This is a genomic window from Nitrospira sp. (assembly GCA_029194675.1).
Lineage (GTDB): Bacteria > Nitrospirota > Nitrospiria > Nitrospirales > Nitrospiraceae > Nitrospira_D.
In genome coordinates this window covers 1,551,956-1,609,626 of sequence record JARFXP010000001.1, presented here as the reverse complement: position 1 = coordinate 1,609,626, position 57,671 = coordinate 1,551,956, and the positions used below count along the sequence as shown (strand labels likewise).

Annotated in this window: 60 protein-coding genes and 1 pseudogene (2 of these 61 running past the window's edge); 36 read left to right on the top strand and 25 right to left on the bottom strand. The window is 55.1% G+C overall.

The annotated features are described in order from the left end of the window. The 10 genes from P0120_07810 to P0120_07765 form a co-directional block, all read right to left on the bottom strand. Nucleotides 1-1,390, bottom strand: the 5' portion of a protein-coding gene (locus P0120_07810; GenBank protein ID MDF0674235.1) for a hypothetical protein. Its footprint begins 875 nt before the window's first position; 1,390 of the gene's 2,265 nt are visible here — the first part of the coding sequence; it begins with the start codon at nt 1,388-1,390; its stop codon lies beyond the left edge, outside the window. After that, nucleotides 1,383-1,637 (bottom strand): terminase small subunit, encoded by a 255-nt coding sequence (locus P0120_07805; GenBank protein ID MDF0674234.1) that lies wholly within the window; start codon nt 1,635-1,637, stop codon nt 1,383-1,385. The genes P0120_07810 and P0120_07805 overlap by 8 nt, the downstream gene beginning before the upstream one ends. Nucleotides 1,638-2,370: 733 nt before the next feature. Beyond that, a complete protein-coding gene (locus tag P0120_07800) occupies nt 2,371-3,078 on the bottom strand; it encodes a hypothetical protein (protein MDF0674233.1) in 708 nt (235 codons plus the stop codon). Between the two features lie 14 nt (nt 3,079-3,092). Further along, entirely contained in the window at nt 3,093-3,866 is a 774-nt protein-coding gene (locus P0120_07795; protein MDF0674232.1) for a hypothetical protein, read from the bottom strand. A 339-nt stretch (nt 3,867-4,205) separates the two neighbouring features. Beyond that, complete coding sequence (locus tag P0120_07790) at nt 4,206-4,688, bottom strand: hypothetical protein (GenBank protein MDF0674231.1); 483 nt, start codon at nt 4,686-4,688, stop codon at nt 4,206-4,208. Beyond that, nucleotides 4,682-5,440 (bottom strand): AAA family ATPase, encoded by a 759-nt coding sequence (locus P0120_07785; protein MDF0674230.1) that lies wholly within the window; start codon nt 5,438-5,440, stop codon nt 4,682-4,684. Before P0120_07785 ends, P0120_07790 begins: the two co-directional genes overlap by 7 nt. Before the next feature lie 654 nt (nt 5,441-6,094). Continuing rightward, nucleotides 6,095-6,898: a hypothetical protein gene (locus P0120_07780; GenBank protein MDF0674229.1), complete on the bottom strand. Its 804-nt coding sequence runs from the start codon at nt 6,896-6,898 to the stop codon at nt 6,095-6,097. Between the two features lie 419 nt (nt 6,899-7,317). Then, the gene (locus tag P0120_07775) at nt 7,318-8,244 is read right to left on the bottom strand and encodes a site-specific integrase (protein ID MDF0674228.1); all 927 of its coding nucleotides are present in this window, start codon (nt 8,242-8,244) and stop codon (nt 7,318-7,320) included. A gap of 219 nt (nt 8,245-8,463) precedes the next feature. Next, nucleotides 8,464-8,823: a hypothetical protein gene (locus tag P0120_07770; GenBank protein ID MDF0674227.1), complete on the bottom strand. Its 360-nt coding sequence runs from the start codon at nt 8,821-8,823 to the stop codon at nt 8,464-8,466. 24 nt (nt 8,824-8,847) lie between these two features. Then, on the bottom strand, nt 8,848-8,988 hold the full coding sequence (locus P0120_07765; protein ID MDF0674226.1) for a hypothetical protein: 141 nt from the start codon (nt 8,986-8,988) through the stop codon (nt 8,848-8,850). A 103-nt stretch (nt 8,989-9,091) separates the two neighbouring features. Between P0120_07765 and P0120_07760 the strand changes: the two genes are divergently transcribed. The 12 genes from P0120_07760 (at nt 9,092) to P0120_07705 (ending at nt 20,541) form a co-directional block, all read left to right on the top strand. Further along, nucleotides 9,092-9,280 carry a hypothetical protein gene (locus tag P0120_07760; protein ID MDF0674225.1) on the top strand — a complete coding sequence of 63 codons (189 nt, stop codon included), beginning with the start codon at nt 9,092-9,094 and terminating at the stop codon, nt 9,278-9,280. 37 nt (nt 9,281-9,317) lie between these two features. After that, complete coding sequence (locus tag P0120_07755) at nt 9,318-10,625, top strand: right-handed parallel beta-helix repeat-containing protein (GenBank protein MDF0674224.1); 1,308 nt, start codon at nt 9,318-9,320, stop codon at nt 10,623-10,625. Nucleotides 10,626-10,983: 358 nt separating this feature from the next. After that, entirely contained in the window at nt 10,984-11,229 is a 246-nt protein-coding gene (locus tag P0120_07750) for a hypothetical protein (protein MDF0674223.1), read from the top strand. Between the two features lie 711 nt (nt 11,230-11,940). Next, nucleotides 11,941-12,534, top strand: coding sequence for a hypothetical protein (locus P0120_07745; protein MDF0674222.1), 594 nt, complete (start codon nt 11,941-11,943; stop codon nt 12,532-12,534). An 851-nt stretch (nt 12,535-13,385) separates the two neighbouring features. Next, entirely contained in the window at nt 13,386-13,613 is a 228-nt protein-coding gene (locus tag P0120_07740; GenBank protein ID MDF0674221.1) for a hypothetical protein, read from the top strand. 833 nt (nt 13,614-14,446) lie between these two features. After that, nucleotides 14,447-15,553 carry a deoxyhypusine synthase family protein gene (locus tag P0120_07735; protein MDF0674220.1) on the top strand — a complete coding sequence of 369 codons (1,107 nt, stop codon included), beginning with the start codon at nt 14,447-14,449 and terminating at the stop codon, nt 15,551-15,553. Next, complete coding sequence (locus tag P0120_07730; protein ID MDF0674219.1) at nt 15,550-16,191, top strand: thioredoxin domain-containing protein; 642 nt, start codon at nt 15,550-15,552, stop codon at nt 16,189-16,191. Before P0120_07735 ends, P0120_07730 begins: the two co-directional genes overlap by 4 nt. Before the next feature lie 159 nt (nt 16,192-16,350). Then, complete coding sequence (locus P0120_07725) at nt 16,351-16,563, top strand: hypothetical protein (protein MDF0674218.1); 213 nt, start codon at nt 16,351-16,353, stop codon at nt 16,561-16,563. A gap of 35 nt (nt 16,564-16,598) precedes the next feature. Further along, complete coding sequence (locus tag P0120_07720) at nt 16,599-18,053, top strand: aldehyde dehydrogenase family protein (protein ID MDF0674217.1); 1,455 nt, start codon at nt 16,599-16,601, stop codon at nt 18,051-18,053. Between the two features lie 154 nt (nt 18,054-18,207). Next, the gene (locus P0120_07715; protein MDF0674216.1) at nt 18,208-18,777 is read left to right on the top strand and encodes an arginine decarboxylase, pyruvoyl-dependent; all 570 of its coding nucleotides are present in this window, start codon (nt 18,208-18,210) and stop codon (nt 18,775-18,777) included. A 66-nt stretch (nt 18,778-18,843) separates the two neighbouring features. Further along, nucleotides 18,844-19,776 (top strand): agmatinase, encoded by a 933-nt coding sequence (speB, locus tag P0120_07710; GenBank protein MDF0674215.1) that lies wholly within the window; start codon nt 18,844-18,846, stop codon nt 19,774-19,776. A gap of 36 nt (nt 19,777-19,812) precedes the next feature. Beyond that, nucleotides 19,813-20,541, top strand: coding sequence for a pseudouridine synthase (locus P0120_07705; GenBank protein ID MDF0674214.1), 729 nt, complete (start codon nt 19,813-19,815; stop codon nt 20,539-20,541). Between the two features lie 14 nt (nt 20,542-20,555). Here P0120_07705 and nhaR read toward each other — a convergent pair whose 3' ends face one another. Then, entirely contained in the window at nt 20,556-21,455 is a 900-nt protein-coding gene (gene nhaR, locus P0120_07700) for a transcriptional activator NhaR (GenBank protein ID MDF0674213.1), read from the bottom strand. Between the two features lie 142 nt (nt 21,456-21,597). On the opposite strand from nhaR, the gene P0120_07695 reads away from it, so the two are divergent. From P0120_07695 to P0120_07630, 14 genes are all read left to right on the top strand, one after another. Then, on the top strand, nt 21,598-23,151 hold the full coding sequence (locus P0120_07695) for a TolC family protein (protein MDF0674212.1): 1,554 nt from the start codon (nt 21,598-21,600) through the stop codon (nt 23,149-23,151). Further along, nucleotides 23,040-24,719: a TolC family protein gene (locus tag P0120_07690; protein ID MDF0674211.1), complete on the top strand. Its 1,680-nt coding sequence runs from the start codon at nt 23,040-23,042 to the stop codon at nt 24,717-24,719. The genes P0120_07695 and P0120_07690 overlap by 112 nt, the downstream gene beginning before the upstream one ends. Nucleotides 24,720-24,744: 25 nt before the next feature. Next, nucleotides 24,745-26,340: a TolC family protein gene (locus tag P0120_07685; protein MDF0674210.1), complete on the top strand. Its 1,596-nt coding sequence runs from the start codon at nt 24,745-24,747 to the stop codon at nt 26,338-26,340. A gap of 139 nt (nt 26,341-26,479) precedes the next feature. Next, nucleotides 26,480-28,156 (top strand): ATP-binding cassette domain-containing protein, encoded by a 1,677-nt coding sequence (locus tag P0120_07680; protein ID MDF0674209.1) that lies wholly within the window; start codon nt 26,480-26,482, stop codon nt 28,154-28,156. Between the two features lie 45 nt (nt 28,157-28,201). Then, a complete protein-coding gene (locus P0120_07675; GenBank protein MDF0674208.1) occupies nt 28,202-29,647 on the top strand; it encodes a biotin/lipoyl-binding protein in 1,446 nt (481 codons plus the stop codon). 357 nt (nt 29,648-30,004) lie between these two features. Continuing rightward, entirely contained in the window at nt 30,005-30,556 is a 552-nt protein-coding gene (purE, locus tag P0120_07670) for a 5-(carboxyamino)imidazole ribonucleotide mutase (protein MDF0674207.1), read from the top strand. A 10-nt stretch (nt 30,557-30,566) separates the two neighbouring features. Further along, nucleotides 30,567-31,730, top strand: coding sequence for a 5-(carboxyamino)imidazole ribonucleotide synthase (locus tag P0120_07665; protein ID MDF0674206.1), 1,164 nt, complete (start codon nt 30,567-30,569; stop codon nt 31,728-31,730). A gap of 390 nt (nt 31,731-32,120) precedes the next feature. Beyond that, nucleotides 32,121-32,309 (top strand): hypothetical protein, encoded by a 189-nt coding sequence (locus tag P0120_07660; protein MDF0674205.1) that lies wholly within the window; start codon nt 32,121-32,123, stop codon nt 32,307-32,309. 26 nt (nt 32,310-32,335) lie between these two features. Beyond that, nucleotides 32,336-32,569 carry a hypothetical protein gene (locus P0120_07655; protein MDF0674204.1) on the top strand — a complete coding sequence of 78 codons (234 nt, stop codon included), beginning with the start codon at nt 32,336-32,338 and terminating at the stop codon, nt 32,567-32,569. Between the two features lie 102 nt (nt 32,570-32,671). Next, nucleotides 32,672-33,055 (top strand): hypothetical protein, encoded by a 384-nt coding sequence (locus P0120_07650; protein MDF0674203.1) that lies wholly within the window; start codon nt 32,672-32,674, stop codon nt 33,053-33,055. A 234-nt stretch (nt 33,056-33,289) separates the two neighbouring features. Continuing rightward, nucleotides 33,290-33,688, top strand: a complete 399-nt coding sequence (locus P0120_07645; GenBank protein ID MDF0674202.1) for an IS1595 family transposase — start codon at nt 33,290-33,292, stop codon at nt 33,686-33,688. An 8-nt stretch (nt 33,689-33,696) separates the two neighbouring features. Further along, nucleotides 33,697-34,032: a transposase gene (locus tag P0120_07640; GenBank protein ID MDF0674201.1), complete on the top strand. Its 336-nt coding sequence runs from the start codon at nt 33,697-33,699 to the stop codon at nt 34,030-34,032. After that, on the top strand, nt 33,995-34,339 hold the full coding sequence (locus P0120_07635; protein MDF0674200.1) for an ATP-binding protein: 345 nt from the start codon (nt 33,995-33,997) through the stop codon (nt 34,337-34,339). The genes P0120_07640 and P0120_07635 overlap by 38 nt, the downstream gene beginning before the upstream one ends. Before the next feature lie 66 nt (nt 34,340-34,405). Continuing rightward, nucleotides 34,406-34,798 carry a response regulator gene (locus P0120_07630; GenBank protein ID MDF0674199.1) on the top strand — a complete coding sequence of 131 codons (393 nt, stop codon included), beginning with the start codon at nt 34,406-34,408 and terminating at the stop codon, nt 34,796-34,798. Nucleotides 34,799-34,828: 30 nt separating this feature from the next. On the opposite strand, the gene P0120_07625 is transcribed toward P0120_07630, so the two are convergent. The 4 genes from P0120_07625 to P0120_07610 form a co-directional block, all read right to left on the bottom strand. Continuing rightward, entirely contained in the window at nt 34,829-35,530 is a 702-nt protein-coding gene (locus tag P0120_07625) for a rhomboid family intramembrane serine protease (GenBank protein ID MDF0674198.1), read from the bottom strand. Nucleotides 35,531-35,542: 12 nt separating this feature from the next. Further along, nucleotides 35,543-36,415: a phosphohydrolase gene (locus P0120_07620; GenBank protein MDF0674197.1), complete on the bottom strand. Its 873-nt coding sequence runs from the start codon at nt 36,413-36,415 to the stop codon at nt 35,543-35,545. A gap of 77 nt (nt 36,416-36,492) precedes the next feature. Next, the gene (locus P0120_07615) at nt 36,493-37,548 is read right to left on the bottom strand and encodes an LOG family protein (protein ID MDF0674196.1); all 1,056 of its coding nucleotides are present in this window, start codon (nt 37,546-37,548) and stop codon (nt 36,493-36,495) included. Between the two features lie 125 nt (nt 37,549-37,673). Continuing rightward, nucleotides 37,674-38,450 (bottom strand): CBS domain-containing protein, encoded by a 777-nt coding sequence (locus P0120_07610; GenBank protein ID MDF0674195.1) that lies wholly within the window; start codon nt 38,448-38,450, stop codon nt 37,674-37,676. A gap of 168 nt (nt 38,451-38,618) precedes the next feature. Here P0120_07610 and P0120_07605 point away from each other — a divergent pair, with 168 nt between their 5' ends. The 6 genes from P0120_07605 (at nt 38,619) to P0120_07580 (ending at nt 43,927) form a co-directional block, all read left to right on the top strand. Then, nucleotides 38,619-40,106 (top strand): DUF692 family protein, encoded by a 1,488-nt coding sequence (locus P0120_07605; GenBank protein ID MDF0674194.1) that lies wholly within the window; start codon nt 38,619-38,621, stop codon nt 40,104-40,106. 1 nt (nt 40,107) lies between these two features. After that, nucleotides 40,108-41,283 carry a tRNA-dihydrouridine synthase gene (locus P0120_07600; protein MDF0674193.1) on the top strand — a complete coding sequence of 392 codons (1,176 nt, stop codon included), beginning with the start codon at nt 40,108-40,110 and terminating at the stop codon, nt 41,281-41,283. Beyond that, complete coding sequence (locus P0120_07595) at nt 41,274-41,906, top strand: Maf family protein (GenBank protein ID MDF0674192.1); 633 nt, start codon at nt 41,274-41,276, stop codon at nt 41,904-41,906. The genes P0120_07600 and P0120_07595 overlap by 10 nt, the downstream gene beginning before the upstream one ends. Nucleotides 41,907-41,999: 93 nt before the next feature. Then, a complete protein-coding gene (locus tag P0120_07590) occupies nt 42,000-42,647 on the top strand; it encodes a hypothetical protein (protein ID MDF0674191.1) in 648 nt (215 codons plus the stop codon). Between the two features lie 571 nt (nt 42,648-43,218). Next, nucleotides 43,219-43,620: a type II toxin-antitoxin system RelE/ParE family toxin gene (locus P0120_07585; protein ID MDF0674190.1), complete on the top strand. Its 402-nt coding sequence runs from the start codon at nt 43,219-43,221 to the stop codon at nt 43,618-43,620. After that, nucleotides 43,610-43,927: a helix-turn-helix transcriptional regulator gene (locus P0120_07580; protein MDF0674189.1), complete on the top strand. Its 318-nt coding sequence runs from the start codon at nt 43,610-43,612 to the stop codon at nt 43,925-43,927. Before P0120_07585 ends, P0120_07580 begins: the two co-directional genes overlap by 11 nt. A gap of 17 nt (nt 43,928-43,944) precedes the next feature. On the opposite strand, the gene P0120_07575 is transcribed toward P0120_07580, so the two are convergent. Continuing rightward, the gene (locus tag P0120_07575; protein ID MDF0674188.1) at nt 43,945-44,448 is read right to left on the bottom strand and encodes a hypothetical protein; all 504 of its coding nucleotides are present in this window, start codon (nt 44,446-44,448) and stop codon (nt 43,945-43,947) included. A 782-nt stretch (nt 44,449-45,230) separates the two neighbouring features. Here P0120_07575 and P0120_07570 point away from each other — a divergent pair. Both P0120_07570 and P0120_07565 read left to right on the top strand, forming a co-directional pair. Then, a pseudogene (locus P0120_07570) lies at nt 45,231-45,374 on the top strand (transposase). Nucleotides 45,375-45,465: 91 nt separating this feature from the next. Next, entirely contained in the window at nt 45,466-45,714 is a 249-nt protein-coding gene (locus P0120_07565) for a hypothetical protein (GenBank protein MDF0674187.1), read from the top strand. A gap of 216 nt (nt 45,715-45,930) precedes the next feature. On the opposite strand, the gene P0120_07560 is transcribed toward P0120_07565, so the two are convergent. Next, entirely contained in the window at nt 45,931-47,517 is a 1,587-nt protein-coding gene (locus P0120_07560) for a hypothetical protein (protein ID MDF0674186.1), read from the bottom strand. 286 nt (nt 47,518-47,803) lie between these two features. Then, nucleotides 47,804-48,157 (bottom strand): hypothetical protein, encoded by a 354-nt coding sequence (locus tag P0120_07555; protein MDF0674185.1) that lies wholly within the window; start codon nt 48,155-48,157, stop codon nt 47,804-47,806. A gap of 170 nt (nt 48,158-48,327) precedes the next feature. Between P0120_07555 and P0120_07550 the strand changes: the two genes are divergently transcribed. Next, nucleotides 48,328-48,732: a hypothetical protein gene (locus P0120_07550; protein MDF0674184.1), complete on the top strand. Its 405-nt coding sequence runs from the start codon at nt 48,328-48,330 to the stop codon at nt 48,730-48,732. A 151-nt stretch (nt 48,733-48,883) separates the two neighbouring features. Next, on the top strand, nt 48,884-50,062 hold the full coding sequence (locus P0120_07545; GenBank protein ID MDF0674183.1) for an acyl-CoA/acyl-ACP dehydrogenase: 1,179 nt from the start codon (nt 48,884-48,886) through the stop codon (nt 50,060-50,062). Nucleotides 50,063-50,094: 32 nt separating this feature from the next. On the opposite strand, the gene P0120_07540 is transcribed toward P0120_07545, so the two are convergent. The 7 genes from P0120_07540 to P0120_07510 form a co-directional block, all read right to left on the bottom strand. After that, complete coding sequence (locus P0120_07540; protein ID MDF0674182.1) at nt 50,095-51,126, bottom strand: TIR domain-containing protein; 1,032 nt, start codon at nt 51,124-51,126, stop codon at nt 50,095-50,097. After that, the gene (locus tag P0120_07535) at nt 51,123-52,178 is read right to left on the bottom strand and encodes a hypothetical protein (GenBank protein MDF0674181.1); all 1,056 of its coding nucleotides are present in this window, start codon (nt 52,176-52,178) and stop codon (nt 51,123-51,125) included. The genes P0120_07540 and P0120_07535 overlap by 4 nt, the downstream gene beginning before the upstream one ends. Before the next feature lie 29 nt (nt 52,179-52,207). Continuing rightward, nucleotides 52,208-53,512, bottom strand: a complete 1,305-nt coding sequence (locus tag P0120_07530; GenBank protein ID MDF0674180.1) for a hypothetical protein — start codon at nt 53,510-53,512, stop codon at nt 52,208-52,210. A 12-nt stretch (nt 53,513-53,524) separates the two neighbouring features. Beyond that, nucleotides 53,525-54,301 carry an ATP-binding cassette domain-containing protein gene (locus P0120_07525; GenBank protein ID MDF0674179.1) on the bottom strand — a complete coding sequence of 259 codons (777 nt, stop codon included), beginning with the start codon at nt 54,299-54,301 and terminating at the stop codon, nt 53,525-53,527. After that, entirely contained in the window at nt 54,298-54,915 is a 618-nt protein-coding gene (locus P0120_07520; GenBank protein MDF0674178.1) for an ABC transporter permease subunit, read from the bottom strand. Before P0120_07520 ends, P0120_07525 begins: the two co-directional genes overlap by 4 nt. Nucleotides 54,916-55,118: 203 nt before the next feature. Continuing rightward, on the bottom strand, nt 55,119-56,126 hold the full coding sequence (locus tag P0120_07515; GenBank protein MDF0674177.1) for an ABC transporter substrate-binding protein: 1,008 nt from the start codon (nt 56,124-56,126) through the stop codon (nt 55,119-55,121). Nucleotides 56,127-56,562: 436 nt separating this feature from the next. Next, nucleotides 56,563-57,671, bottom strand: partial view of a CYTH and CHAD domain-containing protein gene (locus tag P0120_07510; GenBank protein MDF0674176.1) — the 3' portion only. Its footprint extends 379 nt past the window's final position; 1,109 of the gene's 1,488 nt are visible here — the last part of the coding sequence; its start codon lies beyond the right edge, outside the window; it ends in the stop codon at nt 56,563-56,565.

The window sequence follows — 57,671 nt, the reverse complement described above, 5'->3', positions numbered from 1 at the left end:
TGGCCTCCAGCAGCTCGATCTGATGGTCATACCGTAACTCTGTCGAGACCCCGACCTGATTATCGTAGTCGATCCAGGCTTGAGCGCTCTGCACCAAAACGTCGCGCTCTTTCCGCATCGCCTCGTCGCGCGCCCGTACTTGTCTTTGTGTTTCCTCGACAATCATGCGGCCCTTCCGCTCCTCGGCCGCCGCCACCTCCTCAGTCAGCCGCACTTCCATTTGTGTCCGATCGACGATCATCCGGCCTTTGCGCTCTTCGGCCGCTTCATCTTCCTTCCGGAACTGCTCTTGCCGATCGAAGGCCAGAAAATATTGGCTCAGCTCGCCCTGTCCACCCATCAGTTTGTTCTGAATTTCGAGGGCACGGTTTTGCGCGAGGAAGATGTCGAGCTTGGCTTTGCCGAGCTTCTCCTGTTCCTGCCCACGGCGTGCCAGCTCTTTTTCCAATCGCTCATGCTCTTTCGCAAGCCGTTCTTGTTCGGCGGCCGCCTGCTCAGGAGTTTTGAAAAAGGGTTGTGTTTGAAATTGCTTGGCGATGTCCGCTGGAGGCGCTGGCATGATCCGCAGCCGCCGCCCGCCGCCATCCGGCTGCGCCACCCCGACTTGCGGCGCCTCCAGCTTATCCAAATTCAGTAAGGCTCGAAGCGCGCTCCCGGCATCGGCCGTCACGGTCGTCAGAATCTTTGACAGCGATGTGACGTGTGGAATTAATACCTCGCCGATGCTGTTCCCGACACCCTGAACCGCTCCCTGCAATTTGGTCAGCTGATCGTTAAACTGCTCGGCGGCCTTCGCCGCACGCTCACTCATCTCGAGACCCAGTTCTTTTGTCTCCTGAAACGCCTCCCGCATGTTCGAGTTGAGAAGCGGCAGCACTTCCTTCGCTGATTTCCCCATCACGGCCATGGCCAACGCCAGCTTTTCAGGCCCTTCCGGCATGAGTCGGAATCGATCGCTGAGTTCCAGCAGAATATCCGTCGTCCCTTTCAAATCCCCGCTCGTCGTCGTGACGGTCACGCCCAGCTGCGCAAAGGCTTGTTGCGCGTCCTGATTGCCACGGGACGCCTCCAACATATTTTTGGAGAGGAATGCCACGGTCGAAGACAGGCCCTGCAGGTCCGTATCCGACAGTCTGGCCGCATGTTGCAGGCGTGCCGTTTCTTCGACGGTTGTTCCCAACCGCTGGCCCATTTTCGCCAGCTCGTCACCGTAATTAGCCGCACTCTTCGCGATCGCAAACAGCGCCGTGCCGGCGGCCGTGAGCTGCGTGCGCCAATCCTTGATGAAGCTATTGAACGACGAGAGCGCCCCTTGCGAGTTGCGCAGTTCTTTCTGAAACTCGTCGGCGACCAGTCGAAGGACCAGCGCCAGTTCACGATTTTCAGCCATAATATTTGGCCTTTCTTTTCAGGATCGCCTGTTCGAGGATCTCCAGACCTTCTTCTGAGACGCCTTTTACTTCTTCACGGCCCAGGTACCACTCGAGCACCGCTTCAAAATTCATCTTCGCGCGCCGGCCGTACCGTCCAGGTTCCTGCACAGGACAACCTTGAATTTCCCAGTTGTAAATTGTCGATCGGTTCACGCCGAAAATTTTTGCGATTTGCAGCTTTGAGAAAGTCCGTAACAATGTCATGCTCGTTGTTGCTGTCTAATAACTTAAGGCGACCTCGATTTAAGGCCTGGCACTAGTTGGTTTCTGTAGTCATGCTTACCCTCACGAGGGAAGCTCCAAAAAGGACCCCCTCAACCTGGAATCTCCGTGATCTCACGCAGCCGTTGTTTCTGGTTCTTGCCGAACGATCTTCGCGGCCTAACAGCTGGACCGGCATCGGCGCAAACATTTCCTCGAATCGCGTGATCAACAAACACTTCGGACACACTCAACCTGCTACAGATATCTCGTAGAGAGGCGCCTTCATTCCAAAGAGTTTTAACCATTGCGACGACATGTCGTCGCCAGGCTCGGACGTGGGCGAGCTGTTGCCCATGATTTGGGTCTGATCTGCTAAACAGTCGTGACACCGTTACCCTCGTCTGAAGAACGGTCCACAACCTGCGTTGTCAATGACAGCCGGCCTTTGAGACGATAAAATATTCTCCTCATCGTATCTAAGCCAACGATGATCGCCGCTTTCAAACACCGCGGCCTTGTGATGAATGCAGCGATAGCGGTATTCATTGCCGACTTCCACCGGGGCCCTATCTCGACACGTTGAGCAGAGCAATTTGAAGAGTCCACTTTGACGATCTGACATATTGCCTCCTGTTCTAGAACTCCACGTGATCTGCACTCATCAGCATTACCGCAGCGGTGGGTAGGATACTGGCTCACGCCAGCGGGGGCCCCATCCGCCGCCAACCGCCCCCTAATTTGCAACACCCACGATCTCAGCCCGTCCTGTCAACACGGACTCGAAAGCCTCGCAGTAGGAAAGATCGCTCGGCACTTGACGGACATCGCCTTGTTCAGTGGACCGGATCTCGCGCAGGCCGCCTTCACCCACAACAAAAAAGCCGCGCCTCACGTGCAACCCAAAGCCTTCCTTTTCGCGGAAGAAGCATTTCAAGAGCGCACAGCCACGATCTGCATCGCAAATCGCGAGTGCTAGCAGTTGACCCAACGTACTCCGCCGCCATGCATAGGTCCGCTCCAACTCATCGTTCCACAGGCCAAACAAACGCTGCTTGCCGTGGCGTGCTTCAAGTAACTTCATTGCCTGCTTCCGCAGTATGCTGAGGGCCATGGAAGTATCTACAGCGGCGGACTTTCGTCGCTCACGAGTCTTTTCCAGGGCACGGGCGATGGATTCGCACTGAATCCGTTGGGCTTCCAATTCCTGCTGGCGCGCGGTGATCATTTTCACACAGGCTTGAGGATCAGCCAGCAAAGCCTCGACGGCGTAACCACCTTCAGCGCGCATCGTTTGCTGTAGAGCAACATGCTGAGATTTCGACAGCCCGAAATCAGCTATGCACTGTTGCTCAAGGAGACAAAGATCTTTCTCGATCTTCACCGCAGACCGGAACGCTTCACAGGCCTCAGCAAACTCATCAACGCTATTGGTCGTCTTCATACTATCCTCCATGATTAATAGCCCTCTACAAACTCCACGCGCCGACGAACAATTTCCTCAAACGCTTCCCCCTCGCTGAGTTGTTTCGGAACCGCAATCACCTCACCCACACCGAGAGGCTCCTTGCTTCTGGTGGAAGTGGGGACGAACCCGATCGCCACCCGGACAGAAAAAGATGCTTGTCGAAAGAATGCGACAAGGGCATGCAGCAACTGACTCTCATTCACATCGGAGGCAAATCCTTTGAAGAGCAGAAAATTAAATACTCTCCCACGCCATTGCCGCGAGTATCTTTCCGGGGAATTCTCGTCTTCCTTCCAGCTGATCTGTCCTCGTTTCCCGTACAAGCCCGTGTCGTGTTCATGGAACCGTTGCATGTAGAGTCGGGTAAGATCGTCTCGCAGTTGCCGAGACAGCTCACCAATCTCCGTCAAGAGCTGAGTCAGGGTTTCCTGACTCAAGCAGAAGTCCTCGCTTCGCTCTTGCAACGCCTGTCGGCGCCGAGACAAAGATTCCTTCGCCTCGATCAGTTGTTGCTTGAGTGTGGGCAGCTCGCCTGCCTTGGCTGCCCCAAGCAGCAGTTGTTTGCAGTACGACTTCACTCGGCCTTCTAGCTGATCGACGAGTTGGGTAGCCTTGCGCTCTTCCGTGTCACAAGCGGTCACCTCGCGGTGTTGCTGGTTCACGGTCTCCCGTAGCGTGGAGGCCCGTCGCCGTTTGTCGATCAGGGTCTCCAGTGCCTTGAGTGTGAGGTCTTGGTCAATTTTCTCTTCAGTGGCTGTCAGCATGATTTCGTCCTCCCTGGTTGTGGTTGTTGACCGACAATTCTCCTTCGTTGATCTTCCATCGTTGCAACTCCCCTCTCTTAAAGAGAGGGGGTTGCAATCAACGATGACCTGCAACGATCACCGTTGCAGATAATCTCTTTCTAGAACGCCACGTTAGACGACTTTGCAACGGTGCAACGATCTGCAACGATGAAATGGCTGCAACGATGAGTTGCAACGATGACGGACACAGGGCCGCGTTGCAGACAAACCCATTGCGCAACAAGGCGTTAGGGGCTTTTGCAACGGTGCAACGGTCTGCAACGGTCAATCTGCAACGATGAGCGGTTCCGATGGGGTTCATCGGGTCACGCAGGTCCATTTCGTCTCTCGTCCCGTGCCGATCGAATGCCACTTGTGGGTATTCTGGCGTGACAACGTGCTCTTAACTGTGGCAACTGGTGCCGCCAGGGCGTCCGCGATCTCCTTCGCCGTATAGAGCCCGCCGTCCTTTTCCAGAAAATTCCGGATCCGGCTCGCGATGGGCAGCCCTTTCTCCAATTCGAGCGTTTGGCTCAGATCACACGGCTCGTAGTACATGGCCGTGCTCGTCGAGTTATGCCGCACGCGCAACCCGATGGGCGGATGCAGCCGGCTCAGGTTCGATTTTCGATTGAAGAGGCCCAACACCGACTCGTCGGTGCCGACTTCCTGCTCTTTCCGTAATTCCCACGTCGAACGAGCAAAGTTTTTGTAGAAGACGCTTCCATAGATCCCCGCCTCCTGTTGCTGCTCGTTGGTCTTGGGGATATGAGCCAGCACAAGGGTTCCACGGTTCAGCATCCGGAGGGCTCGAAACGCCTTCGTCGCGGCCTCGGCGCTCGCATCGCCACACGTGGCGGCCGCCAGGCATCCAGAATGATGAAGTCGATTTGCTCCAGCTGAACAAGTCGCAGCAGTGTCGGAAGAATGTTCCAAATCGGCTCGTGATGCGTTTGATAGATAAGCTCGGCGGCCTTCAGGTTTGGATGGCCGACTGCAATGGCTTCCCGGCGGCGGGCGTGCACGTCGAGTGTATCCTCATAGTCCAGAAAAAGAACTCGACCACGCACCGCACTTAGGCCGGCCACCGTTTCGCCCACAGACACCAGCAGCCCGATCAACAGGGCTAGTGAACTTTTCCCTAATCCGCCGTCGCCATAGAGAATGGTCACCTTGCGAGAGAAAACGAGCGGATTCAGCTGATAGCTGAGAGCCTCGATCCGGGTATAAGCGTTCAGCCGATGAGGCGGCTCACCTTCACGATAGCGGCGCAGCACAAGAACGGCGGTCGATTCGATAAGGATCGTCCAATCCGCGAACTTGTAGCGGCCGTCGTACTCATGCACCTTTTTCGCCAGGCGACTTTTGTCACCGTTCAAGTTCACCCGTTGTCCCTCGCACAAGGTCTTTTCACCATCGATGACGGTGAACTCTGCATAGATCCCGGCGGATTGGCGCGTGATGTACTCCAAGAGAAAACGCACGTTCCGTTCAGGCCAATACACCGAATACCCATTTCCCAGATCAGCGATATCAGGCCCGGCGTGAGACATCTAACCCCTTTCGCTCAACACGGCTGACTGAAATTGGTTTGCTGTTGGGAGGTATCAGGGCTCGAACTTCATTCTGCAGGTCGCGGAGCTGGCGACGCAGGTCGAGAAGCTCTTCGCGGAAATCCCCAACATTATGTGGCATGCGGCAGCCATTCCGTAGATATCGATCAAACTCACGATCTGGTAAGGCGAGCAGCTGTTTGATTGATGGCCTTGCGGGATAGCGTCGAAACCGGAAGCCTATTCGATATGGCCGCCGGCGCGTTTCCGAGACGAAAGTGTCTCCCATTGGGTAATCGAAGATATCGTCTTGCCGCTCGTCTGAACTCATCTCGCGGAGCCTCGATTCCGCTCGCGTTGCTGTCGGAACACTTCCACGACAGAGCGATCGAAGAGTCGAACGCCCGTCTCTGTGCGCCGTGCAGGAAGAGCGCCGCACCGCTCCAGCTGTCTAACCCGATCAGCGCTAATACCAAGCGAGCGCGAAACTTCTCCCGTAGTGAGAAAACTACAGGCTGGATTCTCTTGAAGATGGGTCATAACGCCTCCATGCTCATGTTGATGGAGGCCTTATACACGCAAATATACGCGGTGTCTTTTTCTATTCCTAAAGATGCGCAAATAAGGATTTAGGAATTATCAAGGAGGGAGGGGCTAGAACATTCGAAAGTCTGACATCTTGACAGTGGGACCGAACTCTTCTCGATTTCCTATCACGATAATATCTCGACAAACTGCTTCCGAGTTTTTCCCCTGGCGAAGCAGAGCCTGAACAAACTTTTCCATATCTGGTCCGTACACAGGATTGCCGGCACGCAATGCACCAGCGATTCTATGAACCACGGCTTTCTGAAGATCCTTCCCACGTGGAAGCGGAAACCTTGCCGGATTTATCGCATGGATCGCTCGCCAGGCCAGGATGCATATGGCTGAGGCAAGATTGCCCGCATCTTTACAACGCAACCGTGACTTCTTCGCAAGCGCCATAACTCGCTTGATGACCGTCGTCTTTTGCTTCTGCTGGATTGCCTTCTTAGCCCATGCCGATGCGGCAGGTCCCCAATAGTCGATATTCCTCCAGAAGTCAGCATCGCGTTTACTATTTCCTCGAGGGCGTTTTGAAGCAGAGCCTTTGAGAAGATTGGCCCGAACAGGCACAAGGGCTAGGGAATCCAACAGCAATGTCCGAGCTCTCTCCGGAAGCTTCGACAGCTTGAGAAAAGCCTCCCCATCAGTGGCAAACTTTACCCAGTGCCACTTGCCCGCCAGAAATACTTGCACCTCAACAGTGCCTCCACCGAGCAAGGCCTGCTTGTTTCTGTCGGGGTGAAAAAACACTCGTTCCTCACCTCGCTTGCTGTGCTTGGTTGGAAACTCCCATGGACTGTCCACAAGCCCTTCCGAATCATACCAATACTCTTTGGGTAGACCGGAAGGTGTATGAGATGAACCAGGCATATCCCCCTCCTCATGGGGCCTCGCGTGAGGAAGGGCCAGCCGACGCTTAGCCCTTCCGAGATCTCATCTCATCAAATTTCTATGCTCATCGTCATACACGAGTGTCGGCGCTCGCCAAGAAATGGCAGAACGGTACCCCGCTTCTTCCACAAGATCAACTGTTAGACGGAGCACAGCCGCCTCGGAACTGATGCGTCGATCCGTGTGTACACCACACGTGCAAGGAAGACCGTGGGGGAAAGACGCTTCATTCTTCTGAGCTCGTGTCCCGCTTGTGTTCTGTCATTGTAAAGTAGGCCTAACGGTTCCCACTGACCATCGGGAGCCGTGTCACACACTTGATACAAGATTTCGGATCGTGGCATCATTCACCATTCCTTTCAGGCGCAAACGCATCCCGCTCGTCTTTGTCCCTTCGCTTATCCCGGCCACTCCTGCGCCCGTTCCATCGGTTCCACCCCAAGAGCGAGCGTAGGAGCTGGCGTGAGGGTGCCGAGGATTCGCTCCGCTTGCTCGTCAAGCGCCTTGCGCACCGGTTCAATCGACAACCGCGCGTAGACCTGGGTGGACGTCAGGGAGGAATGGTTCAGTACCTTCTGAATGACCGGCAGATTCGCACCATCAATCGCCAGCCAGGACGCCGTCGTCCGCCGAAGATCGTGAATCCGGACGTCGTTCAGGCCGACCCGTGCCCGAATCTTGCGCCAGGCATGCTCGACAGAGGTCACGGCCCATTGCCGCGATTGATGCTTGTTCTTATTGTTCGGTTCAGAGGGAAACACCCACTCATTGAGGCGTGGGAATCGCTGAAACAGCTCAAGCAGCCGAGCGGGAATCGGCACGGTGTGAGGCACCACGGTCTTCGTCGTCGGCTTATGCCACAGGCCTCGCTCCAGATCGACATCCTTCCATTGCATGAGGCGGGCTTCATCTCTCCGACAGCCGGTGAGGATCAAGGTGAGAAAGTATCCCTGATCGCGTAGGTTGGCCTCACGGATCGAGGCGAGGAGATACGGCATCTCATTGGTTTGGATAAACCGCTGGCGAGAGAGCTTCGGAAACCGCTTGATGCGGGAGGCTGGATTCTTCCCAGCAAACAGCTCCCAATCGTCAGCTTTCGCGTACACCGCATGCAGCTGTTGCAAGGCGAGATTCGCGCCATGAGGACCATCGGTCTTGGCGATATCGTGGAACCACTCGATCACCTGGAGCCGCTTCAAGTCGGCTAATTCGACATGGCCCAGCCGCCCGACGTACTTCTGCAATCGCCGACTCGTGCCGAGGCTGCTCTTGAGGAACGCGACGTGGTTCCGTTCGTAGATGGTGAGGAATTCGCCGATGGTCATGGTCTGCTGGCCTCTATCGCGCTCCGCGTGTGGAGGTGATGCCGCCCTGTGTGCCCCTACTCGGCTGGCGTGCGTGTGCGAGGAGAGACTCGAGACGATCCAAGGTGATGGCTCGGCCCAGTTTCGATTGCAACCGAAAGCCGCGTCCGCCGACAATCCGCCCGCCTGCTATGGCGGTGCGGGAGTGTCCATTCGCTGGCCTGCGAAATTGTTTGAAGTTCATCGAGTAGCCCTCGTGCCTTCGACCGTCGCGGTTAGTCGAGGAATCCCTTCCGCAACACAGACCTGAGGGTTGCGCATTTTGTTTTCAACCTCATCGAGAAGCGGGCCTAGAGTGACTTCGTAGAGGAAGTCCTCCAGGAGTTCCAAGGCCTCCTCCTGGCTAGAGAACGGGCCCACGCGGCGCGGGTACAGGCCACTGATAGTTAACCGCAGAAACCACCCCTCGCGCCCGACCTCATCGGTTCCCTGAAACAACCACTCCTCGGAAATCGGACACTCTCGGAATTGATGTGGCGCCGATGGTTCTACCTTTGGCTTGGACCCGTTGCGAACGAGTGCTAACGCGTTCTTCGCCATGTGATCCTCCTTGTTGGTTGATAGTTACGCGGCCTTCTTGCCCTTGAAGTACTGCTCCAGCAAATGCCGGATGAGCCCCGCCGCACTGAGGCCACGCTTCCGTTCGGCGTCGAGCTTCGTCTTGAGGTTTGATGGTATTGAAATATTCATGCGTGCAGATTTCATAAAGCCTCCATCTGTATAATGATACATATATGTATCATCTGATACATCTCCGTGTCAACTGGTGCTTGAGGAGTCCAGTGGAGGCTGGTACTATCCTGGACTCATGCCCAAGAAAGACTCCGCGAGCCACCAAGGCACCATCAACATCCGCGGCGTTCCCAAGGACTTGGTATTTCGATTAAAACAAGCCGCATTGGCAGAACGCCGTACCGTGAAGGCCTTCCTGCTGGCTTTAGCAGAGGAGCGGATTCAGGAGCTCGAAAAGAAAGGGCAGCTGCCGAAGGGGAAGTGAGTTTCACAGACCGTCCAGGCACTCCGGAAGACACGTCATGCGACTCGCTTTGGTTCTGATCCTCACCCTACTCGGCGGATGTGCATCGAGCCGATGGTCAGGTGTCCCGACCACGTATTATGTCGCCACCAACGGCAGCGACCGTAATGCGGGGACGGAAGCCGCGCCCTGGAAGACCATTGGCCAGGCGGTGGACAGCATGGACGCTGGCGACACGGCCATCGTGAAGGGCGGGGTGTACATGGAAGAACGAGAGATCCATTTCAAGAGATCCGGCACGGCATCCGCCCTCATTAGGCTGATCAGCGCACCCGGCGAGTCACCCGTTATCGACTTCGCGTCCGCCACCGGCCCGCTGCGGCGGATTTTCATTCAGCACCGTTTCGGCGCGAAGTATCCCATAGGACACATTGCGATTGAAGGATTCGAGATCCGCAATGGCAGGATTGGCATTCACCTGTTCAATGCGCATGATCTCATCATTCGCCGGAACTGGATTCATCACGCGCAGGGGTCAGGCATTTTGGGCAATGGGAAAAACGTCCTCGTAGAACGCAATATCATTAGCCACAATGGGGATTTTGAAGGGTGTGCCGCCGGAAAACTGCATGCTCCTGGTCGCGGGGACTTCGGCACCATCTGTAACAAGGAGCACGGTCTATATCTCACCGGAACGAATTGGACAGTCATCAACAACCTGATTTACGACAACCTCGCGACGGGCATTCAAGTGGCTGGGTATCCATGGTGTGAGCGGAATGAGGGTTGTTATGGTGGGGGGGCCAAGACCAAGACGGATCCCAGTTATGCCGGTGCATCACACTGGCTGATCGCCAACAATACGATCGCCTATAACGGGTACGGACCCGGAATCATTGTATGGCAGGCCGGGGCGGTCAACAACAGATTCATGAACAATATCCTGTATGAGAACGGCCAGAAACTCTCCGCTGCAACCAGCGCCCAGGGGATCAGCTTTTATAATTGTGGTGGGGGTCATACTGTGCAGAACAATGTGTTTTACGCGACAGGGCCGGGAGGCGTCGGTGCCATTGGCGGAACGGCAGATTGGCAAAGCAAGTATACTGAGTCGGGCAATATCGTGAACACGGGTAATCCCAATTTCGTCAATGCCCCGGCGGAACTCTCGGGGACGCCAAATTTCCACCTGCAGGCCGGATCACCGGCAATAGACGCGGGCGTGCCACTGAGTGAAGTATCGGTCGACATGGCTGGTGACGCCAGACCTTCCGGCTCCGCTTATGACGCGGGCGCGTTTGAATTTAAGGCTTCGCCCGATGCCAGCAAGTCTTGTGGGGCTGCCTGCATTGAAAATTACCAATAAGAAAGAATTGGGTGAACCCTTAGAGTGAAGAGGTGCCGTCAACGCTCGCTATCCTGCAGCACATTCCTCAACGCCTGAATCGTCAATGGGCATTGCCTTCTGACCGAGTGTTGGTGAGCACAGAGGCACGCCGATTCTCAGCGACCGCCTTCTTCACTAGGTCCACCGTCTCATGTCGCATCTCCGGCAGCTCACCCACAATCTTCTCACGGGACTAGCTCGTTTCTTGTCACTTCAATAACGCATGTTCTCCGCCTCCTATCCCCCCTTTCGACGTACCTCGTAAGAATCTGGCTTCAATGCTCATACCTGATACGGTTAACTCATGCGCGACGCGATCACCACCCGGAGGACTGCAATGAACTGTACACGCTGTCAGGGGTTGATGCTGGAAGAACACATGATCGATATAGAAGGGGGCTATGGCGAGATGTGGAGCCGCAGTTGGCGATGTTTCAATTGTGGCCATCGAGATGACGCGGTCATGCGGCACCACCGTCAGTTACACGCCAAGCCGATCGTCGTAAGCCCTCAGGCCGTGACGGTTCTAGAGACTGCCGAGCTGTCCTGGGAATCGGAGCCGGTTGAACCGCGTGCCGCCTAAAGAGGCGGGACAAAATGATGAGGTCAGCCACCATTCTGACCATTATGGTGGTTTTAACGGGAGGGACTCACCATGCTTGTTCTTGTGATGACCTTGGCAAGTGGGCTTTGTTGCGGGATTCTTTTCACATTGGCTCTGGCGAGGTATGCGGCCTTGCCTCAGACGGACGTGGAAAAGATGGCCGCTCATTGCGTTAAGCAGTGTTCCCATCCTACTCCTAGATAAAACTAACGAAGGCTTCACGTCCTCCCCACCCACCGACCGCACCACAAAAAAGAAAACTCCGTCCTCTTTCAAGGGCGGAGCTTTATCGAACAGCGCAATTTTTGTATTCTGTGGCCGATCGCGTTTCCGTGACCCGCTCAAAATATTTTCGCTGCCCTGTTCGATTGTCACTCTATCTTACTCATGTCTGAGCATGTACTGGGACAACCCCCTGTAGTAGATGTCTTTGAATAATTACGGTGGGATGCCAAATATTGCTTGTTAGACGCTATTGTGCTCTGCTTCCGCCCTCAAAATCTCTTGCCAACCTGAGGGCATTTGGTAAGCTACCTGTGGAAGATGGGGGTACCGAAGTACACAGATACTGCCCGTTGACAGCTCCTTGGATGGGAGTTTAGGATTTGCCTTGGCTGCCTAGGACCACACCTAGGAGATACGTCAAGCAATTTCGTTATTCTACACAGAGGAGTGAAATGAGAGCTCCGCTTGTGCAAGGGAGAAATTACTGCGTTAGAAATCATGTCTTCATCAGTCACAGCTGATATCGTCGAAGGGCAGATCGACACGGCCAGCGGTCTGCTCCGTTGGATAGAGGCAGAAGCCGACAAAACACGTCGAGCTATCAGCGTAAGCCCTTTGCTTATTGCATTGACATACATTCTTGGCTCAATCATTAAAAAGTTCGAGAGCAAGGGTACATATAATTTCGACCAGCTCCATGCTGGATATGCCTCCTCAAAATTACTAGAGGTTCATCAAGCTATTCGTATGATGATTTCTCACAGTCGTCAAGCAGGGCTCTATGTTCGAATCCCTTGTAATCGTCTATTCGCCAAGGTCGAAGGGCAGGGGAAAGAGCTTGAAAAGATTGCGACCGCCCTTTACCTAGTTGATGAGAATTGGCAATCAGTAATTTCAGAAGCTGCTAGCGCTAAGATAGCCCTTGCTCAGAAGGAGGCGTTGAACCGGTCTGACCAAACTATCGAACTATTTGATTCCACAGAAGATCCTTCCCACTATCCCTCGGAAGATGCCATAAGACGCCAACTCAACAGAGCCGCCACCCTTGATACACACTAAATAATGTCCCCCACTCCGCTCCTCTTCGTCCGAGGCAGCGTCTACCGCATTAAGTTTGCAAGTGATGATCCTTTACGAGCTGCCACGATTGAAAAATATTGCCTATGCTTGCAACAGGGAAGCATTATTCATAAACGGCCATTCTTCGTTGGAGTAATCATGACAACGTGTAAGAACAACGATAAACCCAGAGTATATCCTTGGAGCGTTTATGTTTCGCCGAGCGAATCCCATACGGAATTTGGCATCATTACCGAGTGCAGTCAGATCTATACCGTCCCAAAGGTTGATGTAATTGAATACGCATACAATCTTTCTCCTGACACCATGAGAAAGGTCGATCAGGCCCTCCAATTCGGTATTGGAGTCGTGAACGTCGACGAGCTCAAAAAATTGCGCCCATCTTACGAATAGTCTAGAGAAAGGGACAGTCCTCAGCATCTGCGCTTTAAAGGCCCTCCCTAGGGCCTATGCCTCGACAAAACTACAAACTATGCGGTTATAACAGAGCCCTGGAACGGGATACGCCATGGATCCGCTACCCGTATGCAAATCGCCCTCAAATCCAGTTGGGGACACCAGCGCTACTGGTGTACAGCATGCACCTAGATCCGAGATTGAGCGATCTGCTATCCGGACATTTTAGGTGATGTGGTTACAACGAGAGGGGAGGGCGAGAGTGGATCCGGATCCTGTTCCGCCGTGGGAGTGGCGGAAGCAAGGCAAACGATCCAGAGTTCAAATGATCCCTTGACTCTTCGAAGGTTGAAGCAGGAGGATTGTGTACGTACAGCAGACTGATCGGATGAGAAATGCATCAAAATAATTCCGACTGCCGAAGGAGGTTTCGTATGATTCGTCTTCTATGCGCTCTGCCCTTTGCCATTCTGACGAGTGCTATGGTCGCTGGTTGCGCCGATGATTCTTTTTCGGGTCGACAACGCCCCGCGCCTGGCTATGACAACGTCAATATGGGATCGTCGCAGCCGGGCCAACAGCATCGTTCCGACGAATCTCCGCCGGCTTCACAACGTGATCCTTATAGCCGTAGCCAGCCTGGCCAGCCTGGATACTATTAGCAGGACGCCCTCGGCGGGGCATTACATCGTAAAGCGCGATGGTCTCGGGGGTGCAGTCAGTCCCTTTCACCCGAAGGAAGATCTCGGCAGGGGCTGGAGCGTCGTGGACGGAGAGGTACAACGTGCGTCCAGCAATCCGGATGTTCTCGGCGATGTGGTTTCGACGGGAGGGGAGAGAACGACGCGAGGATGGTTGTCCTATATAGGACGCGCTTGCTGTAACTCGTTGGAAATCCTTGCTACTCATCGGACATTCCAGAAGTATCATCCTGTTGATTTTCTGTGGTATCCTCTGTCCTCTCAAGGCTTAAACACGGGTTCGAATCCCGTTGGGACCACCACACCGCACTTCGTGTGGACCGCCCGCTATTCAGGCGAAGCCTCTCTTCATTGAGCGGGCGGATAAACGCCTCCAGCGCCTTCAGTTTTTGATACCGCACTTTGTATGTGGCCGGTCCCTCTTTTTGACGCTTATCGTAACTAACGCGGCCGGATAGAGTCTTCAACCCACTGGCTTCATGCTCCACACCAAGATTGCTCGTGCCTTCCCCCTCTTGATTGAGACGGACGGGCAAACATCTCCAGGAGTTATTCATTCCCAATGCAAGGCTCGCCCGACCAGGAGCCACTCCAGCGATCCACTTTTTGATGCTGCAGTCTGCGGCCAACCGTTCAATTCGCTACGCCACTTCGAGTGCGAGTTATCCGAAAAGGCCGCTCGCGAAAGCTCTATGACTCTGCACGGTCTTTCACACGTGGGATCCTTTCATTGACGCCTCTATTCTTGGTTGTGTATAAACAAATGCACACTTGAGAACTTCTCAGAGGATCGCATGTACCCACGCGAATTTCGTGACGGCGCAAAAGACGGATTGGAAGCGCTCGAACCGCTTGATCCCGACAAGATCACCTCGTTCAGTGATTTGCTTGAGGCCATGGGCAGGACGGCGTTCGGAGGGCGGCATGTCGGCAAGGCGTTCGATGTGCTCTGGGCGATGATCGAGGACCCTGACTGCCAGGTCGTGCTGACGTTGTCCGGCGCAATGACGATCGCCAAGATGGGCAAGATCATCACGAAGATGATCGACGAAGGAATGGTGCAATGCATCGTCTCGACCGGGGCGTTGATGGCCCATGGCCTCAGTGAGTCGGTCGGCAAGACGCATTATCGACACGATCCGTCGATGAGCGACGAAGAGCTCTTTCGCAAAGGGTACAATCGCGTCTACGACACGCTCGAGATGGAAGCGAATTTGAATTATGTCGAGCACGTCGTTGCGCACACCTTGAAGCGCCTCGATCATGATCGGCCGCTTTCATCGGAAGTCCTCACGAGGGAGCTGGGAAAAACGTTGGCGGAAGAAATAGACGGCGACGGAATTCTCAAGAGCGCCTACTTGAAGAAGGTACCGGTCTATATCCCGGCGTTCACTGATTCGGAAGTGGGACTGGACATGGGAACGTGGGCGATGGCTCGTGAGGTCGATCGAGCCCGATCTCAGGCAGGGCAGGGGAGAGATCTGGACATTTTACGAACGATCCATCAATCCTGTCCGTCATTCAATCCCTACCTCGATCTCAACAGCTATGCCGACCATGTCCTCTCCGCTAAACGACTTGGAATTTTCACGATCGGAGGAGGTGTTCCACGGAACTGGGCGCAACAGGTCGGTCCGTATATTGAAATCGGTAATCTTCGGTTGGGCCTGAACGTGAAGCCCCCTCGATTTCACTATGGGGTGAGAATTTGCCCCGAGCCGGACTACTGGGGGGGGCTCAGCGGCTGTACGTATCAAGAAGGACTTTCTTGGGGGAAATTTGTGGCACCGAAGGATGGTGGGCGATTCGCTGAAGTATTGAGCGATGCGACGGTCGTCTGGCCATTGTTGATGATGGGGCTTCTCGAAAAGAAGCGAGCTGGTGTGAGTCGCCGTTCATGAACTGGACGACTGGACAACGGTGGGTTCAGCTGATGGTTTATAGCGGCCTCCTCTGGTCGTCCTCCGTCTTCGGCGGAAATGCATCCGAAGCCGATGTGCGAATGCGAGGACAGGCCAATGCACCTCTGACCTTGATCGAATACTCTGATTTCACGTGCGGCTATTGCTTGAAATTTTTCAAGCGTACGTGGCCACGGATTCAGGCTCAGTACGTCGATACTGGGAAAGTGCGATTTGTTTACCGGGATTTTCCGCGTGGCGACCAAGGGGCTGGGCTGGATGCGGCGGTGGCGGCGCGATGTGCCGGTGCCCAAGGTCAGTATTGGGCGATGCATGATCGGTTGTTTTCCGAAGGGGGACAGCTGGACAAGCAGGTGTATTTACGACATGCCGCGGCATTGAGCTTGGATCGACCTGCATTTGAACGGTGTATGAACGACGGGCGGTATACGAAGCTGATTTTCGAAGATCGCCAGGAAGCCAATCAGTGGGGGTTTCACGGAACCCCTGGGTTCATCCTTGTGCGGACGGCCGCCGAGCCGACGGAAAAGGAGCCGGCGGTTGCGATCCCCGGAGCATTCCCATTCGAGATGTTCGCAGAAGAAATCGATCGACTTCTGGCGAGCGACAAAAAATAGCAGAATTGCGCCGGAGCGGAGTGTGTCTTCGCGCTTCATGTTGACATCGGCACGTAGGTACGATAGTTCTCTTGGTATAATCTAAGGTAGGGTGTCCATATGACTTCGATGCAATCCTTCTGGCCCGTCTCCCACCGTGATGACGACTTCTGGGTCTGTATGTCGTGTCTCACAGAAGTCTTCTACAGAAAAGTTCCGATGCCGGACTGTCCGTCTTGTCACGGTGTGTCGACCTACGAGGGATTTACCTTGGAGGCGATCCGCGATTGGGGTACGGAAGAATTAATTGCCAAAGCCGTTGCCGCACAAGAAGCAGCCTTGGTTGTTCAACCTGCCGCCGAAGCCGCTGCGTCGGTCGAAGCGGCGGACTAATACCAACCTCATCAGAGACTCCAGCGAGCCTTCCAGTGCAGGCATCCCGTCCGTTCCTCGTTCATGGCCAATGGAAGTCAGGCGAACTCTCGGCCTCGGTCGTAGATCCGTTCACCGGGAAGCTCGTGGCTCAGGTTGCGCAAGCGACCGAGTCCGATGTCGAACAGGCCATCGCGTCAGCTTCCAGTGCGACTGCTACCATGGGGCAGCTTCCGGGACATGCTCGATACAACATGCTCCAACAGATCGCGGCGTTGCTCTATCGACGTCGCGAGGAGTTCGCACAGACCATCACAGCCGAGGCCGGTAAGCCGATCACCGACGCGAAGCGGGAAGTCAGCCGGGCAATCCAAACCTTCACGGTGGCAGCTGAAGAGGCACGACGGATTCCGGGCGAGGTGGTACCGCTCGATTGGACCCCCGGCTCTGATACGCATCTTGGCCTGCTTCGACGTTTTCCGATCGGTCCGATTCTCGGCATCACACCGTTCAACTTTCCGCTCAATCTCGTGGCGCACAAGGTGGCGCCGGCCCTCGCGTCCGGCAACCCGATTCTCATCAAACCTGCCCCTCAAACGCCGTTGACCGCGCTGCTCCTGGGAGAGATCGCCTTAGAGGCGGGAGTTCCTCCGGGTGGGCTCAATGTGGTGCCGTGCGATAACCTTCTCGCCGAGCGGATGGTGGTCGATCCACGATTCAAATTGCTCAGTTTCACCGGCAGCGCGTCGGTGGGATGGACGTTGAAGGCCAAGTGTGGAAAGAAAAAAGTCACGCTCGAACTCGGGGGCAACGCAGGCGTGATCATCGAGCCCGATGCCGATCTTGAGCTTGTCGCTCAGCGTTGCGCGGTAGGTGGATTTGGGTATGCCGGTCAGACCTGCATTTCAGTGCAGCGGGTGTTCGTCCACCATTCGGTAGCCGATGTGTTTACGACCAAGTTGCTGATGCATGTCGCTCGGCTGAAAGTGGGAGATCCTGCCGATGAGACGACGAGCGTCGGTCCCCTCATCGATCAGGCAGCCGCTCAGCGGGTGGAGAACTGGATCGGCGAAGCTGTCGCGGACGGAGCGCGCGTCCTGTTGGGCGGGAAGCGGATGGGATCGCTTGTTGAGGCCACGGTGCTGTCGAATGTGAAGCCCGACATGAAGGTTTCCTGCAAGGAGGTGTTCGGGCCGGTTGTCACCGTCACGCCGTATCGGCAGCTCAGCGAGGCCGTGGCGCTGCTCAATCAATCGGACTACGGATTGCAGGCCGGCATCTTTACGCAGGACATCAACAAGATCTTTTACGCCTTTCGCCACGTGGAGGTCGGAGCCCTGTTGGCAAACGAGATTCCGACGTTCCGGGCCGACCATATGCCCTACGGCGGCGTGAAAGATTCCGGGTTAGGACGGGAGGGCGTTCGTGCCGCGATGGAGGATATGACGGAGCCGCGGATGCTCATCATGAATCTGAAAGACCCACACCACTTCCCCGAAAAAAGTGTCTAGCAGATATTGCGAAGCCGGTCCAATCTTGCTACAACAGGCGCCCGATACGGTCATTGATTTGGTCCGATGTTTTGTCCAGCTGGCCGCTTTGGAACACGTCGCCAAATAACTCCGAACAACCAGGCAGGCCGATTACCTGACGAAAGGGGAGACGATGGTACCTACGCATATGTTTTTAACGCGAGGTGTGGGGGTCCACAAGGAAAAGTTGGCCTCCTTCGAAGAGGCGCTGCGCAGCGCCGGTGTGGCCTACTGCAACCTCGTCAGCGTGTCGTCCATCCTTCCTCCCCATTGTAAAATCATCCCTCGGAAGCGCGGAGAGAAGCTGCTGAAACCGGGTGAAATCACGTTTTGTGTCATGGCGCGTTCGGAAACGAATGAACGGAACCGGCTCATCTCGGCGTCGGTCGGCCTTGCGAAGCCCACAGACCGGGGCACATACGGCTATTTATCGGAACACCATGCCCATGGTGAAACAGATGAGGAGACCGGAGAGTATACGGAAGATCTCGCAGCGCAGATGCTTGCGACGACCTTGGGTGTCGAGTTCGATCCGAACGTGGCCTGGAAAGAGCGCGAGCAGGTCTTTAAAATGGGTGGAAAAATCGTGAGAACCCTGAACATCACCCAATCAGCCGTCGGGAAAAAGGGTAAGTGGACCACGGTCATCGCGCTGGCTGTTTTCATCCCGCCGGAGAATGTGCCCGCCCGTTCTCGCAAGTAGAGGCTTATCGGTCTTGGCTGTATTCATATCGTCTCAGCCGTTGGTCCCGCCGAGGGAAGATCGCCCATGACGCTTCCCGTCGGTTGGGAAGGGCCGAATCACAACTTTTTGGGGATCGACGAGCCCTGGTGTCACCCGGACCACGCGGGTGTCTATGTGCTGCCGGTTCCCTACGAACACAGTTCCAGTTATATCCGTGGGTCGGACCGTGGCCCCTCGGCTATCCTTGAAGCTTCCGCCCAGGTCGAATTCTACGACGAACAACTCGGATGTGAACCATTTCGAGAATGGGGCGGAATCGCAACGGCTTCACCGTTAGATCTCAACGGGAATGTCGATCGCGCGGCCGTCGACGCGATCGAAGCGTTCGTCTCACCGCACGTAGGAACCGGACGGTTTGTAATTATGCTGACGGGCGAACACACTGGGGCATTGGGAGCGATTCGAGCCCATGCGAAACGATATCCGCGGATGACCGTTGTGCAGATCGATGCCCATGGAGATCTCCGGGATGCCTATCAAGGCAATCCGTTCAGCCATGCCAGCGTCATGGCGCGGGTGGTGGAAGACGGCTTATCCTTGGTACAAGTGGGTATTCGGTCGATCAGCCGAGAAGAGGTCGCTCGTATCGATGCCACGGCCCGCATCAAGACGTTTTTTGCAGCCACCATCCTGGATCCATCCGGCCCGTACGAAGGCAAAGCATCGAGCTGGATACCTGACGTGGTTGCGGCCTGCCGAACGCCCGTGTACCTGACATTCGACTGCGATGGGCTGGATGCGTCGATCGTTCCCGCCTTGGGCACTCCCGAGCCGGGTGGCCTCGGGTGGTATGATACCCTCAATCTCATCACGGCACTGGCCAACGGACCTGGTATCGTCGGCATGGATGTCAGCGAGATCGCTCCTATCGAAGGATTCGTGGCGCCGCAATTTTCCATCGCGCGTTTGATCTATCGTATACTGGGTCGCATCAAAGCTGGCCGGCGCGTGTATTAACGGTCGGCATCACACGTCCATCGCTCCCGTCTTGACGTGGCGCAATCCATTCGCATCAATAAGTTCTTCACGGAACATGGGATCTGTTCCCGGCGCGAGGCAGACGGTCTCATTGAGTCGGGCGTTATCACGATCAACGGCCGGGTGGCGAAGCTCGGCGACCAGGTATCGTCCAATGACATCATCGCCCGGGAAGGCTGTGTGATCCCCTGGGGCAAAGCGAATCTCTATATCAAGTATCATAAGCCGGTCGGCGTCACGACAACGAGCGAATCGCATATCCCCCGGAATATTATCGCTGAGATTGGGCATCCGGAACGGATCTTCCCGATCGGGCGCCTCGATAAAGATTCATCCGGTCTGATCTTGCTGACGAACGACGGCGACATCGTGAACGAAATCCTCCGCACCGAATTCGGGCACGAACGAGAGTACCTGGTGCAGGTCGATCATCCGCTTGACCAATCGTTTTTGCATCAGCTGTCACGGGGCGTGGTTATTCTTGGAAGCAGGACGAAGCCCTGTCGGACGAGACGCGCCGGGCGTGATCAGTTTCGCATTATCTTAACGGAGGGACGGAACCGGCAGATCAGGCGTATGTGCCAGGCGCTTGGCTATCGCGTGACCAAGCTGCACCGAACGAGGATTATGCATATTACCGCCGAAGGGCTAGGCGTCGGTGAATGGAAGGAACTCACGAGTCAAGAGCGCGAACAACTTATGCAAGCCGTGGGACGGTATCACGCAGGTTGGGTCTCATCGTGAGGTCGTGAATGGCGTCAGCCAAGCAGTTCTTGCCGCGCAGTCCGGACGAGAGTAAGGACGACCGGATGCTTAAGCCGTCTCTCTACAGTGATCGCGTAGAAATGCTGTGTGAGAACCTCCAGTTGCCCAACCACCTGCACCCGATATTGGCGGCAGATCTCCTTCTCCATCACGGACACACCGGGAAAGATCCCATATCCGTCCTGGCCGAATGCCTTTAAGGTCGCACTGTCATCGAACTCACCTACAATGTTCGGATGCAGCCCATGGTTGATCAGCCATTGGTCGAGCAGTCGTCGAAGCCCGGTATTGGATGCGGGGAGGAGGATGGGTGCACCCCTTAACGACTGCGGAAAACCCCGACGATATTGTGCCGTCAGCTTGGCCGTCGCAAACAGCGATACTCCCGATTCTCCCAAAGGATGACTGTAGGTGTGTTCTTTGCTGCTTGATGGGGCAGGTGTGTCAGCGATGATCAGATCCAATCGATGGCATGACAGATCGGTCAACAGTTGGCCAAGTGTATCTTCCTGACAGATTAAGCGAATCGGCCGATAGAGTTTCAGCGCTGATTTGAGAAGTCGGGTTGCCAGCGGTTTTGGGACTGCGTCCGCGATGCCGACGATCAACCGAGCCGGTTGTCCGTTCGCATGCCCTTTGACCGTGTTCATCAGCTCTTGACCGGTCGCGAAGATGTCCTCCGCGTACTTGAACACAAGCTGGCCCATCTCCGTCAGCGCCAGGCGGCGGCCGGTTCGTACGAATAACTTTTCTCCCAACGTATGTTCCAAGAGGTGGATCTGTCCGCTGATCGTGGGTTGCGCCAGACGGAGTTCTTCGCAGGCTTTCGTCACGGTCCCGTGCTTGGCGACGGACCAGAAATACAAAAGATGGTGATAGTTCAGCCAATCCATATGGTCCTAGGCCTCGAATGAGAGATGACACTATACATCGGATTTGCCGATAACTCCAATCCGTTTTATCTATTTTGAAAAGCGAACGGGAGATTGCTACTGTGGGCGCCGTCCGTCACCCGATGTGAAAGGAGCATCCCTCATGATTGCTCTGGTATTGGCCATTGTGACTCTCCTGCCAATGACCGCACTGGCGGAACCGGCGATCGACTCGAGGACCGTGCAGGCCCAGTCGACTCGCACCGCTCCACTGACCATCGATGAAGTGCTGGCTCGCATCGAGTTGACGCATCCGCTGCTTCGGGCGATGGGGGCCGAGCGAGTAAAGGCCCGGGCCAAGATCCTGAAGGCGCTCGCGGCCTGGGAACCGACGTTCAAGAACATTACAAAGATGGAACGTTATCAAACTTGGAATCTCACGACGTCTCCCCGTACATTTGATGGACAAACGGGGGGATTTTCCGACACCATCCTCGAGGTCGGGCATCCCTGGGGCTTCACGGTCGCTGGCGGGTTCCGCAGCGGCATCGGGGATCGCGGCACTCTCAACTTCACTGCTTTCCCCGCTGATGCGCTGCTCTTCTATCCTCAGCAGCAATTCTACTTCGGCGGGTCGTTCCATCTGCTGCGAGGCCTCATGATGAATGAGGAGAACGCCCAGTTTCAACAGGCCGAACTCGCGGGGTCGCAAGCGGAGATCAAGGTGGCGCAGAAACGGCAGGACCTCTATCTCGCCGGCGCCGTGGAGTACTGGGATTGGCAGGTCGCCGTGAAACAAGCCGAGATAGTGAAGCGCGCCTTGGCCGTTGCCGAGGAGCGCTTGGTCCAGGTCGAAGGGTTGGCCAAGGGCGGGAAGGTCGCGCCGCTCGATGTGATCGAGGCGAGCCAAGAGGTTCAGAAGCGGCAAGAGGCAGCCATCACCGCGCAACGGAAGGTGGAGTATGAGCAGTACAAACTGTCCCTCTATCTCTGGGAGAACGGCGAGCCGGTGACGCCGCGACCGGAGTGGGCGCCGGAATTCCAGGGCGAAACGCCGCTCCCGACCAACGACGAGGTCGCGGCCTATAAAGTGGAGGCGAAAGAAGCTCGGCCGGAAGTGCGGGATCTCTACCTCGAAGCCAAGCTGAACAATATCGACATCAAGCTCGCCAAAAACAAACTGCTCCCGGCGTTGGATCTTGAAGGAGGGCCGCCCTCTGGTGTCACGGACTGGATTATCGGAATCGGGTATCGGGTCGGCATACACGCTGAGATGCCGCTGTTCAACCGGGAAGCGCGTGGGAAGGTCATGGCCGCGGAAACGAGCCAGCAACAATGGGCGTTGAAACAGCGCTATGCCGAGCAACAAGTCAACTTCGACGTGGATAACTGGCTCTCGGCCCAAGTGCGCGCCAGAGACCGGGTGACGGTGGCGACGGAAGCCCTGCGGTTGGCCAAGACGTTGGAAGAAGGTGAGCGCACGAGGTTTAACCTGGGGGCCACCACCGTGTTATTCGTGAACCTCCGTGAGCGCAACGTGGTGGCATCGGCGTACCAGCTGTATCGGGCGCAGGCCGACTATGCGGTGGCCCGTGGAGGGATGCTGTGGGCAAGGGGCGCGTTGTCGCAGCCCTGGCCGACGGCGTCCTTGGCGAAGTATGGAAATCCGATGACGGCGGCGGGCATGAACGGGTACAAACAACCGGGCCGCGATTAATCCGGCACAAGGAGCATCCTTCGATGGCCGCTCTATTACTCGTGATTCTGATCTGGCTTCCCGTGACGACACTGGCGGAACCGGTGCGCGATTCAAGCGTGTTGAAAGCGCAGTCCGCCCGCACCGAGCTCCTGACCATCAACGAAGTGCTCGCCCGTATCGAGTTGACGCATCCGCTGCTTCGGGCGGCCGGGGTTGAACGGATGAAAGCCCGGGCGAAGATCCTGAAGGCGCTCGGGGCCTGGGAACCGGCGTTCAAGGCAAATATGCAGGTCGCTCGTTTTCAGACTTGGAATTTCCTGAGCACCCTCGATGAGAATACGGGGGGATTTGTAGACACCGAGCTCGAGGTCGGGCATCCCTGGGGCTTCCGGGTCTTTGGCGGGCTCCGCAACGGCTTTGGGGATGACCGTACGATGTTCATCCATGCTGCCATCCCTGATGCCCAGATGTTCTATTCTATGCAGCAACTGAACGTCGGTGGGTCGTTCAAGCTGCTGCGAGGCCTCATGATCAACGACGAGTACGCCGAGTTTCAAAAGGCCGAACTCGCGGGGCCGCAGGCGGAGATCGCGGTGGCGCACGAACGGCAAGACCTCTATCTCGCCGGTGCCGTGCAGTACTGGGATTGGCAGGTCGCCGTGAAACAAGCCGAGATTGTGAAGCGCGCCTTGGCCGTTGCCGACGAGCGCTTGGTCCAGGTCGAAGGGTTGGCCAAGGGCGGGCAGGCGACGCCGCTCGATGTGATCGAGGTGAACAAAGAGGTTCAGATTCGGCGAGAGGCAGCCATTGCCGCCCAGCGGAAGGTGGAGTATGAGCAGTACAAACTGTCCCTCTATCTCTGGGAGAACGGCGAGCCGGTGACGCCGCGACCGGAGTGGGCGCCGGAATTCCAGGGCGAAACGCCGCTCCCGACCAACGACGAGGTCGCGGCCTATAAAGTGGAGGCGAAAGAAGCTCGGCCGGAAGTGAGGGACCTCTACATCGAAGCCAAGATGAACAATATCGACATCAAGCTCGCCAAGAACTACCTGCTCCCACAGTTGGATGTTGGGGGGGGGCTACATCCAGAGGCCGCGGACTGGCTTGTGGGAGTCGGGTATACGTTCCAGTCGAGGTTTGCGATGCCGCTGTTCCAGCGGGAAGGGCGTGGGAAGGTCATGACCGCAGAAGCGGACCAGCAACAATTGGTCCTGAAACAGCTGTACACCGAGCAACAAGTCAGCGTCGACGTGGACAACTGGCTCTCGGCCCAAGTGCGGGCTAGAGACCGGGTGAAGGTTGCGACGCAAGCGCTGCGGTTGGCGAAGACGCTGGAGGAGGGCGAACGGACCCGATTCAATATGGGCGTGACCACCGTCCTCTTTGTGAACCTCCGTGAGCGCAACGTGGTGGAATCGGCGTACCAGCTGTATCGGGCGCAGGCCGACTACGCGGTGGCGCGTGGAGGTATGTTGTGGGCCAGGGGAGTCTTGTCGAAGCCGTGGCCCGAAAGCGAGTTGGCCAAGTACGGGAACCCTCTGACGGCGGCCGGCATGAACGGCTACAAACAACCGGGACGCGATTGATTCAGCAACAAAGGAGCATCCTTCCTTGATCCTTCTCTTGCTGTGCTCGTTGATGATTGTGCCGGCGACCGCGCTGGCGGAATCGGTGATCGACTCGAGTGCCCTGCAGGCTCAGTCGACTCGCACCGCTCCCCTGACCATTGAAGAGCTGTTCGCCAGGATCGAGTTGACCCATCCGCTGCTCCGGGCCACCGGACTCGAGCGGGCGCAGGCTCGGGCGAAAATCATGAAAGCGTTGGGTGCGTGGGAGCCGAAGGTTCGGAACGAGCTCGAGTGGGACCGGTTTGAAACGTATGATCTGACGAACGTTTTTGGCAGGAATATCATGAATGCTGGCTATAACGATACCTTTCTCAAGGTCGGGCACCCCTATGGGTTCGAGCTGATGCTCGGTATCCGTAACGGCTTCGGGGATAGAGGTGTTATCAATGGCCAGAGCGGCATCGGCGTACCAGATAGTGGCCCAATAAGTCCCGGGGTGGGGATCCCGCAAGACATGCAACTGTTCTATCCGCAGCAAGTGTTGATCATGGGCGGATCCTTCAATCTCCTGCGGGGATTCATGGTCAACGAACAGTATGCCGGGTTCCAACAGGCGGAGCTCGCCGGGCCGCAAGCCGAGGTCAAGGTGGCCCAGAAACGGCAAGATCTCTATCTCGCTGCCGCCGTTCAATACTGGGATTGGCAGGTTGCCGTCAAACAAGCCGATGTGGTGAAGCGTGCGCTGGCCGTCGCGGAAGAGCGCTATCGCATGGTTGAGGGGAGAGCCAAAGCCGGCGCGGTCGCTCCGATCGACGTGGTCGAAGCCCGAGAAGAAGTTCAGCAGCGTCGAGAGGCTGCCATTGCCGCGCAACGGAAGGTCGAGTATGAGCAATATAAGCTTGCGCTATTTCTCTGGGAAGACGGCCAACCTGTGACACCTCGCCCTGAATGGGCCCCAGAATTTCAGGGGGAAACGCCGTTGCCGAGCGAAGAGGATGTGGCGGCCTACAAGGTGGAAGCCACGGAGGATCGCCCAGAAGTGCGCGATCTCTACATTGAATTCAAATTGAACAATATCGAACTGAAACTGGCGAAGAATAGTCTGCTTCCAAAACTAACGGTTGAGGGGGGGCCGGTGACGGGCGCTATCTACTACCTTGGAGGGTTCTCCTACCGACTGGGTGCGCTCCTCAGTATGCCGTTGTTCAATCGGGGTGCCCGAGGGAAGGTCCTTCACGCAGAAGCGCAGCAGGAACGATTGACATGGAAAATCGCATACACGGAGCGACAAGTTACGGTCGACGTTGATAACTGGCTCTCGGCGATTGTGCGGGCCCGAGACCGAGTGAAAGCCGCAACCGAAGCCCTGCGCTTGGCCAAGACCTTAGAAGAAGGCGAACGAGCCCGGTTTAATATGGGAGCAACGAGTGTGCTCTTCGTCAACATACGAGAGCGTGCGGTGATCGCAGCGGCCTATGAGCTGTACCGAGCGCAGGCCGACTACGCCGTGGCCAGGGGAGGTATGCTCTGGGCGAGAGCGGCGCTGTCGAAACCACTGCCTGAAAGTGTGCTTGTCAAGTACGGCGATCCTATGATCTCCGCCGGTTCGTCCGGTCGCAAGCTGCCTGGCCGTGACTGAAGTGTAGGAAGAATGGGTACTACCATATAGTTCATTCGATGGGCTTGGCAGTAGGTTTTTAAACGTGATTAAGTGCAGCCGTGGTTAAATTCGGCAAGGGGCGTATGATCCACATTCTGACTTATTACTGGGGGTGCTCATGAAAGAACCTCAGGGCGAAAGTTATCAAGGCCTGTTCGAGGCGCTGATGAAGCAGCTTTCCGTGGCGATGCGGGCTGAGAAAAAAATCATGAGTCTGATTTTTTCTTATGCCCTAGCCGTTGGGTTCTTTTCTCTTATCATCCCGTTGACCGTGCAGGAGTTGGTCAGTACATTTTCCTACGCGGTTCAGCCGGTCATGATTTGGACTCTGACCGGCATTATGCTGGCAGTGCTGTTGTTCGTCGGCCTGTTCAAGACCTTCCATTTCTACGCGGTGGACGTCTTGCAACGCCGACTCTTTGCAAGAGTCTCGGTCGCGATGGTTGAGCAGCTTCCCCGGAATCGATTTAGAGGGTCGCAACATGAGCTTTCGAACTACTTTATCGAAACGGTCTTTATGCAACGGGCTTTGTCCACTCTGCTCATCGACCTGATGAACGTCGTGGTGGGTGGGACGGTCGGCATGATCGTGCTGATCGTCTACCATCCCTATTTTCTCGTGTACAACCTTCTGCTCATGGCCGGGTTTGGGATCACGTTTTTCGTGCTCTCTCGTGGTGCACTGAAGACAACCCTCGCGATGTCTCATGCGAAGTACGACGTCTTCCATTGGATTCAAGATATTTCGCGGAATTCATTGCAGTTGAAGGCCACCGACAGCCGCCCATTTCTCATCCAGAAGACGAATGAGCTTGTCAATCGGTATGTCGAAACTCGAAAAGCCCGATTTGTTGTTCTCGTGCGGCAATATATTGGTTCGGTAGCGGGGCAAGCAGTTGCACAATCTGGAGCCCTCGCCCTCTCAGCCTGGCTCATGGCATCGGGGCAGATGACGCTGGGGCAGTTGGTCGCTGTTCAGGCGGTTATCGGCGCACTCATCCTCAATTTCGATTCCCTCATCAAAAACATGGGGTATGTGTACTATTTCTTCACGTCTCTGAAACACCTCGATGAGGTCTTCAGCCAAGAGCAAGATTACGTCGCCCCCGAATCTGCCGTGGCACTTCCCAAGCATTTGACTCAAGGGGTCCGCGTCACCTGCAAAGGCGTGAGTTTGATTCACGGGGGAGTGTCCGTCTTCGATGGCTTCAACCTGGAAGTAGCACCAAGCGAGAAGCTCGGTATCTACGCGCGAACCACGGGAGCAAAAACCGCTTTGGCCAGAGTGCTGGGCGGCCTCGAGAATCCGACCAATGGTGTCGTTCAGTACAATGGCGTTGATCTTCGGTATATTGAGCCTAATGCCATCAATCAAACCCGGAGTGTCATGATCGACTCTCAGTTGTCGTTGATCAAGGGAACGATCGAAGAAAATATCGTCATGGGACGATCCTATGTCACCTATGATGATCTCAACTGGGCTCTCCGATTCACCGAACTTGAGGAAGATGTCGAGGGCTTGCCACGCGGCGTGAAGTCCGAGATCTCCTCGCTGGGAGAATCCCTTTCGCCGACCCACATTGTGCAGATTCTCCTGGCCAGGGCGATTCTAGGACGTCCACAAGTTCTCATATTTGACGGCTTGATTCACTCGCTTGAGCCATCGTTGCGCGAGCGTGTGCTGCGTCGGCTGTGTTCTAAAGATGAAGCATGGTCTGTGATCTTTGTGTCGACGGATCCCAATCTTACGGATCATGCCGATCGTCGCATTATGCTGCATCATGCTCATGCGTAAACGGATGGAATGGTACATCAACACCGGTAAATGAATGGAGGCTCCATGGCTAGCCTAGATCGCGGTGTCGAAGGCAGCGGGGAACGTGCGTTGGTCAAGCGAGGGGTGGGCTTGGAAGCGATCACCATCGAACAAGGCCCCACATTGGCCAAGTTGCCATGCTGGGAAGCGGTACAGATTCCAGGAGGAATGTTCACGGCATCTCGTGCAATTCTGACAATCCTCCTGCTTTTTCTGATCGTCCTTGAGTTCGTGCCATGGACGCAGACCATCTCTGCGAATGGGAAAGTTTCTGCTTATACTCCCTACGACCGACCGCAGAAGATCGAGTCTCGGATTACAGGCCGTGTCAAGGCTTGGCATATTTTTGAAGGAGTTAAGGTTAAGAAAGGCGACCTCATCGGCGAACTCGAGGACTATGACCCGACCTTTATGGCCCCTGAGATCCTTCCTCTCTTCGAACAGCGTAAGGTAGCTCTAGAACAAACACGCCAGGCAGCACTAGCCAGAGCGGATCAGCTGAATAAGAGGATTGGGGAGATGAAAAAGCTGGTCCAGGCTGCCGTGCCATCGGCCGAGGCCAGAGTGGTGGAAGCTGACAACAAAGTGCGAGAGGCACAACAGAAGGTTGAACAACTTAAGATCGATGTCGTCACGGCGCAACTCAATGTCGACCGGCATCGACAACTTGTCAGAGACGGGCTCGTTTCACAACGGGAACTTGAGCTAACGATTCAGACCGAAATCGGCACAAAAGCTGGTTTGCAGGCAGCACAGGCCGGTTTGTTGGCGGCTGAGCAGGCTCGGTCCGCCTTAAGCTTCGGGCGTGATCAAATCACGGCGGATGTGCAGCAACGGCTCATGGAGGCAATCGCACAGCGTGATAATGCTGTGGCTGAAGCCGCTAAGGCGACGGAGGGATTAGCGGATATCTCGTATCGGCAACAGGGGGTCCAACAACGAATCGAGGCCGCTAAACTCATAGCGCCTATGGACGGAACTGTGGTCAAAATGGCTAGGGTCGGTGTCAACGAAACCGTCAGACAGGGAGACAATTTGGTCACTATTTCTCCCCTCGCCACTGATCCAGCCATCGAAATGACGGCCGAAGGGTTGGATTCTCCCCTTTTGAAACCTGGACGGAAGGTGCGAATCTTGTTTTTTGGAGTGCCGGCCATCCCATTGCCTGCCTGGCCTTCATTGATGGCTGGTACTCGTGGGGGGGTCATCAAGGTGGTTGACCAGATCGATGATGGAAAAGGAAATTATCGGTTCTGGGTCGTTCCTGACCCAGATGATCCTCAGCCATGGCCGGATCAGGCTCAGGTGAGGCAGGGTACAAAGGTATTGGGTTGGGTAGTCATGAATCGTGTCCCTCTTTGGTACGAACTGTGGCGGCGCTTTAACTTCTTCCCGCCGGATTATATTGAACGGTCACCGAGTGTGTTTGAGATGTTTGCGCCCAAGGTGGCGGCCCCGGGCGGTAAATAGTCGATCGTGCCGTACAATCGATACGGCACAGAGTTCTCCTTCTTGAAGATGGCTCAGGGAATATCCTGGGCCATCTTCGCGGTTAGCGGTAGCCGTAACCGTTTTATTCCCGTCAATTTTCCGGTGTGACTTCCAACGCACAGCAATCGCAACCACGCCTAAAGCGACGACCTCATTAAAAGCCAGCGAATTGCTATTGACGCCTTCCTCCTCTGGTCAGTGCAGGGCGAGGGCCTTTGAGCGAGTAGAATCCACCGGGTGATCGCCCAGATTTCAATCTCCTTGACCTGGTCAGAGGGACTCGCTAAGGTGCCCATACGTATTCTATGGAGAGGGGAGATGATCAAGAGGTAGACGATGACCAGAATACAGCGGGCGACGAACCGGTCGCGGCAAAGGGCAAGCCGAGAGGTCGCGAGCCGTAGGCCGCTTGTGGGGATCTTGGGGGGCAGTAAATCCGACTTCCCCATCCTGGAAAAATCCGGAGCAATCTGTGACGAACTTGCTATTCCCTATGAACTGCTCGTCGTTTCTGCTCATCGGACGCCGGACCGCCTCTTCGAGTACGCCGAAAGTGCTCATGACCGAGGAATCGAAGTCATCATTGCGGGAGCTGGAGGAGCGGCTCACCTTCCCGGTATGTTGGCTTCCAAGACCCACCTCCCCGTGATCGGTGTGCCGATTCCTACAGAAAACCTTCGCGGCCTCGATTCATTATTGTCAATCGTCCAGATGCCAAAAGGCATTCCAGTTGCCACCGTGGCGATTGGGGGCGCCGAGAATGCGGGCCTGCTCGCAGGCCAAATTCTCGCAGGACGTCATCCTGAAATTGCTCAGCGCATCAAAAGGTATCGGATGGCCCAAACGGAGAGCATTCTCAATTCTCCCGAGGCCAAGGGCACAAGATGAGTCAGCGGCTGTGACCGAGCGAATCCTTGAGCCTGGCGCCACTCTCGGAATATTGGGTGGTGGACAATTGGGGGCTATGTTCGCCGGGACGGCACACCGCATGGGTTACCGAGTAGCTGTCTGGGATCAAGATGCCGAGGCGCCTGCCCATCGAATTGCCACCTACTCATTTCCGGCGCCATTCACGGATCATGGCGTCCGCGACCAATTCGCAAGCATCGTAGATGCAGTGACCCTCGAATGGGAAAATGTGCCTGCGGAGCTCTGCGGATGGCTGGAACAGCGTTGCCCGATGCGACCTTCCGGTGCTGTTCTCAGGATCCTGCAGGACCGGATTGAACAGAAACAATACTTGTCGTCACGACACCTCCCTGTTCCCGCTTTCGCCGCCGTCGAATCGGTACCTCAACTGAGCTCAGCCGTCGACTGCCTCGGGCTGCCCGCTGTCTGTAAAACAGCGAAAAGTGGCTACGATGGAAAAGGTCAGTGGGTACTCCGAGACACTCATGATATGAGGGAGGTAGAACAGGTATTGGAAAGGTCCGAGGCGAGTCATCGGTGGATTCTTGAACAGTTCATCGACTATGTCACCGAACTCTCCGTTCTTGTCGTGCGAAGCGAGAGAGGAGCGTGCTGTGTGTACCCAGTGGCCGAGAATCGGCATGAGCGGGGCATCTTACGAGAAACCTGCGTGCCTGCTTCCATTCCTCCTGCCATCGCTGAAAAAGCGACGGAACTTTCGAAACAAGCCGTAGCGGCGTTACAGGGCGTCGGGGTTTTCTGCGTGGAACTCTTTCAGGCTAAAGATGGTTCCCTCCTTATTAACGAGATTGCACCTCGTCCCCACAACTCCGGTCACTATACACTGGATGTCTGTACTGTATCCCAATTCGAGCAGCAGGTACGAGTGACTTGTGGACTCCCAGTGGGAGAAACAAGGCTCCTAAGCCCTGCGGTCATGGTGAATCTCATCGGTGAAGACGTACAATCTGTTACATCCAGCCAAGGGGCCTACGCACTCCATTCAACAGCAGGGGCTGTGCTTCATCTGTACGGCAAGCGGATGATTCGTCCTGGTAGAAAAATGGGACATATAACATTTACCGCTCCCCAAGCTCTGGCAGCAGCAGAATTGGCTCACAGGTTCATCAAGGGCGTTCTAAAGCCAGCCTAAGTTCGCTCAATACTCGCTGTATAGGTGGTGAAAAGATTCTTTGGCGGTAAGCAGCCTGCCGACGTTCGATTATGTCAACAATTCGTTCGGAAGGGATCGGGAAGAAGACAAAAGCCCCGGTAAATACCGCGACCGACCATTGATTAGAGAGGTATACAATTTGGTGTTTCTCCAATGCTATTGCAGAGGAGGTGCCAACGGCATGGGACAAAATTTGGCCAAAAGCGATTCCACTCCAGCATCCGTTAGACTCTACCGGTTGCTCACTGATCCAGGCTCACGCTACCTGGTTCTTCAGGGCCTTGTCACAATCATCTTGTCGTATGAATTGCTCTTCGGTGGAGAGTCAGTCCTTAGCCGAGGGATGAGCAACGGTCTGGTGATGGGACTATGGCTGGCGATTTTCGTTATCGCGATGCTGCTCAGGCTTTGCTAGGAGCCACGTGGTTTAGAGCCGGACTCGTGACCATCGATACGTTTCTAGTGACCGCCATTATCTATCTTTCCGGAAACGCCCGTTCCGATCTCTATATTGCTTATTTTGTGTTTATCTTGGTGGCGCGTCAGTCAGACGGCTGACTCATCTGCTCGGACTCTCCCTGCTCTTGAGCACTGGGTACGCGGTTGTGCTCTATGAGGGGGTTCAGCAAACCGGAGTCATGGCTACTGGACAGCTGCTGGGGATCCCGGTTCTTCTCGTCATGGCGGTGTTTTATGGGGTCGCACTGGAAAGAACGGCTGTTGCACAGAAAGAAAAGGACTCGCTATTGAAAGATGTAGAGGAGCTGAAGAGGACCGAAGAGGAATTGGAAACGGCCAAAACTCAACTTGAAGCGTGAATTAGTAGCCTGAAAGAAAATCTGAAAAAGGCGAATGCTGGTCTCCGTGAGGGGCAGGTTGTCAAACAAGGACTTGAACGACAGCTTCATGAAGCACAGAAGATGGAAGCCATTGGCCGAGTCGCGGGAAGAATTGCGGACGAATTCGGGACGTTGTTCGTGGTGGTCGGGAAACAAACAGGTGTCATGCTATCGCATATGCAACAGAATGACCCCCTCAGGTCATCGGCCGATGAACTCTTTAAAGTAGGTGAAAAGGCTGCCACCCTTACGGCACAGCTTATTGCCATGAACCTTGATTGTCTCCACCTTCGAAACACATTGTCCGTCCAGGCTGTCTTAGCAGATATACACAGAATGATCGCAGGTCTTTTACCGAATCACATTGACCTGACTATCCAGCTGGACAACCAGGCGGCCTATGTCGAAGCGGATCGGGAAGGGCTGGAAACCGTCCTTTATGCTTATTACTTTGACTCCGGTTAGCGCTTTGGGCACTCTCCAGCAATGGGGCGACTGGGTTATCCTCAGAACATGCGGGAGTTCCGTCAGCGATTCTCGACCTCCGAAGCCTGCCGTGAATACCTGGTTCAATGCCGGTGGCCCGATGGCTTCGTTTGCCCGACATGCTCGGGTAAAAAGGCGTGGCTGAATCAGACGCGCTATGTCTTCGAATGCCCACAGTGCGGGCGTCAAACTGCACCGCCCACGGGTACGATCATGCATCGTTCGCACGTCCCGATCCAAGCGTGGTTCTGGGCAGCCTACTTGGTTGCGACTCACACTCCTGGAATCAGCGCCGTGCAACTACAGCGACAGCTTGGGATTGGCGGGTATCAGCACGCCTGGCACCTGCTCCATCGGCTGCGCAAGGGGATGGTCAATGACAACCGCACAAAACTCTCGGGGCTTGTGGCGGTGGATGAAACACACATCGGAGGATCGGTAAAAGGCAAGAAGGGCCGTGGCGTTGCCGCAGGAGCGCAGAAGAGCCTGGTGGCCGGTGCGGTGGAAGTGCTGGTCTACACCGATGTCCAGGGCAAGCGCCGAGAACGCGCAGGCCGGCTCCGGCTTGCGCCGAGTGCCGATGCCAGCGGGATGGCGCTGGGGCGTTTCTGACGCAACACGTGGAAGGCGGCAGCCAAGTAAGAACCGCCGGTTGGCGTGGGTACTCGGAGTCCGCCCTGGAAGAGTACCACCATCACATCCGCGTCGTCGGTGCTCCTCGCCAAGCCGCGCGACGGTTTCCCCACATCCACCGCGTAGTCAGCAATCTCAAGGCGTGGCTGAACGGCACGCATCACGGGGTCGAGCCCAAGCATCTTCCGAGCTATTGGGACGAGTTTGTCGTTCGTTTCAACCGGCGTCAGACCCCGATGGCCGCCTTTCAAACGTTGCTGGGCATCTCGGCACAGAAAAGCCCCATTGCGCTCATCGAATTACTGTCACCGGAGTCAAAGTAATAAGCATACCGTCCTTTATCAATTGGTCGTCAATGCACGTGATGCCATGCCGAATGGAGGTCGGCTGACCATCGAAGTCAAGACCATCGAAGATTGCACCAAATCAGCCCGACCATTGCCGATTGAGTCTGTATCCCCTCGGATCTTGATTCAAATCACTGATACCGGAATCGGCATGAACCTGGATACCCAAGCCTATATGTTCGAGCCGTTGTTTTCAACCAAGGAAACCAACATCGGCCTTGGCCTCGCCGTGGTCTTCGGAATCGTCAAACGGAACGGAGGAACCCTGGAGGTGGACAGTTGACCAGGACAAGGGACCGTCGTCCGGGTCGTCTTCCCTGCGGTCCCGGCGCCGGAAGCACGGGAGGAAATGATGCCGAAAGCCATGCTGGCCAAGGGAGATGAAACGATTCTACTCGTGGAAGAAAACGAGATCGAACGGAAACTTGTGCTGTCGACCCCACAGCGTTATCGCTATCGAGTCTTGGAGGCGGCTTCTTCTGCCGAGGCGGTTATGCTCACACAGCGATATAACGGAATTGTTCATCTCACCGTGAGTCCCTTGGTAATGTCAGAAATCGAGGGACGTGAACTTGCCCGCCGACTCTTGAGGCAACATCCGACGATGAAGACACTGTTTATCTCAGGTTACGACGATGAAACGATTCAACATCATCGGATTAACCAGCGGTTTGTCCTGCAGCAACCCTACCGTCAGTCAGGATTGATCGAGAAGGTGAGAGAGACGTTGGATGCTGCGTGAACATCCTTGCGGGTTCTGCGAGGTATGTCCTCATGAACTCCACATCGACCGGCCAGGCGCAAAAAAACGCACTTCTTTCCGTTTGAAGAGACCGATCAGCGCCATACCAGCGATGAATCCACCGATATGAGCGAAAAAAGCGACGCCACCTCCAGTGGACCCCATGCTCATGCCTCCGCTGATCAGCTGCGTGATAAACCACATGCCGAGGACAATGCCCGCCGCCACTCGGGTCATCCCAATCATCGGCAGTAAGACCAGGACGTGAGCCCGTGGAAATAGCAGTATATAAGCACCGAGCACGGCCGAGATCGCTCCGCTTGCACCAACCATCGGTATTTGGGAGGAAGGGTCGGTAAAGGCATGGCTCAGAGCGGCGAGAATACCGGATAAGATATAGAAGACGACGAATTTCGTGTGGCCCATCACATCCTCTATGTTATTGCCGAAAATCCAGAGGTAAAGCATGTTTCCGAGTAGATGCATCCAGCTTCCATGAAGAAACATGCTGGTCACCAGGGTGAGGGCGGCCGGAATCGCGACCGCTTCCTCAGGAAGCGAAGCCTGGCTGAAGACAATGGCAGGGATGGCACCGTATTGAAATGCGAAGAGCTCCGCAGCCTGCGGAGGGAGATTCACTTGATAGAGAAATACGGCAATACAGATGCCGATGAGGATCATCGTGACGATGGGAGTCCGTTGAGTAGGATTATCGTCGTGGAGTGGAATCACGGTAGTCTGACATTATTCAGTTCGGCGGCGGCCCGCGACCGCACGAGGCAGTTTGGGATCACGCGGAGGTGTTCCGTCGATCTCGAGTGGAACGGAAAATCCGGCAGCATGAGTGTGGCCTCCGCCTCCGAGTGAGGCAGCGATCCTCCCGACATCCGTACCGTCGGATCGGGAACGCATGCTGAAATAGCGACGACCGTCGCGATCATGCCAGATCAGGCAAAAGGGATGATGGGGCGACAGACGCTCCCCGATCTGGCTGGTCAAGATTGAGCTTTGCACAGCAGGAACGACGATACCCTGGAATTCCACCATCGAAGCCTGTGCTGCGAGCTTCCCAACGAGCTCATGTTCGTACCGTAAGATGGCTTGACCATCATGCTCGAGCGTCGATTGGGTAAAGCTATCCCATACGTTGAAGTCGAACGGGTAGGAGGCCAAAGCCGCGTTGATTTCTCGACTCTTCGGCAAAGCCCAGGTCCATAAATCCTTGTCCTGGATATACTGAAGTAGCCATGGAGCCGTCGTGCCGTGAGCCCATTCCCAGCTCAGGACGGCGCCGGACTTCGTTTGATCGAAGTACGCGTTCGAAAACCCATCCAAGGTTCGGGCAGCAGTGATATGGTGGTCCAGAACAAGGAGTTCCTTGGTTTCGGAGGCCATGGCTTCCAAGACCGGCCGGGCATAGCTGAAGTCGACGATCACAACGCGGCGATCCTTGAGATCGGGAGGGGGCGGATGGCCGTGCTTGACGGGCAAAAAGCTCGCACTCGGAAACTTTTTCCAGAGGGCCCAGGCCGCTCCGAACCCATCAGAACATTCAGCATGGTACAGGACGATGTCCGGAAAGCCATGGAATGGGGGGGCGGAAGATACGGTACCCATAGAGTTGTGAGAGCATAACATGCTCAGCTCAAGACTAAAAAGTGTCTATCGTGTCCTTGCCTGCCATGAAGGGTGGCTCACAACTCGTTCAGATAACTGATCAGGTGACGAAGTCGCCCGGCACTGCGTCGATTAAAATAAAACACGAGTCTCGGCAAGTCACGCAAGGCTGGTTCATCGATCTCTTCTTCGAGAGCACCTCGCAGTTCGAACGTGCCGTCGGAGAGGAGATCGGAGAATCGCTGCCGAATCTCCTCAAGCTGCTCAAGGGAGATCGTCTGCTTGAGTCGCATCGCCAGCTGTCGTCCCACAAAACGTATGGAGTGGTAGCGGCGATAAAATCTGAGGATCCGGCTCACAGCTGCTTCTGCGGAATCGACGATTGAAAAAAGACTCATATCTTCTTCATTGATCAGCTTCCGCTTCAGCAGTTGTCTCGTCACGAACGCCGACCAATCATCCCAGTAGTCGCATCCAGGAGCCTGAAGACAGATGATCGGCTGAGGATCACTCTTGCCGGTCTGAGCCAGCGTGAGGATTTCAAAACCCTCGTCGTGTGTGCCGAATCCGCCAGGGAAGAGCGCGATGGCGTTGGCCTCCTTTTGGAACATCAACTTCCTCGTAAAAAAGTATTTGAAGGTGATCAGCTTCGGGTCGTCGGCGATCGTGGAGTTAGGCCCCTGTTCGAACGGCAGCATGATATTGACGCCGAAACTGTTTTCACGACCGGCACCCTCTTGAGCAGCCCGCATGATCCCATCTGCTCCCCCGGTGATGACCATGAATCCTTCTCGGACGATGGCTTGGGAGAACGTGTAGGCTAGTTGATAATTGGGATCGTCGGAAAGAGTTCGTGCCGAGCCGAAGATGCTGACTTTCTGACGGTTGCGATATCCGCGGAAGACGCTGAATGCATGCCGAAGTTCTTTAACGGCACGGTTTACGATTTTCACGTCCAGGAGGTCTAAGCGCGCGTCGTGGAGTTTCAGCAGCCCCGTCAGAAGTTCCGACATGAGGGCGGCATGCAGGTCGTCCTCGCGGCCGTCGAGAAGGGCACTGATTTGATGCAGGATCTCGTCTCGTGACAAGGTGGGACGGTTCCGAATCTGCGGAGGTCTGCCGGTTGAATTCATAGTGGTCCTCTTAAAGGTAAGTGAGACGGAAAATTGTACCAATGGATCGTATATCGGTCAAAGATTGCCGCGATCCGGTGCGCTCTAATCCAGCCGGATGTCCCCACCTGTAAAGGCGGGGGAATCTATGAGGGGTCGAAAGATTTAGGGAGATTGCTCAGCACCCAGGCCTTGATCCTGGACTGGTCTGCGGGAGAGAGATCAACGAATTGTATCTCTACTCCTCGATGTGACGTCATGAAGGAACCGGTTGTGCCAGACAGCGGGTCAACTCTCGCGTTATCCAAGACGGTCCCTCGAATGGTCAAGGGACTCATCATTTCAGAGAGGCAAAAGCTCAATATGATTTTGGTCCCCGACAGCAACAGCGCGGGAGATTCCACCGAGGCGCCGGCATGGCTGAGTTGTGAGATGGAGACCTGATGTTCATCTCCCATGCCCTCTCCCTCAATGACACTGATGGTGGCAGAGATGTTCGTAACGCATCGCTTTGGAGAAAGGAGCAGGTCTCTGGCGGTGAGGACGCCGACCGGCTGATCTTGCTTCGTGACGATCAGGATCGGTGTCCCGGTGGACATCATGAGCGCCGAGGCTTCGTCCATCGCTCGATCGTACTCGATAAATTGGACCGATCTTGTCATGATGGTCCGGACTTCGATGTCATCGGGTTCGAGGCCCTGCGCGACGACCTTTTTGACAATATCGGTCGGCGTCATGAGTCCGAACCGAGACTCTGTATCTTTGACCAGCAGGCAGGGCATTCGCTCGCGTTCCAGGAGCGATGCCGCTTCGGTGACGGATACATCTCCTGGAATCTGGACTACGCCGGGTGTCATCATGTGTGCAACCAGAATGGTCTGGTGATCCGCGGCTTTTGGCTGTTGATCGTTCTTGTCCACCATTTCTCAGCGAGGTCCTCTTTCTTCACGAATTTGCCTCCCTCCTGGCCGCAATGTATGCCAAGTATAGCAGAAGGTCCCTAGGGGCCATGAGAGGTTCAAAGCCTTGTCATTCAATGGTTTGACGACATACACTAGGAACGAATTTTGATCGCCGGCAAGAGAGAACTGATGGCGTCGAGCGGGCCTTACCACAGGGAGTTTCTTCGTCGGATCGAGGCAATTCCTGTGCATGGGCTGGGGCTCTCCGTCGATATTCATGCTCCGGATATCACAAGCTTGCGGCGAAGCCTACAAGAACGTCAAGTGCCACCTGCCTTTCTTGAGGTGTTCCGTACGATACCCATGGCTTTGGCATCCACTAAGAAAGAGGTCGATGACGGTCTGCTGGCCTATCATGGTGAAGGATTGTGGATCACTCAACCAGAGATGGCCGATTCTGCGGCATTTGGATCGGGGATCTCTGAGGCAGTAGGGCACCTTCTGCTCTTGCAAAGTGCCTGGCTGAATCATGAATGTGCGACAAAATATCTCGCCGGCTATTATTTCGGGACCTATCTTCCCCCCCTCTACACACCGTTAAGCGCAAAGGTGGTCGCCAATAATACACGATTGATCCAACATCTGCTCGATCAACAGTGCCGGTTGGCCAATGGGAGCACACCGTTGGTGCTGCTTGAAATGCCGCCACTTACGTACTTTGTCGCGGGGACGATGTCCATCCCACGGTTTTTTCAGCTCATCAGCGAACAGGCTCCCTGTGGGTTGGTCTTGGATGTGGGCCATCTCTGGACGGTGTTTCGATATTCTGGATCGCATCGAGCCATGTCCCTTACACGATTTGTCGAGGAATTTCTCAATGAGTTTCCCATGGATCGTGTGGTTGAGATTCACGTGGCGGGTCTGGCCGTTCATGAATCACACCGAATCCTCGATTCACGACTGAAGGGTGGTAGGGGTGATGATGCGCTTCCTGCCTGGATCGATGCCCATGCCGCCCCCATTCCAACCGTCTTGTTCGAGATGCTCGATCAGATACTATGTCATCCTCAGCTTACCAGCCTGAAGGGCCTTGCCTTGGAAGTGGATACGAAACAGGTCGAATTGATCGTGGATGAATTCGCCCAATTCTCCCGGCGTTATGAGGCGCTGTTCTCCCGGCTAGGCAAGGCCGAACAGGCCATATCGGATTTCGAGTTACGCTCAGTGTCGGAAGAGCCGAGGTCGATATCTGACAAGCAAACGCTTGGAGTGGCCTACGATCGATATGCACAGGTACTGGCTGGGAAAACCGAGCCGGTAGGGACGGAATGGAGCCAAGACCAGGCCAGTATCCAAGATTTAGACTTCTATCGCTCCGTCTATCTTCCTTATGAGATTCTTCACTGGGGAGGAAAGGTGGAGGACATGTTTGTAGAATCCTGTCGTCGACTCAGAGCACGCGACGTGTCGCTCGATGGATTTGTGGCGTTTTGGTTTAGTGAGGCCAGGCCTTTCTCCGGAACCTACGATTTCTTTTTGCTGAAAGTCGACCGGTTCGTGGAGTTTGTCCATCAAGTGGCGCCGGAGTTGCGAGGCATTGCCGAGAGAGAGGCCGAGGAGCTTCGGTGCGCCTACCGTTTTGCCAACGAACCCGACGTTCTGCTGTACGAGAGCTGAGATGAACTTTTGGCCGAGCCTGCCGCGCCCACTCATAGGGTTGTCCCCAATGGATGGTGTGACCGATGCCTGCTTTCGATCCGTGATCGCCCAGCAGGGGAAGCCGGATGTCAGTTTTACAGAATTTACGCACGTCCATGACGTCTGTCACGGACCGGAGATTCACTTGGAGACGCTACGGTACAGCGAGAGGGAGCGTCCAATTATGGCGCAGCTCTATGGGAAAGACCCGGATCTCTTTTATTTGGCGGCACTGGCGGTCTGCGAGCTGGGCTTCGACGGGCTGGATATCAATATGGGTTGTCCGTCGAAGAGCGTGGCGTCGTCTGGATCAGGCGCCGGATTGATCCGCACTCCAGAGCTGGCTCGCACGATCATGCGGGCAGCTAAACGTGGAATCGAGGATTGGGCCGAGGGACGGACCCTTGAAGAAGCGGGTTTTACGTCGGCGCGAGTAGCCATGTTTGAACGGCTGAATCGTCAGCGCGGCAAAACCGGCCCAACCCATCGGCGCCAAGTACCCCTTTCCGTGAAGACGAGACTTGGTTATGACTCAGTGACGGTTGAGGGATGGATCGAGGAGCTTTTGATGGAACAACCGGCCGTGATCTCGCTTCATGGACGAACGCTCCGGCAAATGTATCGAGGCACGGCGGACTGGTCGGCCATTGGACGCGCTGTTGCGTTGGTGAAGGGGACCGGAACATTGATATTGGGGAATGGGGACATTCAGAGCCTTGACGACATCGCGGTGCGAGTGCGTGAAACCGGTGTCGATGGCGTGTTGGTCGGGCGGGGCGTACTTGGAGCGCCGTGGTTCTTTCGCTCAAAAGAGCAAGCCCGCAAGCGAACCCGTGGCATGAAGGATATCGACGTCGGACCAGATCCCGGGGAGGTTTCGCTGAACGAGCGCTTCGCCGTGCTGCTCGATCATGCGCAACAGTTCCAATCGCTGGTCGGGGAAAAGCAATTCTATCGTATGCGTAAACATCTAGGCTGGTATTGTAAAGGCTTTCCACATGCCGCCTCCCTTCGCGCACAGATGGTGCGCGTCTCTTCCGTCGAAGCACTCCATGCCCTCCTCGCAGATTTCCACGATCGGCCGGAAGTCATCAGGGACCTACCCGAGGCCGAATCAGCCGATGAGTCGAGTCTGCTGGTCTCGCGATGCAGCTAGTGCTGGCGTCGAGTTCTCCACGTCGCCGGGAACTCTTAGCACTGTTGGGCCTTTCCTTTGAGGTGTGCCCGTCGGAGTTCCACGAGCAACCCGAGATCGGGTTGTCGCCTGTCGAGCAGGTCAGGCGCTTCGCGCGTGAAAAGGCGACATCTGTGGCACGTGTGAGACCACAGGCCCTTGTGCTCGGCAGCGATACCGTGATCGATCTCGATGGACAACTACTCGGGAAGCCGGTGGATCTTGCAGAGGCACGCGCCATGCTGGCACGTCTAGCCGACCGTTCCCATCATGTCCATACTGCCGTTGCCGTATGCGACCGAGCGCGACATATTGAGTCAGTGGAGGTTGCCACGGCGGAAGTCCGGATGAAAGCCGACCTCGATCATGCATATGAACGATATGTTGCATCGGAGGAATCATTAGGCAAAGCCGGAGCCTATGCCATCCAAGGACTCGGTGGAGATCTCGTGGAACGGATCGCCGGCGACTATACGACCGTGGTGGGATTACCGCTGAAGCTCGTGACACATCTGCTTCGATCGGTCGGTTATCCTCTTTTTGTGAATGTCGAAGACCTGTATCTACGCAAGCCCTATGCGAACTGGAATCGGTTCGCGGCTTAATTGCAAAGGCATGACGGTTCACCTACAATGCATGACATTCATCCGATTACCGGGTCCTTGAGACCTCTTCATGTCGCGCGATTAAAGGGAAGCATGACTGTTTGCAAACAGATTGCGTCGCTGTTGGGCCTGATCGGAGTCCTTGCGGCAGGGACCAGCGGCGTGTGGGCGATTGATATCAAACTGTCCTCAGACGAGGCGCACAAAGCGCTGGAGATTGGGCGAATTCCGATGGAAAAGGCCAATTCCCCCGAAGACGTGAAGAAAGTTCTTCAGGAAGCGTCCTTAGCGACCCGCGTTGGTGCCGACCCGGAGAAGGAACCCTGCGGCGCGAGCGCTGTTCTTCGCACCAAGCGGTATCGACTGGAAGCCTTTGGTCGCCAAGAGGCAGCAGAATCGAAGAAGCGGAAGACGGATGTGCGCATGCCCGAGGAGTTCATCCAGAAAGTGATGGACATGCCCAACATGGAAATGGAAGTGCAGTTGTGCGGCGATGACGAGTATTTTGCCGAGGGCGCCTTGATCGAATTGCAGCAAGGCTCGAAGCGGGTCAAGCCTATCGACATCGGCAAGGCCGAACGGGGGAGAAAGAACGAAACCAGCGGCCCAGCCTTCCGGTCACGGTTCACGGCGCTCTTCGGCTACGAACAGTTCGACCCCACTGCATCGTCCGTGTTCGTCGTCAATCTGCAAGACGGAAAAGAGATCAGAATTCCCGCCGACTTCTCCAAAGTGAAGTAAGCTCGACCATTCTCTGACCGCTGCGCTGTTGCTCAGAGCGACCCATGTTCCTGCTGGCAGCGCCTTGGGTCTTGCTCTTGAGCTTCCTGTCAGCCCGTCTCGTCATGCCGTCTTGAGGACGGTACAGGACGTGAAATGATACCAACACCTTTCCCCGTGCATCCTCGCTGCCGAGGTCGTAGATTATTGCCGTACTGCCGAAAGGCATACAATTTTGAGGTTGCATGGCAGGGAACCGCTGGGCTATCAGGCGATGGCGCTGTGCATAAGCACTCGGACATCGACAAGAATCCTATCGTCGCCATGGACATTCTTTGCCGAAATGGTGGACCATTTTGGTTTATGTGATGCGACGGCCAGTCGTCGGCAGGCAGAGCCGGGTATGCACGATACAAGATCTGACCCTTATTATTTCTTTTGACCCTTATTATTTCTTTCTGCTCTACCCAAGCGTTTCAAGTTTTAGATCAGCCGCGTAGAAAACCTCTTTGCTGCCTGTACTGCATCTCTATCGTCGCCCCTCCGCTTGTTAGGCTAATAGCGTATATGCTATTGTCTGACAGGAGAAAGAATGACCTATCCGTCAAGCAAGCCACCATTAACCCGACTGGTCTATGACGGCATGGTCCTCCGAATCGAGTTCTACGTTGCTTCAAATGGCATCATGCCAGCAGAAGACTGGATCGATCAGCTTCCTCATGCAGCCCAGCAGAAATTCGCGGCTCTGTTTGTGCGCATGGGGGACACTGGAAAGATCTGGAATGAACGCAAGTTTAAGCATCTAACCGAGACCGATCAGCTCTTCGAGTTCAAAGTCGAGGCTGATCGAATCCTCTGTTTCTTTTTTGTCGGACGGCGGCTGATTTTGACGCATGGATTCAGAAAGACCGGTGACAAAACACCAAAGCGAGAAATCGACCGAGCCGAAGCCTATAAGAAAGATTTTGAAAGGAGAGTGCGATATGAAAACTAAAGCTGTGGGAATTGGCAAAGGATGGCTGGATAGGAAGCTGGCGAATTCAAAGTTTCGCAAAGGATTTGAAGAGGAGCTACAAAAGTTGACCATCGGCGAGCAGCTCGCTCGGCTGCGCCAAGAATCAGGATTGACCCAGGCACAGGTGGCGAAACGTACCGGCACTACTGCGTCGGCGATCAGCCGTTATGAAAATGCGGAGTACGATCGCTATGAACTTCGCACGCTGCAAAAAATTGTCCGTGCCTGCGGCGGCCGGATGGAGATTTCCTTAGAGGCAGGACCAAACACTCACCGAGCGGCATAATGTAGTGAATATTAGGGTCAGCAACTGTCTTGGCTGTCAAGAGCCAACTTGGGTGTTTTGTGATTCACCCGTGAAAAAGTTTCGCCCACAATTGGTCTACGAACGACGATCTCCGTCGAGTCCGTGCCTGCTATGCCCCCGCCCAGGCCGGTTCCATCCCCTGCCGCCAGGGTGGCCGCTGTTTGAGCATCGCGGTCAAGATGACCAGCAATTTGCGCATGCACGCCGTCAGCGCGACTTTGTTGGCTTTTCCGGCCGCACCCAAGCGCTGATCGAACGCCCGACTGACGGGATTGAACCGCGTGGCCACGATCGCCCCCATAGAGAGGACCGCGCGAGCCGGCGCCCGACCGCCCCCGAGGGGGCGTTTTCCGCGCAGCAGCCCGCGATCGGGACTGCAGGGCGCCCCCCACCAAGGCTGAAATCTGCTTGTGCGTCAAGGTGCCCCGCTCCGGGATGGTCGCGAGCAACGTGGTGGTGAGGACCGGGCCCACGCCCGGTTTTGTCTTGCCTCGCATCATGATGAAGCCTCCTCCAAGATACAAGGCTTTCTGCTGTCTGAAGTCTGCTGCGTGAGAGGTGAACGACATCAGGGAGCGGTGTTATGCCGATCCGCATAAGCGCCTATGAGAATGCTCGCGCTCTTCATCTCGTTGAACTGACACACGATACTGGCGTATGATCATGAAATGCGATGGTGTTATACCTAGGGGTCGAACTCGGCCAATCGGCGATTATGCGGGTCGGTCTAAACCTTGTTAGGCAGCGAAGGTGACGCGTTGGCGGCGCTCGTAGCTCAGCTCAAACAGCCTGAAAGCCGAGAAGTGAGTGACGAAGCCGCGCCACAGGCGCGGCGAGTGTAAGCACCATGGTCGCTCGGAGTCCCGAGGTTTCCCCCGACGGCCGGTGAGAGAGGAAACGTTGTGCTTCCTTAGCCGGTGAGGCATCAGCGGCGTGACTGAGAGGGAGCCGTGGTGCCGAGGATCGATGAGGTCAGGAGCGAGTCCGCTCACGCAGGAGGCGCCATGCCGTGGCGGGGGCGTTAGCTCGAACGTTAAGCCTCGAAGGTAACCGCCCTCCAAGATATGACGGCCTCTATATGACGGTCTCTCCGCCCTGTTCTCCGTTCAAGCGCAAGAGGGGTCAGATCCCTATCAAGCCATCCGAACTTCTTACCCGAGCTGTGATCGTTGCGTCATCTGAACATCTTACCGAGGTCTGAAGACGCCGACGGTCGTTCATTTCCTCCCGACGCGCGCTCTACCACGTTACTGCACGGGGCAACGCCCGGCAGGACCTCTTCTTGGATGATGAGGACCGACAACGCTTTCTCGGAGTGCTTGGTAAAGTCGTCTCCCGCTTTCATCTTCGGCTGCACGCCTATTGCCTGATGGATAACCACTTTCACCTGCTGGTGGAAACGCCCGAGGCCAATCTGTCGAGGGCCCTGTGTCAGCTCAACGGCATCCATACCCGATCCTCCAACCGTCGTCACGGTCGAGTTGATCGCGTGCTGCAAGGTCGTTTTCGAAGCGATTGTGGTAGACCGAGGGGGCTACCTGCTGGAGCTCTGCTGGTATGTCGTGCTCAATCCGGTGCGTGCCAGGACCATCCGCAAACCCGATACCTATCCCTGGTCAAGTTACAGGACGACGACGGGACTTGTCTCCGTGCCGCCGTTCTTGACCGTGGACTGGCTGCTGTCCCAGTTCGGACATCAGCGTGCGGCGGCTCAACGGAAGTACCGGGCCTTTGTCGCAGAGGGGATCGGCCACCCCTCACCCTAGGAACAGGTCCGCAGACAGGTGCTCCTCGGGACCGAGCGATTTGTCGAGCGCCTGAGGGGTGAATTTCGAGACAAACATCTCCTCAAAGAAATTCCCCGACCACAACGGTTTGCGGCCCGACCGCCGCTACGCCGCTTCTTCTCCGTCAGGTCTCGTGCGGACCGTGCGCGACGCAATGAAGCCATCCTCCGGGGCAGATGCCTCGCGATCCCATGCTCACGTCGGGTTCCATTCCGCGGCAATGAATCGAAGCTTTCCACGGATGCCCGGGGTTGTGCTGCTTTCGAAATCGATCGGCAATTCGAGTTTCCCGCCCTTCAACAGGCGCGATGGGACAGGCTTGGTGGCTTCTCCCAGATTGTCGCTTTGCCAATCATATTTGACGACCCAGTCGGCGTCCTCCGTCTGAGGCGGAACCATTTCGATGACGGCGGAGTCCCTGAAGAGATAGCCTCCCTCGTAGTGCTGATTCAGCCACAACTTCCTTTCGATCTCGTAGTCCGGAACGCGGACGCCCAATGTCATGCTGTAGGCCAGGGAGGGTCGATCTTTGTTCACCCGTGCCCGGTTGGCTAGGTAAATCGTTGAGAGATACAGCGGCGCGCTCTTTTTCTTCTTCGCCGAGGCGGTCCAGTCTTGGTGGCTCAGGCAGGCGACCGAATCCTCTTCCGCGACCCGTCGCGTGAGATACCAGAGCTTGCCGCGGGGTGAGGCCAGGACCTCGAACTCATACAGCGCGTTCACCTCCTTGCCCTCAGCCTCGGCAATCCGAACCTCTTCCGGCAGCCGAATCTCTTCCACGTCAACCCAGATATCGACTCGGACGTCGCCGAACAGAAAGCGGACGAGATTTTGGTAGGACTCCTCGCTGTTGACGATACCGAAATAGCCCGAGTGCGATCGGTAGACGAACGCCTTGGCGCTCGAATCGGACGGTTGACCATTGGCCTTGACGCCACGGACACAGGCGTTTTCGATTCTCACCAGCCCGTCGCTGCCGTGGCCGACGAACGTTCGTGAGAGTCCTTGCGCAACTTCATAGTCGTTCCGATTCGTTCCGATGAGACAGAAGACCTTTTCCGACGGAAACGCGGTCTCAGGCAGCCAATCCACGCGTCCGGTCTTCTTGTAGAGAACCTCTAAACTCAAGTACTTGGCCATACGGTCTCGATTGAAGTTGTTCATGTCGTCGAGACTCAGCCATTGCGGAACGTTGAGACCTGCCACATCGATTCCATTGTGAGGCGTCGCGTAGGTGAAGAATTTATCGACATATTGCCGCGCCTTCGGCTTATCAAGCGCGGGATTCTGCAAGAGGGCCCGGCAGACCAAGCCTCCCATCGAGTGGGCGATCAAGTAACATCGAAACTGCTCAGGCGTGACATTGTTCTTTGGCTCTTTGCACACCAGATCTCGGACGCGCAGTATGAGATTGCTCAAGCCCTTGGCGAAGTCTTCGATCGGCGGAGTCTCCCCGGTTCCCAGCAGGGTCGACGCCGGGTCGTAGTAACGATACACGATGATCGACTGCCGGCTGATGCCTCCGATCCAACCATCGTCTACGATATCCATCCCGTCGGTGAACACATCTGTATAACCGAAATCCGATCCCAATCGGACCACGGGCGATTCAAAGATGAACTTTCGGGGCGGTCGCTCCTTGTCCGGGGTGGCGCGAAAGACCGTGGACCCGAGATTGAAGCCGCAGAATGGATCAGCGGTGGTTTCGTCGATCTCTCCCTTTGTCATGGCATAGCCGCGAACATAAATGATGGGATGCAACGCCGCGTCCTCCGAAGGCATAGTCACCTCCTCAGTACGTGATGAATGCAATCGATTGCTGACACACCACAAGATTCTGAAATGATGTCAGGAATCCTTTACGCACCAGACCACCCTGTTTCTGTCATCGACCCGGCCTATGTGGGACCAGGAGATCGCGCCGAGGCACATGGGGTAAGACGGAACACCGGTGGATAGATGTGAACATAGATTGATAACCCTTCGTGCCACCCTCACTTACGGGGCTTCTTCCGTACGACGTCCTGTAGACGAGCCGCCGAGGCTTCCGCTGCCTTGACCACCTCCATCACCGACAAGCCGGTAGACTGTCCGTTGGCCCTGAGGGCCCGGCCATGGACAAAGACGAATGTAACGTTGGACGGTTGCGCGTTAAAACGACACTGGTCGCGTCTATCACTGCCGCATCGTCGGCGGAAAGTCCCTTCCCCACCGCGACGATTGAATCTCCAGCGAAGAGCAGGTCCGCGTTCGCGAGTGTCCCCAATGGGCCTTCACCGAGCGTAGGATCCATCGTGATGAGGAGCCCGGCATTCTGAATGAGGGTGCGAGGCACAGTTGAAGCAGGCGACTCGTCGCTACGAGCCATGCTGGGCACGGTTCCCTGCCACAACGCCACGAGGAGGAAGAGCACGAGAAGCAAAGCCGGACCTCGCTACAGGTCGAATTACGTAGCATGGGAGTATGGCACAAGCGCTCCGCAAGGTGGAAGACAGAATTCCTGATTTTCTATAAAAGTACGCGGTTGGTCTGTGCTGACAGCGCGAAGAAAAGAGGAGCTGGACTTGCATCATACATATTGGAATTGGATACATGGTGAATCCTCAGAAAGAGGAGAATGCACGATTCAAGGTCCGACCCGAAGATTCACTCCGCTTGAGCTTGTCGAAGGGCAAGCGTCTTCAATTGGTTCCGTTCATGGTTCGACAGGATCACCACGAACAGAAGGTTAAGGAACTTATGGGGCACTACACTAGATCGTCCTGTTCCCATTGCATCAAACCCACGCCATATTCCCTTTCCATCCGCAAGCGAACGGTTCGCTTGCATCGCTATCGCCAATACAAAGGGTCCCGATTCCTGTTATTCGACGACTCGACTCCGATCGGTATGTTTTGCTCGGTCACGGCGGTGCCTCCTTTCTTGGTCGAGATCCCCCTGGCGAGGTTTTGCCATCCGAATGGTTGCCATCGCCCTTTTCTGGCGGCGCCAGATTGACAAAGATTTTGTACTTCATCAGAATAAATACGGTTTCTATCGACCAGATTGAGCAAGACCGCAGGGTGACAAGCAATACCTACAAGGCATCGAAACATATTCGCCTTAGGCTTCAGACCGTCAATCTTGATCGCATACCGTGGAGGTGGCCATGGTAACGTCGGCACTAAGACAAGCTCAATATGAGTGTGAGAACGAATCGAGTGTCACGTTTCAAGAGGTGCTAGGTCAACTGCGCGAGCGGTCCAGCGCCGTGGACCAAAGCGGACAGTTCTCAAAGACGAATTGGGATTTGCTTCGTCAGGCAGGCCTGCTTGGGCTGGTTGTTCCCGAGGAATACGGAGGACCTGCCCTTAGGCCAACACAGTGGCTTGAAGTAGTTCGTAAGATGGGCCGAGCTTGCCCCAGCACAACACTCTGCCATCTGATGCATCTATGTGCCACGTCTGTGATCGTGGCCACTGGCAATGCCAACGTTAAGCGACGCATTCTCCCACAAGTTGCCGAAGGTCAACTCACCGTGGCTTACGCTGGAACCGAACGCGCCACGGGAACAAATTTTTGGGCTCTGAAGAGTTCAGCAGAGAAGATCGAGGGCGGATGGCGAGTGCGTCTCACGAAGGACTGGGCCACATTAGCAGAGGTCGCCGACATTTTTGTTGTCCCTACGCGCGCTCATCCGACTGCGGCCATCGACGAAATCAGCTTGTTTCTTGTCGAGCGATCTGCGGGTGTAGAATCCCGCGACGCGTGGCGGGGCACGGGAATGCGGGGCAGCAGTTCTGGGCCTGTTCATGTGAACGCGGTTGTTTCAGACGATCACTTGATGGGCAATCCCGGTCGAGCTAACGATTACATTGCCACGGACATGTTCAACCTGCTGTTGCTAAGCCACGCTGCTTTGTACCTGGGGATTGCAGAGGAGGCCTTTGCCTTGGCAATCGAACGAGCCAAGGCCCGCTGGTTCCCCCATACAAATTCCGCACTGGCGGACACGTCGCTTTGGCAAAGCCGATTTGGAGCCCAATCGGCCAAGTTGGCTGCCGGTCGAGCCCTCATCCAGGAAACGGCCCGAAGATTGGAGACAGACGAGGGACGTGGGCATCTCATCAAGGACGCATTGGCTGGCAAACTTCTTGGCTGTGAGGCTGCAAGGCACACAACCGATCTCGCCATGCAGGTCTTTGGTGGCAGTGGCTACAATATCGGGCAGCGTGTCGAGATGTTGTGGCGAGATGCGCGGGCCGGCTCGCTGATGCGCCCGAGTGACGAAGTGACCGAGATTCTCTTGGGGAAATTGGAAGCGGATCGGACCCTGTTCCAAGAATAGCGACGTGCTATGACAAGTCAGTCCCAGCAGCCTTATGGTCTGATGGCTTTTTCAGGGTCCGACAATTCGTCAATAATGACTCTGATTTCGGGGACAAATTCATCAGCGTAGAGCCGTTTAAGGTCTGGCTCCGTATAGTAGTCCCTTTGAACCGTTCTTCCTCTACCGGGCAGCCATTGCGTTGCCTTCAGCCAATCCTCTTTCTTCCAATTACATCCTTCTAGAATGATGGGAAAGATGCGCATGCCTTCTTTTTTCCGTTTCTTCACCATCCTGGGCAATTCATTGTTCTTGATGTACGTGGAAGCAAAAAATGGCTTGCTCACTAAAACAATGCCAAGGTCTACGTCGTCAATATGGTTCATCAGTTCCTTGTGCCACTCGCTCGCCCCGATGATTTTTCGTTGCCACCAGTACCGGGATCTCTTTTTCTCGAATGGTTTATCATCCCACCACAGCACAACATGATCATCCTTGAGTCGAGGCTGACTCAGGCGGAAAAGGTCATTGAGAAACGCCGCATCCTTCCGTGCATAACAGATGAAGATCACAAAGAGCCAACCGACATCTTCAAGCGATCTTGTCAATGATTCGATATGGTCCTTTACTTCAGCGTAGACAGCATCCGGCATCTTACTCAGATTGTCTACTAAATCCCAGTGAGTTCGCGTCAAAGCACGAAGCACAGCTTTATCATGAGCAAGCGACTGGCTAGCCGGTAATGATTGGCGCATCATTATGGAAGGAAAACGCTCAGCGAGATCGAAAGCCGACCGACCAACATCACCGATAAGTGCCCGGCACCGTTCCAAGGTGGGTTTGCTTATAGGCCGCTTTCTTGCTGCCAGATCGCGAAGTCGGGTGAGAATGGCTAAGTCTTCTCGAAGTAACGTATTAACCGTCTCCCATGCAGCACTTTCCGTCCACCATCTGAACCGCTTTGGCTCCATATCCTGTTCGCGCTTTCTCAACTCAGCCGTAGCAGCATCAAGGCGCACTCGAACCCGATCGCACGACTGAATAAGCTGCCCGACCTCGGCACGGATCGCATTTGGGTGCTTCATGGTAGCCTGACCTTCTCGACATCGGAAAGATCGGTCACCATTCCCCTCAATCTCGTCACGAACTCCTCACAGTACAATCGTCTGAGGTTCTTTTCATCTCCGTAGTCGTGCATGACCGTCTTCCCAGGATGCGGCAAGAAATCTGTTGACCTTAACCATCGGTGTTCTTCCCATTTGTGCTTGTCGAGGATGACGGGAAAAATGCGCATGCCTTCTTCTTGCCGATCCCGGAGGATGTCGAGAAACTCCTGTTTCTTAATGTATTCCAAGTCGAAAAAGCGTTCGCTCACCAAAGTGATACCAAGATCGACATCATCAATGTGATCCAACAGTTGCCCGTGCCATTTATTTAGAGCCACATTCGTCTCCCACCAATGCCCTCCCCTGTTGTCAAATGGTTTTCCGTGTTGAGCGTGCATATCTTCAAATGAACGTCTGTCGCCGAACCAAAGTACCAGGTGATTGGCCTTCTCAAGTTGAGGCTGACAGAACCGAAAGAGATCATTAACGTACTTTCCATCTTCCTTCGCATAACAGATAAAGACTACGAACAGCCATCCAACATTCTTAAGCGCTTTTTCGATCTCATCCACGTGTGACTTCAACATAGGAGGGAGTTTCTCCTTCTCTTTAGCCATGGCGTCCACGACTCCCCAATGTTTCAGCGCCAAATCTCTCAAAACCACCTTGTCTGTCTTCCACTGAGTGAAAGACCTGGTAGATGCCAGACCGAGACGGTATGGCAAGTCCGATTTCGCTTTTCGAGCCTGCCTGTCTATTTTCGTGACAATATCCGACCATCGAGTAAGTTCCTTCGCATCCAAATCTTTTCGATTGTTCACCGCAAAAATCATCAGATTCACGAGAAGCATCAACTCTTCGTGAATGAGGTCCTCCATGGTGCCCCAAGCCTCGGTCCGGTCCAATCTCTCTCTTCGCTCGTGGAGCACCTCCGTCTCGTATGTCCTGAATTGACCCTGTGCCTTCCTAACTTCCTTCTGGGCCTTCTCGCAATGCTTGAGAAATTTGTCGTATTCATCTGCAGAAACCATAATGGCGTTCGCTCTTTTTTGGGGTAACGCTACTTGTTCCTTCTACGGCGTCCTGGCGAATGCTGAGCCCAACTCAACTCCATTGCGTCTCGGTACATTCTGTCCAGCAAATCCATTTTCCCTAATAACATCGTTCTGAGTTCGTCCAATCTAAAGGTTTTCCGCTGATCATCATAGATTTGCGATAGGGCATCGCCAGCCACGATATAAATTCCCGGGTCTTCGAGGTTCATCGCTAGCCAGGCGCGGAGTTTCATCATCTCTTCGTGGTGGTGCTCTGTTTCAGAGCTACGGTCCCCACCCCGACTAAGCTGACTTAGGAAGTCATCCACGACCTTGTTCATGACGATTAACATATGCCATCGCACTCGAATGAGCTCACAGATATCCAATAGACTCGGGAGAAAGTACTGTGCAGGATCCTTGTCTTTGTCCGGACATATACACAGCATGGACCGCCGTGAAATGCTGACAAAAAGACGAGCATCGACATTGACACTGGAGAGCCCAGAGCCAATACCCGGCGCTGGGGGTGAGAGATAACAGGGTTCAACGTGGAATTCTTTGCTCACCGATCGGAACAGAATGGGTGCTACTTCGGATTCGAATTCACGAATTCTCCGCATCTTCTCTTTCGCCCGATCTGCCTCTTCGCCACCAGAACTGCAAAACGCTTCTGCGACCTTGCCATCGACTTCTAGTACGGTCACCACCCACGGTGTTTGAACCTCTTTCTTGGCATCGATAAACTTGAACTGACCATCCTCGCACCAATTAATCCCGGCCTCCTTGCATCTGACGCGAACCGAGTCTCTGAAAAGAGGATAAACCGACTTCAATGGCTCATCTCGATCATCAAGAAACAATTTACTATGACCTGGAGTTTTGGCCTCTTTCTTCCTTAGTCGCACAAGACCGATTAGACCGAGGACAGCATTTGTATCCAGATCATTGTCGTCTTTTCTTGAAGTTTGAATAGTCAGGCAGCACGTGCCGCCAAGCGTAAACAACCGCGTGAATATGTTAACCTTCACCCTATAAGATTTATCGCCTTGCCTTACGGTTCCATCAAACTGTTCACCGTCGTGCCATGCGGATCGCGGTTTGAAGGTTAAATGGGGAAGAATACCGAGGCGGCTGGGAGGCAGGTCCGTTTTCCATCCTCGCCCATTTTTCGTTACCTCCCTTGGTTCCACAACATACGACCCGTTCGCTTGAATGCTAAATGAATAAACGAAATGCACGGCGGCGCCATTGCATAGAAATTTGGGAGACCCTTCCGAACTCAGTGCCTTCATCGCGTTCTCCGCTTTGAGACGAGAAGCTTGCTCCATGAGCAAGGAGTCCTATTTCCGCAAGGCCTCGTGTTGAAAAATCTCCAGTGCCTGTCGTTTCAGGATGGAAAAATCATTGCTAGCCATCTGACTTAACTCTTTTGGCCCTGTCAGCTTGTTTTCTAGAATCCCCGCAATTGATGCAGGGCGTTTGGTGAGAAAGATCGTCCGCTCCCCCAGATAGAGCGCAGTATCAATGTCATGCGAGACGAGTAGAATCGTGACACGCGAAGACTGCCAGATGAAGAGCATCTTCTCGTAGAGCGTCAAGTTGGTTTGGTAGTCCAATGCCGAAAACGGCTCGTCCATGATAAGTATTTCCGGTTCGATGACCAGCGCGCGAACGATTGAAGCGATCTGCGCTTGTCCGCCAGAGAGCGTATAGGTCCGCGCATTGAGGTCAAGCTTGAGATTAAACCGGTCCAACAGGGCCTCGACTTTTTCAGATCGGCGCGCTTTGGGAACGTTCTTGATCTTCAGAGGAAAGGCGATATTCTCGGCCACGGTCAGCCAGGGCAGCAGGTTCCCCCGGTAATCCTGAAACACGTATCCGACGCGAGGTACGCCATCGGGAGAGTTTATGGTGAGGGACCCTTCGTCTAATGTCTCGATGCCGGCAAGTACGTTCAGCAATGTCGTCTTGCCTGACCCGTTGGGGCCAAAAATCGTGACAAATTCGCCACGCTTGACCTCCAGACAGATGTTCTGCAAGACGGGCGCCCGAGTGGCTCCGCTTCCAAATGTCTTACCGGCGTGCTTGATGGTGATGTGGGATGATCGGTCGGTCATTCTCCTGTCCAGAAAACGATACGTCTTTCTGCGGCAATGAACAATCGGTTTATCAAATAGCCTAACACTCCTGTGAGGACCAGAATGGCATAGAGTTCTTCAGTCAGGTTGAGGGTATAGGCATCATAGACGCGCTGCCCGAGACCTATCCTAGTGCCAATAAACATTTCACTCACGATCACCACGATCAGGGCAAGCGAGAGCGACGTGCGCATGCCGACGAGTGTCTGAGGCAAGGCCTCGAAAAATACGACCCACTTGAACACTTGCCATGGCGATGCCCCAAAGACTCTTGCCGCCCGAAGACGCGCTTTCTTGGCTTGTAGGACCCCGTAGGCGCTGTTCAATATAACGACAAACACCGTGGCGACAAAGGCCATCGCGATCTTAGAACTATTGCCAATCCCAAACAGCAAGAGAAACAAAGGGAAAAGTGCGGTCACCGGCAGCGAACGAAAGAAATCAAGCAAAAAGAAGCTTGCTCTATAGAGCCCAGGTGAACTTCCGATTAGAAGTCCAAATGGAACCCCAATAAGACATCCCAGAGAGTACCCTGCTCCCCAACGGTAGAGTGATGCCCAGATATCCGGGAGGATATCGCCGCTCCGGAGCATCTGGGTTAGCAGCTCCAATGCGTTTATCGGGTGTGGAACAAGCAGTTTCGGCACAAGCTGAAACTCTGTCACTGCTAGCCAAACGATGAACAAACACAACGGCCCTGATACTGCAAGACCCAATCTCGCCCAGCGGTTGGAACTCTCGCTCGTTACGTCCCCCCATTTGTTTTGTAAGGCGGTGGTTGACATGTCTGTCGGCCCTAAGTGACCTTGATCCGCTTCGGATCAATCTGGCGAAGGAAATCGGTGTCAAGCACATCTTCGTATGACGGCACAGCTTTCCCTCCAAAACCTTTTTGCGTTCTCATGATCCATTGACCTTCATCCCTGAACGTTCGAACTAACCCTTCATCCAAATCCACAGTGAGTTGATATTCGTCCCAGACAGCCTTGAGTACGTTCTTCTCAGTATTCAATTCCTCGCTCAAAATGTCGATGGCTTCATCTTTGTGATCGCGAATAAATTCTTCAGCCTCGATCAGCGCACGGAGAAAAGTTGTAATTTCCTTCCGTCTTTTATTTGCCAAGCCTTCTCTGATCGCAACGAGCGAGTAGGCCGTATAGATACGCTTGTCATTGAATTGAATAGCTTTGTTTCCTAATTCTCGCTGGACGTTGTACCGATAGGGTTGCCACACTGAGCCTGCTTCAATGTTTCCATTAATGATCCCAGCCTGAATGCTTGGAGGGCTGAGGTTGAGAAAATGTATTTTCTTTCGGTCGAGGTGGTAAAAGTCTACAAACAGATCTGCGAAACGGTGAGAGGTGGTCCCAGTGAGGATTGCCAGAGTCTTTCCCTCTAGATCTTGTGGTTTTTGGATACCCCGATCCTGACGGGCGACAATGGCGTCATCGTGCTTTTCGGCAATACTAGCAATTACCTTGATGTCAGACCCATCCTGGAACTTGATGAATGCAATATTGGTGTCCACTATGATTCCGAAATCCAAATCCCCACTGATTATGGCGTCCATAGCTACCTTGCCCGTTTGCACGTAGTTTGCTTTAACGCGAAGGCCTGCTTCTTGAAAGAATCCTTTCCGCTCTGCAATGATGGGAATCATGGAGATGTTTTTTGGTCCGCCCCATGTTAGGGGTTTCAACGATGCCGACTCATCCCGCCGACATGCTTGAACGAGCATTAGCACTGTCACGATAACAAGAATTCCCACCAAACTGGCGAGCGAACAATGGTAGCGCTTCACCATTACCTCAAAATTCGTATCCACAAGATACAGACAGGAAAGTTATACAGGCAGGAAAGTTCATGCTACGAACTGTATGTCAAGAGTTTGGTGCGGACTATACCCCGAATAGCTTTTTAGAATCAATGCAATCCATGCAAAGCTTGATCTCCTGCCCAATCGTTGTTGAGCTGTCAAGACACACTCCTCTTTGAGACTTCGCATTCTTCCCGTTCGGTGTAAAACTGAGGGGCAGATCTTGTTTTGTGCAGATTGAAGTGATTGATTGCGCTCTCTGGCGCGGCCGCTACGTCTCGAATTTCCCGGGCCCTTTCCTATGTCACCAGCTTCAGGGATACCCCATATGGACACCGTTGTTGCCGACGAGGAGCGAACGACTTTGCCAGCCCCCACTTGCTCATATGATCGATCGGTTTAGCTGACAGCACCGTTATTCCTTTCATCCCCAGGCCTTCTTCCCCCGTTTCAGTAACGTTTTGAACAGCGGTTTCATGTCCTTGCGGATGGTGTCTCGCCGATGCCGTTGCCGCTCGGCCATGCGTCCTGCGAGAAATCCGGCGCGGACACTCGTCGAGTATTTCAGAAACTGTCGAATGTGACGTTCCGCTTGGATCGCATCCTGATGGATGCCCAGTAGATCCTGGACTGCGCGCGTCGACTTGATAAACCGGCCGGCTGGTTTGTCCATCGAGCTGCACGCGAGTTCCGTCGCATAGCGGGCGCGTTTGGCCTTGATACGGACCTTATGAAGTCGGGTGTCTGATGGCGAAGGACCTAGCCGGCAGATCGCTTTGCGCAGTTTCTTGAATTCTCGCTTGGCGAGTTGGCGGACGGTTAGGGAAGACTCCACGATCGAGGAGGGGGCCTGCGCCGCTTGTTGCAGCCGCCGGATGAGTTCGAAGTATCGAGCGCTCGTGAGTTCGCTGAGGACCATCTGCTGAACGGCCGCTCGTTGAGTGCGCAGGTGGGAGATAAATTGTGCCAACAACTTGCGATCTCCCTCCCCCAAATCGGCAGATTCCTCCGTGAAATAGGCGATCTGGACGTCGAGATCGCGGGCTGGTCCCAACAACTCGCTCAGCCACTTGAGCTCCTGTTGCAGTGACGTCATCCACGCAGGGAGGAGGAGGGGTCGCGCTGTGCGGAGCACCGCGCGCAGGCGTCTTGTCGCGACACGCATTTGATGGAGGCTCTCAGGCTCGGTTCCAAGCCTCGTGCCGGGATCATGAGCGAGGAGCCATCCGACGTGCTGAGAGAGTGCCCACTTTATGTATTCGACCACCGGCGCCTCCGTCTGAGGCTGCATAGGTGAGGTACGGGCCGGGAGGGAGAGGGCCTGAAATAACTTGGGCCTCCCGTCGTGATCGAACGCACCCGCTTCTCGCAGCTGCCGTTCGAGGGAACGGAGCGAGGCTTCGTCGCCCTGCCGTTGTTCGATCTCGAGTTCGTGAAAGCGCTGGGTGGTGCGGCCGTTCTTGTCGACTGACACCGTGTCGAGAGCGATTTCCGCGACGGGTACTTGGCCATGACGCACCAGGAAGCCCCTTC

Excerpts from the sequence above, each read along its gene's own strand:
- P0120_07675 (MDF0674208.1), top strand. The coding sequence starts at position 28,202 with ATGGCTAGCCTAGATCGCGGTGTCGAAGGCAGCGGGGAACGTGCGTTG.
- P0120_07800 (MDF0674233.1), bottom strand. The coding sequence starts at position 3,078 with ATGAAGACGACCAATAGCGTTGATGAGTTTGCTGAGGCCTGTGAAGCG.
- P0120_07765 (MDF0674226.1), bottom strand. The coding sequence starts at position 8,988 with ATGAAATCTGCACGCATGAATATTTCAATACCATCAAACCTCAAGACG.
- P0120_07615 (MDF0674196.1), bottom strand. The coding sequence starts at position 37,548 with ATGAATTCAACCGGCAGACCTCCGCAGATTCGGAACCGTCCCACCTTG.
- P0120_07560 (MDF0674186.1), bottom strand. The coding sequence starts at position 47,517 with ATGCCTTCGGAGGACGCGGCGTTGCATCCCATCATTTATGTTCGCGGC.
- P0120_07760 (MDF0674225.1), top strand. The coding sequence starts at position 9,092 with ATGCCCAAGAAAGACTCCGCGAGCCACCAAGGCACCATCAACATCCGC.
- P0120_07645 (MDF0674202.1), top strand. The coding sequence starts at position 33,290 with ATGCATCGTTCGCACGTCCCGATCCAAGCGTGGTTCTGGGCAGCCTAC.
- P0120_07590 (MDF0674191.1), top strand. The coding sequence starts at position 42,000 with ATGACTGTTTGCAAACAGATTGCGTCGCTGTTGGGCCTGATCGGAGTC.
- P0120_07515 (MDF0674177.1), bottom strand. The coding sequence starts at position 56,126 with ATGGTGAAGCGCTACCATTGTTCGCTCGCCAGTTTGGTGGGAATTCTT.
- P0120_07795 (MDF0674232.1), bottom strand. The coding sequence starts at position 3,866 with ATGCTGACAGCCACTGAAGAGAAAATTGACCAAGACCTCACACTCAAG.
- P0120_07660 (MDF0674205.1), top strand. The coding sequence starts at position 32,121 with ATGGCTGGCGATTTTCGTTATCGCGATGCTGCTCAGGCTTTGCTAGGA.
- P0120_07770 (MDF0674227.1), bottom strand. The coding sequence starts at position 8,823 with ATGGCGAAGAACGCGTTAGCACTCGTTCGCAACGGGTCCAAGCCAAAG.
- purE (MDF0674207.1), top strand. The coding sequence starts at position 30,005 with ATGACCAGAATACAGCGGGCGACGAACCGGTCGCGGCAAAGGGCAAGC.
- P0120_07610 (MDF0674195.1), bottom strand. The coding sequence starts at position 38,450 with ATGGTGGACAAGAACGATCAACAGCCAAAAGCCGCGGATCACCAGACC.
- P0120_07735 (MDF0674220.1), top strand. The coding sequence starts at position 14,447 with ATGTACCCACGCGAATTTCGTGACGGCGCAAAAGACGGATTGGAAGCG.
- speB (MDF0674215.1), top strand. The coding sequence starts at position 18,844 with ATGACGCTTCCCGTCGGTTGGGAAGGGCCGAATCACAACTTTTTGGGG.
- P0120_07775 (MDF0674228.1), bottom strand. The coding sequence starts at position 8,244 with ATGACCATCGGCGAATTCCTCACCATCTACGAACGGAACCACGTCGCG.
- P0120_07790 (MDF0674231.1), bottom strand. The coding sequence starts at position 4,688 with ATGCTGAACCGTGGAACCCTTGTGCTGGCTCATATCCCCAAGACCAAC.
- P0120_07530 (MDF0674180.1), bottom strand. The coding sequence starts at position 53,512 with ATGGAGCAAGCTTCTCGTCTCAAAGCGGAGAACGCGATGAAGGCACTG.
- P0120_07620 (MDF0674197.1), bottom strand. The coding sequence starts at position 36,415 with ATGGGTACCGTATCTTCCGCCCCCCCATTCCATGGCTTTCCGGACATC.
- P0120_07580 (MDF0674189.1), top strand. The coding sequence starts at position 43,610 with ATGAAAACTAAAGCTGTGGGAATTGGCAAAGGATGGCTGGATAGGAAG.
- P0120_07780 (MDF0674229.1), bottom strand. The coding sequence starts at position 6,898 with ATGCCTGGTTCATCTCATACACCTTCCGGTCTACCCAAAGAGTATTGG.
- P0120_07805 (MDF0674234.1), bottom strand. The coding sequence starts at position 1,637 with ATGACATTGTTACGGACTTTCTCAAAGCTGCAAATCGCAAAAATTTTC.
- P0120_07715 (MDF0674216.1), top strand. The coding sequence starts at position 18,208 with ATGGTACCTACGCATATGTTTTTAACGCGAGGTGTGGGGGTCCACAAG.
- P0120_07545 (MDF0674183.1), top strand. The coding sequence starts at position 48,884 with ATGGTAACGTCGGCACTAAGACAAGCTCAATATGAGTGTGAGAACGAA.
- P0120_07595 (MDF0674192.1), top strand. The coding sequence starts at position 41,274 with ATGCAGCTAGTGCTGGCGTCGAGTTCTCCACGTCGCCGGGAACTCTTA.
- P0120_07725 (MDF0674218.1), top strand. The coding sequence starts at position 16,351 with ATGTCGTGTCTCACAGAAGTCTTCTACAGAAAAGTTCCGATGCCGGAC.
- P0120_07740 (MDF0674221.1), top strand. The coding sequence starts at position 13,386 with ATGATTCGTCTTCTATGCGCTCTGCCCTTTGCCATTCTGACGAGTGCT.
- P0120_07520 (MDF0674178.1), bottom strand. The coding sequence starts at position 54,915 with ATGCTCCGGAGCGGCGATATCCTCCCGGATATCTGGGCATCACTCTAC.
- P0120_07605 (MDF0674194.1), top strand. The coding sequence starts at position 38,619 with ATGGCGTCGAGCGGGCCTTACCACAGGGAGTTTCTTCGTCGGATCGAG.
- P0120_07600 (MDF0674193.1), top strand. The coding sequence starts at position 40,108 with ATGAACTTTTGGCCGAGCCTGCCGCGCCCACTCATAGGGTTGTCCCCA.
- P0120_07575 (MDF0674188.1), bottom strand. The coding sequence starts at position 44,448 with ATGATGCGAGGCAAGACAAAACCGGGCGTGGGCCCGGTCCTCACCACC.
- P0120_07695 (MDF0674212.1), top strand. The coding sequence starts at position 21,598 with ATGATTGCTCTGGTATTGGCCATTGTGACTCTCCTGCCAATGACCGCA.
- P0120_07550 (MDF0674184.1), top strand. The coding sequence starts at position 48,328 with ATGGTGAATCCTCAGAAAGAGGAGAATGCACGATTCAAGGTCCGACCC.
- nhaR (MDF0674213.1), bottom strand. The coding sequence starts at position 21,455 with ATGGATTGGCTGAACTATCACCATCTTTTGTATTTCTGGTCCGTCGCC.
- P0120_07525 (MDF0674179.1), bottom strand. The coding sequence starts at position 54,301 with ATGACCGACCGATCATCCCACATCACCATCAAGCACGCCGGTAAGACA.
- P0120_07535 (MDF0674181.1), bottom strand. The coding sequence starts at position 52,178 with ATGGTTTCTGCAGATGAATACGACAAATTTCTCAAGCATTGCGAGAAG.
- P0120_07630 (MDF0674199.1), top strand. The coding sequence starts at position 34,406 with ATGATGCCGAAAGCCATGCTGGCCAAGGGAGATGAAACGATTCTACTC.
- P0120_07750 (MDF0674223.1), top strand. The coding sequence starts at position 10,984 with ATGAACTGTACACGCTGTCAGGGGTTGATGCTGGAAGAACACATGATC.
- P0120_07650 (MDF0674203.1), top strand. The coding sequence starts at position 32,672 with ATGGAAGCCATTGGCCGAGTCGCGGGAAGAATTGCGGACGAATTCGGG.
- P0120_07785 (MDF0674230.1), bottom strand. The coding sequence starts at position 5,440 with ATGTCTCACGCCGGGCCTGATATCGCTGATCTGGGAAATGGGTATTCG.
- P0120_07585 (MDF0674190.1), top strand. The coding sequence starts at position 43,219 with ATGACCTATCCGTCAAGCAAGCCACCATTAACCCGACTGGTCTATGAC.
- P0120_07755 (MDF0674224.1), top strand. The coding sequence starts at position 9,318 with ATGCGACTCGCTTTGGTTCTGATCCTCACCCTACTCGGCGGATGTGCA.
- P0120_07680 (MDF0674209.1), top strand. The coding sequence starts at position 26,480 with ATGAAAGAACCTCAGGGCGAAAGTTATCAAGGCCTGTTCGAGGCGCTG.
- P0120_07540 (MDF0674182.1), bottom strand. The coding sequence starts at position 51,126 with ATGAAGCACCCAAATGCGATCCGTGCCGAGGTCGGGCAGCTTATTCAG.
- P0120_07730 (MDF0674219.1), top strand. The coding sequence starts at position 15,550 with ATGAACTGGACGACTGGACAACGGTGGGTTCAGCTGATGGTTTATAGC.